The sequence below is a fragment of the Natrinema sp. H-ect1 genome (assembly GCF_041821105.1).
Classification (GTDB): domain Archaea; phylum Halobacteriota; class Halobacteria; order Halobacteriales; family Natrialbaceae; genus Natrinema; species Natrinema thermotolerans.
In genome coordinates, this window is sequence record NZ_JBGUBA010000008.1 from 1 (window position 1) to 57,671 (window position 57,671).

General features: G+C 66.8%; 48 protein-coding genes (1 of these 48 running past the window's edge). 28 read left to right on the plus strand and 20 right to left on the minus strand.

All coding sequences use genetic code 11. The annotated features are described in order from the left end of the window. The 3 genes from ACERIM_RS14945 to ACERIM_RS14955 form a co-directional block, all read left to right on the plus strand. A partial coding sequence (locus ACERIM_RS14945) for an NADP-dependent malic enzyme (RefSeq protein ID WP_373633305.1) occupies positions 1–2,083 on the plus strand: 2,083 nt, incomplete at its 5' end. 4 nt (positions 2,084–2,087) lie between these two features. Continuing rightward, positions 2,088–3,518: a PQQ-binding-like beta-propeller repeat protein gene (locus ACERIM_RS14950; protein WP_373633306.1), complete on the plus strand. Its 1,431-nt coding sequence runs from the start codon at positions 2,088–2,090 to the stop codon at positions 3,516–3,518. An 80-nt stretch (positions 3,519–3,598) separates the two neighbouring features. Further along, positions 3,599–3,970: a 30S ribosomal protein S8e gene (locus ACERIM_RS14955; protein WP_006649386.1), complete on the plus strand. Its 372-nt coding sequence runs from the start codon at positions 3,599–3,601 to the stop codon at positions 3,968–3,970. 98 nt (positions 3,971–4,068) lie between these two features. On the opposite strand, the gene ACERIM_RS14960 is transcribed toward ACERIM_RS14955, so the two are convergent. From ACERIM_RS14960 to ACERIM_RS14975, 4 genes are all read right to left on the minus strand, one after another. Continuing rightward, a complete protein-coding gene (locus ACERIM_RS14960) occupies positions 4,069–5,064 on the minus strand; it encodes a phosphate uptake regulator PhoU (protein ID WP_006649387.1) in 996 nt (331 codons plus the stop codon). A 249-nt stretch (positions 5,065–5,313) separates the two neighbouring features. Further along, positions 5,314–5,541 carry a hypothetical protein gene (locus ACERIM_RS14965; RefSeq protein WP_006649389.1) on the minus strand — a complete coding sequence of 76 codons (228 nt, stop codon included), beginning with the start codon at positions 5,539–5,541 and terminating at the stop codon, positions 5,314–5,316. Positions 5,542–5,767: 226 nt separating this feature from the next. Then, entirely contained in the window at positions 5,768–8,248 is a 2,481-nt protein-coding gene (gene ppk1 / locus ACERIM_RS14970; protein WP_373633307.1) for a polyphosphate kinase 1, read from the minus strand. A 10-nt stretch (positions 8,249–8,258) separates the two neighbouring features. Beyond that, positions 8,259–8,954 carry a metallophosphoesterase family protein gene (locus ACERIM_RS14975; protein ID WP_373633308.1) on the minus strand — a complete coding sequence of 232 codons (696 nt, stop codon included), beginning with the start codon at positions 8,952–8,954 and terminating at the stop codon, positions 8,259–8,261. A 179-nt stretch (positions 8,955–9,133) separates the two neighbouring features. Here ACERIM_RS14975 and ACERIM_RS14980 point away from each other — a divergent pair, with 179 nt between their 5' ends. After that, a complete protein-coding gene (locus ACERIM_RS14980) occupies positions 9,134–9,799 on the plus strand; it encodes a 2,5-diamino-6-(ribosylamino)-4(3H)-pyrimidinone 5'-phosphate reductase (protein ID WP_373633309.1) in 666 nt (221 codons plus the stop codon). Here the strand turns inward: ACERIM_RS14980 and ACERIM_RS14985 are convergent, their stop codons facing one another. After that, on the minus strand, positions 9,800–10,570 hold the full coding sequence (locus ACERIM_RS14985; protein ID WP_373633310.1) for an enoyl-CoA hydratase/isomerase family protein: 771 nt from the start codon (positions 10,568–10,570) through the stop codon (positions 9,800–9,802). A gap of 133 nt (positions 10,571–10,703) precedes the next feature. Between ACERIM_RS14985 and msrA the strand changes: the two genes are divergently transcribed. Then, positions 10,704–11,234 (plus strand): peptide-methionine (S)-S-oxide reductase MsrA, encoded by a 531-nt coding sequence (msrA, locus tag ACERIM_RS14990; protein WP_373633311.1) that lies wholly within the window; start codon positions 10,704–10,706, stop codon positions 11,232–11,234. A gap of 55 nt (positions 11,235–11,289) precedes the next feature. Here msrA and ACERIM_RS14995 read toward each other — a convergent pair whose 3' ends face one another. Both ACERIM_RS14995 and ACERIM_RS15000 read right to left on the minus strand, forming a co-directional pair. Further along, a complete protein-coding gene (locus tag ACERIM_RS14995) occupies positions 11,290–11,421 on the minus strand; it encodes a hypothetical protein (RefSeq protein ID WP_006649395.1) in 132 nt (43 codons plus the stop codon). A 471-nt stretch (positions 11,422–11,892) separates the two neighbouring features. Beyond that, complete coding sequence (locus tag ACERIM_RS15000) at positions 11,893–13,836, minus strand: DNA cytosine methyltransferase (RefSeq protein WP_373633312.1); 1,944 nt, start codon at positions 13,834–13,836, stop codon at positions 11,893–11,895. Positions 13,837–14,206: 370 nt separating this feature from the next. Here ACERIM_RS15000 and ACERIM_RS15005 point away from each other — a divergent pair, with 370 nt between their 5' ends. Together ACERIM_RS15005 and ACERIM_RS15010 are read left to right on the plus strand one after the other, a co-directional pair. After that, positions 14,207–15,538, plus strand: a complete 1,332-nt coding sequence (locus tag ACERIM_RS15005) for a DNA methyltransferase (protein WP_373633313.1) — start codon at positions 14,207–14,209, stop codon at positions 15,536–15,538. Between the two features lie 101 nt (positions 15,539–15,639). After that, positions 15,640–16,857: an FAD-dependent oxidoreductase gene (locus ACERIM_RS15010; RefSeq protein ID WP_373633314.1), complete on the plus strand. Its 1,218-nt coding sequence runs from the start codon at positions 15,640–15,642 to the stop codon at positions 16,855–16,857. Between the two features lie 20 nt (positions 16,858–16,877). On the opposite strand, the gene ACERIM_RS15015 is transcribed toward ACERIM_RS15010, so the two are convergent. Continuing rightward, entirely contained in the window at positions 16,878–17,237 is a 360-nt protein-coding gene (locus ACERIM_RS15015; protein WP_006649400.1) for a helix-turn-helix domain-containing protein, read from the minus strand. A gap of 111 nt (positions 17,238–17,348) precedes the next feature. Between ACERIM_RS15015 and ACERIM_RS15020 the strand changes: the two genes are divergently transcribed. From ACERIM_RS15020 to ACERIM_RS15030, 3 genes are all read left to right on the plus strand, one after another. Next, the gene (locus tag ACERIM_RS15020) at positions 17,349–18,038 is read left to right on the plus strand and encodes a cob(I)yrinic acid a,c-diamide adenosyltransferase (RefSeq protein WP_373633315.1); all 690 of its coding nucleotides are present in this window, start codon (positions 17,349–17,351) and stop codon (positions 18,036–18,038) included. 434 nt (positions 18,039–18,472) lie between these two features. Beyond that, positions 18,473–19,228, plus strand: a complete 756-nt coding sequence (locus ACERIM_RS15025) for an ABC transporter ATP-binding protein (RefSeq protein WP_373633316.1) — start codon at positions 18,473–18,475, stop codon at positions 19,226–19,228. Continuing rightward, positions 19,225–20,706 carry a hypothetical protein gene (locus ACERIM_RS15030; RefSeq protein WP_006649404.1) on the plus strand — a complete coding sequence of 494 codons (1,482 nt, stop codon included), beginning with the start codon at positions 19,225–19,227 and terminating at the stop codon, positions 20,704–20,706. The genes ACERIM_RS15025 and ACERIM_RS15030 overlap by 4 nt, the downstream gene beginning before the upstream one ends. A 20-nt stretch (positions 20,707–20,726) precedes the next feature. On the opposite strand, the gene ACERIM_RS15035 is transcribed toward ACERIM_RS15030, so the two are convergent. Then, entirely contained in the window at positions 20,727–21,137 is a 411-nt protein-coding gene (locus ACERIM_RS15035; protein ID WP_006649405.1) for a helix-turn-helix domain-containing protein, read from the minus strand. Positions 21,138–21,256: 119 nt separating this feature from the next. Between ACERIM_RS15035 and ACERIM_RS15040 the strand changes: the two genes are divergently transcribed. Together ACERIM_RS15040 and ACERIM_RS15045 are read left to right on the plus strand one after the other, a co-directional pair. Continuing rightward, positions 21,257–21,835 (plus strand): hypothetical protein, encoded by a 579-nt coding sequence (locus ACERIM_RS15040; RefSeq protein ID WP_049966307.1) that lies wholly within the window; start codon positions 21,257–21,259, stop codon positions 21,833–21,835. Positions 21,836–21,946: 111 nt separating this feature from the next. Next, positions 21,947–23,584: a cobyric acid synthase gene (locus tag ACERIM_RS15045; protein WP_373633317.1), complete on the plus strand. Its 1,638-nt coding sequence runs from the start codon at positions 21,947–21,949 to the stop codon at positions 23,582–23,584. Positions 23,585–23,617: 33 nt separating this feature from the next. Here the strand turns inward: ACERIM_RS15045 and ACERIM_RS15050 are convergent, their stop codons facing one another. Continuing rightward, positions 23,618–24,007, minus strand: a complete 390-nt coding sequence (locus tag ACERIM_RS15050) for a hypothetical protein (protein WP_006179649.1) — start codon at positions 24,005–24,007, stop codon at positions 23,618–23,620. Between the two features lie 375 nt (positions 24,008–24,382). Between ACERIM_RS15050 and ACERIM_RS15055 the strand changes: the two genes are divergently transcribed. The 4 genes from ACERIM_RS15055 to ACERIM_RS15070 all read left to right on the plus strand — a co-directional run bounded on the left by ACERIM_RS15055 (position 24,383) and on the right by ACERIM_RS15070 (position 28,486). Beyond that, the gene (locus ACERIM_RS15055; RefSeq protein WP_373633318.1) at positions 24,383–24,634 is read left to right on the plus strand and encodes an MTH865 family protein; all 252 of its coding nucleotides are present in this window, start codon (positions 24,383–24,385) and stop codon (positions 24,632–24,634) included. Positions 24,635–24,857: 223 nt separating this feature from the next. Further along, on the plus strand, positions 24,858–26,954 hold the full coding sequence (locus ACERIM_RS15060; protein ID WP_373633319.1) for a bacterio-opsin activator domain-containing protein: 2,097 nt from the start codon (positions 24,858–24,860) through the stop codon (positions 26,952–26,954). Positions 26,955–27,394: 440 nt separating this feature from the next. Further along, entirely contained in the window at positions 27,395–27,682 is a 288-nt protein-coding gene (locus ACERIM_RS15065; protein ID WP_373633320.1) for a hypothetical protein, read from the plus strand. A gap of 54 nt (positions 27,683–27,736) precedes the next feature. After that, positions 27,737–28,486 carry a peptidase M10A and M12B matrixin and adamalysin gene (locus tag ACERIM_RS15070; RefSeq protein ID WP_373633321.1) on the plus strand — a complete coding sequence of 250 codons (750 nt, stop codon included), beginning with the start codon at positions 27,737–27,739 and terminating at the stop codon, positions 28,484–28,486. 129 nt (positions 28,487–28,615) lie between these two features. On the opposite strand, the gene ACERIM_RS15075 is transcribed toward ACERIM_RS15070, so the two are convergent. The 3 genes from ACERIM_RS15075 to ACERIM_RS15085 all read right to left on the minus strand — a co-directional run bounded on the left by ACERIM_RS15075 (position 28,616) and on the right by ACERIM_RS15085 (position 31,641). Beyond that, on the minus strand, positions 28,616–28,963 hold the full coding sequence (locus tag ACERIM_RS15075; RefSeq protein ID WP_006179644.1) for a winged helix-turn-helix domain-containing protein: 348 nt from the start codon (positions 28,961–28,963) through the stop codon (positions 28,616–28,618). Positions 28,964–29,139: 176 nt separating this feature from the next. Continuing rightward, the gene (otsB, locus tag ACERIM_RS15080) at positions 29,140–29,979 is read right to left on the minus strand and encodes a trehalose-phosphatase (protein WP_373633322.1); all 840 of its coding nucleotides are present in this window, start codon (positions 29,977–29,979) and stop codon (positions 29,140–29,142) included. Positions 29,980–29,982: 3 nt separating this feature from the next. Then, positions 29,983–31,641, minus strand: a complete 1,659-nt coding sequence (locus tag ACERIM_RS15085) for a trehalose-6-phosphate synthase (protein WP_373633367.1) — start codon at positions 31,639–31,641, stop codon at positions 29,983–29,985. A gap of 527 nt (positions 31,642–32,168) precedes the next feature. Between ACERIM_RS15085 and ACERIM_RS15090 the strand changes: the two genes are divergently transcribed. Beyond that, on the plus strand, positions 32,169–33,338 hold the full coding sequence (locus tag ACERIM_RS15090; protein WP_373633323.1) for a M24 family metallopeptidase: 1,170 nt from the start codon (positions 32,169–32,171) through the stop codon (positions 33,336–33,338). A gap of 163 nt (positions 33,339–33,501) precedes the next feature. Here ACERIM_RS15090 and ACERIM_RS15095 read toward each other — a convergent pair whose 3' ends face one another. Together ACERIM_RS15095 and ACERIM_RS15100 are read right to left on the minus strand one after the other, a co-directional pair. Beyond that, on the minus strand, positions 33,502–34,707 hold the full coding sequence (locus tag ACERIM_RS15095) for a Cdc6/Cdc18 family protein (RefSeq protein WP_006650323.1): 1,206 nt from the start codon (positions 34,705–34,707) through the stop codon (positions 33,502–33,504). A 1,843-nt stretch (positions 34,708–36,550) separates the two neighbouring features. Then, positions 36,551–37,681: a hypothetical protein gene (locus ACERIM_RS15100; RefSeq protein WP_373633324.1), complete on the minus strand. Its 1,131-nt coding sequence runs from the start codon at positions 37,679–37,681 to the stop codon at positions 36,551–36,553. 196 nt (positions 37,682–37,877) lie between these two features. Between ACERIM_RS15100 and ACERIM_RS15105 the strand changes: the two genes are divergently transcribed. From ACERIM_RS15105 to ACERIM_RS15130, 6 genes are all read left to right on the plus strand, one after another. Continuing rightward, on the plus strand, positions 37,878–38,594 hold the full coding sequence (locus ACERIM_RS15105; protein ID WP_373633325.1) for an SCO family protein: 717 nt from the start codon (positions 37,878–37,880) through the stop codon (positions 38,592–38,594). After that, on the plus strand, positions 38,595–39,137 hold the full coding sequence (locus tag ACERIM_RS15110) for a TlpA family protein disulfide reductase (RefSeq protein ID WP_373633326.1): 543 nt from the start codon (positions 38,595–38,597) through the stop codon (positions 39,135–39,137). A 1-nt stretch (position 39,138) separates the two neighbouring features. Continuing rightward, positions 39,139–39,834 carry a cytochrome c biogenesis CcdA family protein gene (locus ACERIM_RS15115; protein ID WP_373633327.1) on the plus strand — a complete coding sequence of 232 codons (696 nt, stop codon included), beginning with the start codon at positions 39,139–39,141 and terminating at the stop codon, positions 39,832–39,834. A 135-nt stretch (positions 39,835–39,969) separates the two neighbouring features. After that, positions 39,970–40,392, plus strand: a complete 423-nt coding sequence (locus tag ACERIM_RS15120; RefSeq protein ID WP_373633328.1) for a universal stress protein — start codon at positions 39,970–39,972, stop codon at positions 40,390–40,392. 285 nt (positions 40,393–40,677) lie between these two features. Further along, positions 40,678–43,914 (plus strand): bacterio-opsin activator domain-containing protein, encoded by a 3,237-nt coding sequence (locus ACERIM_RS15125; protein WP_373633329.1) that lies wholly within the window; start codon positions 40,678–40,680, stop codon positions 43,912–43,914. Positions 43,915–44,248: 334 nt separating this feature from the next. Next, positions 44,249–44,983, plus strand: a complete 735-nt coding sequence (locus ACERIM_RS15130) for a helix-turn-helix domain-containing protein (protein ID WP_373633330.1) — start codon at positions 44,249–44,251, stop codon at positions 44,981–44,983. Positions 44,984–45,161: 178 nt separating this feature from the next. On the opposite strand, the gene ACERIM_RS15135 is transcribed toward ACERIM_RS15130, so the two are convergent. After that, positions 45,162–45,347, minus strand: coding sequence for a DUF5786 family protein (locus ACERIM_RS15135; RefSeq protein WP_373633331.1), 186 nt, complete (start codon positions 45,345–45,347; stop codon positions 45,162–45,164). Between the two features lie 532 nt (positions 45,348–45,879). Here ACERIM_RS15135 and glmS point away from each other — a divergent pair. Further along, a complete protein-coding gene (gene glmS / locus ACERIM_RS15140) occupies positions 45,880–47,691 on the plus strand; it encodes a glutamine--fructose-6-phosphate transaminase (isomerizing) (RefSeq protein WP_373633332.1) in 1,812 nt (603 codons plus the stop codon). Positions 47,692–48,355: 664 nt separating this feature from the next. Then, positions 48,356–48,562, plus strand: a complete 207-nt coding sequence (locus ACERIM_RS15145) for a hypothetical protein (protein ID WP_006179629.1) — start codon at positions 48,356–48,358, stop codon at positions 48,560–48,562. 90 nt (positions 48,563–48,652) lie between these two features. On the opposite strand, the gene glmM is transcribed toward ACERIM_RS15145, so the two are convergent. After that, positions 48,653–49,978 carry a phosphoglucosamine mutase gene (gene glmM, locus ACERIM_RS15150; RefSeq protein ID WP_006650332.1) on the minus strand — a complete coding sequence of 442 codons (1,326 nt, stop codon included), beginning with the start codon at positions 49,976–49,978 and terminating at the stop codon, positions 48,653–48,655. A gap of 265 nt (positions 49,979–50,243) precedes the next feature. On the opposite strand from glmM, the gene ACERIM_RS15155 reads away from it, so the two are divergent. Beyond that, positions 50,244–50,504 carry a helix-turn-helix domain-containing protein gene (locus tag ACERIM_RS15155; protein ID WP_049966320.1) on the plus strand — a complete coding sequence of 87 codons (261 nt, stop codon included), beginning with the start codon at positions 50,244–50,246 and terminating at the stop codon, positions 50,502–50,504. A 185-nt stretch (positions 50,505–50,689) separates the two neighbouring features. Further along, a complete protein-coding gene (locus tag ACERIM_RS15160) occupies positions 50,690–52,117 on the plus strand; it encodes a sodium-dependent transporter (protein ID WP_373633333.1) in 1,428 nt (475 codons plus the stop codon). Positions 52,118–52,185: 68 nt separating this feature from the next. Here ACERIM_RS15160 and ACERIM_RS15165 read toward each other — a convergent pair whose 3' ends face one another. Together ACERIM_RS15165 and ACERIM_RS15170 are read right to left on the minus strand one after the other, a co-directional pair. Next, the gene (locus ACERIM_RS15165; RefSeq protein WP_049966322.1) at positions 52,186–53,199 is read right to left on the minus strand and encodes a GNAT family N-acetyltransferase; all 1,014 of its coding nucleotides are present in this window, start codon (positions 53,197–53,199) and stop codon (positions 52,186–52,188) included. Then, complete coding sequence (locus ACERIM_RS15170) at positions 53,196–54,824, minus strand: alkaline phosphatase family protein (RefSeq protein WP_373633334.1); 1,629 nt, start codon at positions 54,822–54,824, stop codon at positions 53,196–53,198. Before ACERIM_RS15170 ends, ACERIM_RS15165 begins: the two co-directional genes overlap by 4 nt. A gap of 229 nt (positions 54,825–55,053) precedes the next feature. Here ACERIM_RS15170 and ACERIM_RS15175 point away from each other — a divergent pair, with 229 nt between their 5' ends. Continuing rightward, on the plus strand, positions 55,054–56,169 hold the full coding sequence (locus ACERIM_RS15175) for a DegT/DnrJ/EryC1/StrS family aminotransferase (protein WP_373633335.1): 1,116 nt from the start codon (positions 55,054–55,056) through the stop codon (positions 56,167–56,169). Positions 56,170–56,206: 37 nt separating this feature from the next. On the opposite strand, the gene ACERIM_RS15180 is transcribed toward ACERIM_RS15175, so the two are convergent. Continuing rightward, positions 56,207–57,671 carry the 3' portion of a helicase HerA domain-containing protein gene (locus ACERIM_RS15180; RefSeq protein ID WP_373633336.1) on the minus strand. Its footprint extends 296 nt past the window's final position, so only the last 1,465 of its 1,761 coding nucleotides appear in the window; its start codon lies off the right edge, out of view; the stop codon is at positions 56,207–56,209.

Here is a 57,671-nt window from a genome sequence, read left to right on the forward strand (position 1 = left end):
TACGGCCAAGGGCAACCTCGTCGGCGTCGTCTCGAACGGTTCGGCGGTTCTCGGATTGGGTGACATCGGCGCACAGGCTTCCAAACCCGTCATGGAGGGCAAGGGCGTGCTGTTCAAGCGCTTTGCCGACATCGACGTCTTCGACATCGAACTCGACGATTCGGACCCCGACAAGCTCGTCGAGGCCATCAAGATGATGGAGCCGACCTTCGGCGGGATCAACTTAGAGGACATCAAAGCACCCGGCTGTTTCACCGTCGAGGAACGGCTGCGCGAGGAGATCGACATTCCGGTGTTCCACGACGACCAGCACGGCACCGCGATCATCTCCGGGGCCGCGCTGCTCAACGCCGCCGACATCGCCGGCAAGAGCCTCGAGGAACTCGAGGTCGTCTTCTCCGGAGCCGGGGCGAGTGCCATCGCGACGGCGCGCTTTTACGTCTCGCTGGGCGTCCGGAAGGAGAACATCACGATGTGTGACTCCTCGGGGATCATCACCGAGGACCGCGCCGCGGACGGCGACGTCAACGAGTACAAACAGCAGTTCGCCCGCGACGTGCCCGAGGGCGGGCTGGCCGACGCGATGGCAGGGGCCGACGTCTTCGTCGGGCTCTCGATCGGCGGCATCGTCTCCCAGGAGATGATCCAGTCGATGGCGTCGGACCCGATCGTCTTCGCGATGGCGAATCCGGATCCGGAGATCGGCTACGAGGAGGCCAAAGCGGCCCGCGACGACACCGTCATCATGGCCACCGGCCGCTCGGATTATCCGAACCAGGTCAACAACGTCCTCGGGTTCCCCTTCATCTTCCGTGGGGCCCTCGACGTGCGCGCGACCGAGATCAACGAGGAGATGAAAGTCGCCTGTGCCGAGGCGCTGGCCGAACTCGCCCGCCAGGACGTTCCCGACGCGGTCGTCAAGGCCTACGGCGACGACCCGATCCAGTACGGCCCCGACTACATCATTCCCAAGCCCGTCGACCCGCGCGTCCTCTTCCGCGTCGCGCCGGCGATCGCCGAGGCCGCGATGGAGTCCGGTGCGGCTCGTACCGAGATCGACCTCGAGGCCTACGAGGAAGAACTCGAGGCCCGACTGGGCAAGTCCCGCGAGATGATGCGGGTCGTCCTCAACAAGGCCAAGAGCGACCCCAAGACGGTCGCCTTGGCGGAGGGCGAAAACGAGAAGATGATCCGCGCGGCCTACCAGATTCAGGAGCAGGGGATCGCCCTGCCGGTCCTGATCGGCGACGAGGACGAGATCAAACAGACCTCGGCGAACCTCGGGCTGGACTTCGATCCGACCGTCGCCGATCCCTCCGTCGGCGACTACGAGGAGTACGCCGACCGACTCCACGAACTGCGGGCCCGCAAGGGGATCACGCGCAGCGAGGCCGGCGAACTCATCGAGCGCGACTCGAACTACTTCGGGAGCGTGATGGTCGAACAGGGCGACGCCGACGCCCTGCTGACGGGTCTCTCCCATCATTATCCCTCGGCACTGCGGCCGCCGCTGCAGGTCGTCGGCACCGACGACGACGTCGACTACGCCGCCGGCGTCTACATGCTGACGTTCAAGAACCGCGTGATCTTCGTCGCCGACGCGACGGTCAATCAGGACCCCAACGAGGAGGTCCTCGCGGAGGTCACCAAACAGACCGGCAAACTGGCACGGCGGTTCAACATCGAACCCCGTGCGGCACTGCTCTCGTACTCGAACTTCGGGAGCGTCGACAACGCGGGGACCCGCAAACCGCGCAAGGCGGCGCGGATGTTGCAGGACGACCCCGAAGTCGACTTCACGGTCGACGGCGAGATGCAGGCCGACACCGCCGTCGTCGAGGACATCCTCGAGGGCACGTACGGCTTCTCCGAACTCGAGGAACCCGCGAACGTGCTTGTCTTCCCGAACCTCGAGTCGGGCAACATCGGCTACAAACTCCTCCAGCGACTGGGCGGTGCCGACGCCATCGGGCCGATGCTGGTCGGGATGGACAAGCCGGTCCACGTCCTCCAGCGGGGCGACGAGGTCAAAGACATCGTGAACCTCGCGGGCGTGGCGGTCGTCGACGCCCAACAGGAGTAGACGCGTGAACGAGCGCGCCGCGGACCCTCGAGCCGACGCCGACCACGACGGCGGGACAGCCGCGGCTGCACGTGTCACCAGGCGGCAACTGCTCGGCACCGCCGGCACGGCCGGGATCGTCGGACTGGCTGGTTGTGCCGACCGGCGGTACCGCTCGCGGACGGACTGTTCGGCGATCACCGCCGCCGCGAGCGACGCGGACGGCTACGTTCCGTTGCCGGCCGACGACGGCACCTCGATGTTCCGACGGGGCCTGCGTCGGTACGGCTACTACCCCGAGGAGACCGTCCCGGACGCGGTGCGGGTCGACTGGTCGTTCTCGACCAACCGGATCGGCCACACCGCGGCCAAGTCGACGCCGCGACCGACGCCGGACGGCGAGACGGTCCTCGTGGCCAGCGACACCGGCCGGATCGACGCCGTCACGCCGACCGGCGAGAAGCGCTGGCACCTCGAGACCGGCGCCGGCCGGAGCCTGGGCTTTCACGGGACGCCGGCGATCGTCGACGGGACCGCCTACGTCGGCGGCTACGATGGGGCCCTCTATGCCGTCGATATCGCATCCGGCGACCTGCAGTGGCGAACCACCGCCCGCGAGTTCGGCGGCGCGATCGCCATCGGCTCGAGTCCCGCGTACGTCGACGGAACGCTCTACCTGCTCGCCGAGTACAGCGACCCGGCAAGCGGCACGCTCTGGGCGGTCGACGCCGCCACCGGCACGCCGGTCTGGAGCGACGACCGCCTCTGGGGGATGCCCCACCCCTCGCCCGCGATCGATTGCGAGGCCGGCCGGCTCGTCACGGGGTCGAACGACGGCGTCGTCTACTGCTGGGAGTTCCCCTCCCTCGAGTTCGCGTGGTCGTTTCAGGCGGGCGGCGAGGGCGGCCCCGACGGGAAGTCGATGGCGGGCGGGCGGTTCAACCTCGGCGCACAGATCAAGGGGACGATCCCGGTCTACGACGGCGCGGCGTTCGTCGGCTCGTGGGACGGCCGGTTCTACCGGCTCGACCTCGCGGACGGCAGCGAGGAGTGGTCGTTCGACACCGGCGACGTCGTCATGTCGAACCCGGCGATCGACCCCGAGGCAGGGATCGTCTACGTCGGGGGCGACGACCACCACGTCTACGCGCTCGAGACCGATACCGGCGAGGAGTTGTGGTCGGCCGACGTGGACGGGCACGTCATCGGTTCGATCACGGCCACCGCCGAGACGATTCTCGTCGGCTCCTACGATACGCATCTGTACGCGCTCGATCGCGAGACCGGCGACCAGCGCTGGCGAGTCCGGAATCGCGGGCACGTCACCAGCGGTGCGATCCCCCGCGACGGGCGGATCTACTACGCCGAGCGCGGCGTCTTCTCGAACTACTACGCCGACGAGGAGACGATCCTCGAGGAGCCCGGCCGCGCGTACTGTCTTGTCGCCGACGAGTGACCGGCCGGCGACTGCGCCGGTGGCCTGCAGCCGGGGTGTATCTCGTTGCATATAAATACGCGCCGGGGCTGGGTACGTGTATGCAGGATCAGGGACGCTCTACGCGCAAGCGAACCGGCGGTCGACTGAAGAACGTTCGAAAGCGCCGGAAGAACGAACTCGGTCGGCTGCCCACCGAGACGCAGGTCGGCGAACCGCGGTTCCGCACCGTCGACGCCCGCGGGAACGAGACGAAGACCCGTGCGCTGGCGACCAACGTCGCAAGCGTCAACAAGGGCGACGAGACGGTTTCGGCCGACATCGAGGACGTCGTCGAGAACGACGCCAACCCGAACTACGTCCGCCGAAACATCATCACGAAGGGTGCCGTCATCGAGACGAGCGAAGGGCAGGCCCGCGTTACGTCCCGACCCGGCCAGACCGGTCAGGTCAACGCCGTTCTCCTCGAGTAACGCCCGCTGATTCTTCCGTTGTGCCAGCGCGGCCAGCTGCGGCTCTGCCGTTTACACCACGAGCGTACCGTCCCCCGATAATCGATCGACCGCGGTCGTCAGGGCCGTGGGGCGGCCTTCTGCAGCGCAGTTTCGGCGATGTTCCCGCCGTAGTCGGCGCTCCGCGAGAGCGAGTCGACGATCAGCCCCAGCGATTGGGCCTGTGCGGGCTCGAGATCCCGTAGCATGTCGTCGATCTTGCGGGTGTGTTCGTCGATCTCGACGACGGCCTCGAGCGCCGCGTGGCCGAGGCGGGTGGCCTCGTCGGACTCTTCGGCGAACAGGGCGTCGGTCGACTGTTCGAGGACCGACGCGGCCTCGGCGTGGAGCCCGTGGACGGCATCGGCGACGTCGGCCGACAGGTCGTCGAGTTTGAGCGCGATGTCGCTGATCTTGACGGCGTGGTCGGCGATCCGCTCGAGTTGCCGGGCGGTCGAGTGAAAGTCGAAGCAGTCCTCCCGAGAGACGCCGAGTTCCTCGACGGCGCGTGGTGAGCGCAACGTCGCGCGGAAGATCCGCGAGACGACCAGCCAGAGCCGATCGACGTCGTCGTCGCGCTCGATCACGTCCTCGGCGATCGCGTCGTCGTTCTCGATCAGGGCCGTCACCGCGTCCTCGAGCATCGACTGGGCGATCAGGCGCATCCGGGTGACGGCGTTGACGATCGACAGCTCCGATGAGTCGAGCAAGTCCTGAATGACGACGCTATCGCTGGTTTCCTCCAAAACCTCGACGCCGACGAGTCGCTGGGTCGCACTCCTGATCGCGCTTCGTTGCTCGGTCGTGATCCGGCCGGCCTCGAGCGAAATCACGTCGAAGCCGCTGACGTACATCGTCATCACGGCCCGCGTGAGCTGTTCGCCCTCGAGGCCGGAGACGTCGAGGGTGCCTTCCTGCCGGCGCGTCTCGCGTTCCGGGGTGAGAAGCAGTTCGTCGTCTTCGGGATAGAATTCGACGGTCGTACCGCTGCTGACACCGTTGTCGGTCGCCCACGTCTTCGGCAGCGAAACGGTATACGTCGACCCACCGGTCACCTGGACCTTTCGCGTCTCCATACAGGCCGATTTTGATTACAACAATATAAATCCACTAGTCTATAGAGAGAATTAGCCAGGGAGATAGTGCCACTATCGGACGGTTTAGGCCATCTCGGATAACTATTCATCAGTACGAATCTATCGACAATAGTTACCAAACATAGTGCTATATAGAAATTGTAGAGATACATATCGAGTGGGATCACTCCGACGAAGAGGGGGGTACAGTCGGCGCGAATCGTGATCGATTCGCCGGGCCGGTCGTCGTCAGCGAACGTCCTCGAGATCGACGAACGCCTCGATATCGGCCGACAGCCACGTCGTCAGCTGATCGTCGGCCGGACACTCACGCGGCGTAATCGTACATCGGTCCGCCCGGTCCTCGTATCGGACGACGATCGACTCGAGGGTGGCCGTCTCGGTCGCGTACTGCGTCGCCGTCGAGAGCCGTTGCCGCGTCGAACGATCGCCGTAGCCGCCGGTTGATCCGTTCATGGTCGGGGGAGAGCGCGTATCGAAGTCGACCGACGGAACGTACAAAGCCGCTGCTAGTTGTGCTATTGAGGTATCCGTACGGCCTCGAACGACTCGGTATCGGCAGGGACGGGCCGCGTCGCTGGTGGCACTCGTTTCGGAAATGGAAAAGGGAACCGTCGGTGATCGGTAGTCGGCGATTGGTAGTCTGAAACTGGCAATCAGCAGTCGGCGATCGCCCCACCGTTCAGTCGCCGAGATCGATCCGCCCCCGACCCGCGGGGCGTAACGCCGACCGCATGAACGTCTCGTGAACGTCAGACGACGAACCGTCCGTCGATCGGCAGCGATCGTAGCTCCCGTCCGACCGCATTATCCACCTGTTCCGATCGTCCTCGAGCAGCGTCTCGAGGATCGTCTCGAGTCGCTCCCGGAGCCGCGGATCCTCGATCGGCGTCACCGCCTCGACCCGGTTGTCGAGATTACGGGTCATCCAGTCGGCCGACCCGATGTAGTACCGGTCCTTGCCGCCGGCCCGGAAGTAGAAGATCCGCGAGTGTTCGAGAAAGCGGCCGACGACGCTGTAGACGTCGATCGTCTCGCTGATGCCCTCGAGCCCGGGTCGAAGCCGACAGATATCGCGGACGATCAGATCGATGTCGACGCCGGCCATCGAAGCCTCGTAGAGTTCCCGGACGAGTTCGGGGTCTTCCAACCGGTTCATCTTGGCGACGATCCGGGCGTCCTCGCCGTTGCGGGCCCGCTCGGCCTCGGCCCGGATCAGTTCGACGAACCGATCGCGCATGTTCCCCGGCGCGATCAACAGCTCCCGGTAGTCCCGATACATCGAGTGGCCGGTGAAGTAGTTGAACAGCCTGACGAGGTCCTGTCCGATGTCCCGATCGGCGGTCAGCAACCCCAGATCCTCGTAGCTCTTGGCCGTCTCGGAGTGGTAGTTGCCGGTCCCGACGTGGGAGTAGAGCCGGACGCCCTCTGCCTCCTCGCGGACGACCAGCGAGGTCTTGGTGTGGGTCTTGTAGCCGATCGTCCCGTAGGCGACGTGGATCCCCTCCTCCTCGAGTTTCTTCGCCCACTCGAGGTTGTTCTCCTCGTCGAAGCGGGCCTTCAACTCGACCATGACCGCGACCTGCTTGCCGTTGTGGGCGGCCTCGATCAGGCTCTCGATGACCCGTGAGTCGCTGGCGGTCCGGTAGATCGCCGCCTTGATCGCCAGTACGTCGGGGTCGTTGGCCGCGGCTTCGAGGAACCGCTGGACGGTCCCCTCGAAGGAGTGGTAGGGATGCTGAACGAGGACGTCGCGGTCGCTGATGACGTCGAAGACGGTCGTACCGTCGTCACACCGGCCCAGCCGCGGATGGGGCTGTGGCGACCACTCGGGAAGCTTCAGGTCGGGGCGGTCGAGTTCGGTCAGGTCGGCGAAGTCGCGGTAATCGAGCGGGCCGGCGAGTTCGAACACCTCCCGGTCGTCGAGTTCGAGTTCCCGCGTGAGGATCTCGCGCACTTCCTGCGGGGCGTCGGGTTCGATCTCGAGGCGGACGGCGGCCGCGAACCGCCGCTCCTCGATGACCTCCTCGATGGTCTCGATCAGGTCCTCGGCGACCTCCTCGTTGCGCCGGACCTCGGCGTTGCGGGTCACGCGGAACAGGGCAGTGTCGACCACCTCGACGTCCGGAAAGAGCAGATCGAGGTTCGCCCGGACGACGTCCTCGAGGAGGACGTACCGCCGGTCGTCGCCGAGCTGGACGAACCGGAGCTGGTTGCGCGGGATCTTCACCCGCGAGAAGGTCAGTTCCGCGTCGGGTCGTTCCCGCGTCAGCACTGCCAGCGAGAGGCTCTGATTCGAGATGAACGGGAAGGGATGGGCCGGATCGAACGTCAGCGGGGTCAGCGTCGGCAACACCGAACTCTCGAAGTACTCGCGAAGCGTCGTCCGCTCGGCCGCGCTCAGGTCGTCGTAATCGACGATGGCGATGCCTTCGTCGGCCAGCGCCGGACGGATCTCCTCGCAGTAACACTCGGCCTGCCGCTCGAGCAGCGGCCGGGCCGCCTCGAGGACGGCGTCCCACTGCTCGCGGGGCGTGCGTCCGTCCGGCGTCTCCTCGGTGACGCCGGCCGCGATCCCCTGTTTCAGGCCGCCGACGCGCTTGCGGAAGAACTCGTCTAGGTTCCGCGTGACGATCGAGCAGAACTTCACGCGCTCCAACAGCGGGTTGTCCGAATCGAGGACCTCGTGGAGGACCCGCCGCTGGAAGGCCAGTTCGCTGAGTTCGCGATTCAGGTAGTACTCCGGGCTCGAGAGGTCGACGTCGGCGATGCCGGACGACGGGTCGTTCCCTTCGACTGGATCGGTCCCGTCGCCGTCGGCCGAAGTATCGCCGATCGGCTCGGGGAGAGGCAGCGTCTCGGCGTTGCCGTCGTCGGTCTCCGCGGCACCGTCGGTCCGCGAGCCGGGCGCGCCCGCTCCCGCGTCCGACTCGGCCTCGATCACGGTGTCCGCTGTGGACTCCTGGTCTCCGGCGCGATCAGTGGTCTCCGATTCGGCGCCGCCGTCGGTCCGCTCGGCCGGACTCGAGGCGGTCACACCTTCGTCGTCGAGCAGCGATCGGAACGCGAACTCGGTGCCGTCGGCGGTCGACTGGTCGTTTGCCTGTTCCTCCGGGGTCGTTCCACCCCGCTCGTCGTCGGCTGTCGCATCTCGTTCGTTCATCCCGACCCCCCTAGCAACTGCCGTCCGGCGTGACGATCTTCGACGACGATCGCTCGACGTGGTCGGGGCCGTCGACGCTGACGAACCGCTCGTTCCCGACGTCGTACGCGGTGAGACTGCCGCCGTAGACACACCCCGTATCGAGCCCCACCGCCCACTCCCGTTCGATCGGCGTCTCGAGGACGGTGTGACCGAAGAAGACCCGCGGCGGCCCCTCGTAGGCGTCGAACCAGAAGGGGCCGTCGTAGCCGTCACCCTCGGGCGACCGCATCGTCAGTACGTCCTCGCGGGACTGCGCCGACAGCGAGCGGGCCGGGTCGACCCCGCCATGGACGACGAGGCCGCCGTCCCACGAGATCGCGGTCGGCAGCGACTCCACGTACTGGTAGTCGGCCGGCCCCAGCGCCGACAGCGAGGCCGCCCCCTCGATGAGCTTTCGCTCGTTGTTGCCCCGAACGGAGAGCAGTCGCGGCGACCGGCGCACCCGGTCGAGGACGGCCTTGCTGTCGGGTCCTTTTCGGACCAGATCGCCGACGAACACGGCGAGGTCGTTGCCGCCGAGGTCCAGTCGCTCGAGCAGCGCATCGAGTGCGTCCGGACAGCCGTGAACGTCGCCGACGACGTAGACGTCGCCGTGGTTCTCGAGGGCGATGTGACGGTGGTCGAACGATACCGCGTCGTCTGCTGGGGTGGTGGCGGTCGTCACGCGTCGTGTCCGACCCGTCCAGCGAAACCGGATAAGTCGTTTATATGTTGGATACGCGATGCTATATAGTGGCGTATAGCCGACACGAGAAACGGTCCGACCCCCGTCGGCGGACACCCGACGCGACGCCGGCGGCCCGCGAGCGGGGATTTCTTTAGCCGTCCCCCCGCAGCAGCGGTATGCACGTCGTGGTCAACGCCGCAATGAGCGCGGACGGGAAACTCTCCTCGCGACGCCGAGAGCAACTCGCGATCAGCGGCGACGAGGACTTCGCCCGCGTCGATCGAGTCCGGGCCGAAAGCGACGCCGTCGTCGTCGGCGTCGGGACCGTCCTCGCGGACGATCCGCACCTGACGGTCAAGGACGAGCGGCTGCGGGAACGACGGCGCGAGCGGGGCGAGCCGGAAACCCCCGCACGGGTCGTGGTCGACTCGAGCGGGCGGACCCCGACCGACGCCGCGGTCCTCGACGACGCGGCGACGACCTACTGCTGTCTGAGCGAGGCCGCGTCCGTCGACCGGCGCGCGGCACTCGCCGACGCCGCCGAACTGATCACCGCGGGCGAGAAGCGGGTCGATCTCCTGCGGGCGTTCGCGGCCTTGCAGGAGGCGGGCCTCGAGCGGGTCATGGTCGAGGGCGGCGGCGAACTCATCTTCTCGCTGTTCGAGGCCGGGCTGGTCGACGAGCTACGGGTGTTCGTCGGCCCGACGATTATCGGTGGCCGGGACGCCCCGACGCTGGCCGACGGCGAGGGGTTCGTCGCCGACTTCCCCGAACTCGTACTCGAGGCCGTCGACCGGCTCGACGAGGGCGTTCTGCTCACGTGGCGCGTCGAAGACCGCTGATCACTCGAAGTCGGGCTCGCGGTCCTCGACGAACGCGGCCATCCCCTCGCGCTGATCCGGCGTCCCGAAGAGGCTCGCGAAGGCCCGTTTTTCGTAGGTGAGGCCGCTTTCCTGTGAGCCCTCGTAGCCCTGATTAATCGCTGCTTTTGCAGTTCGCATCGCGAAGGCCGGTTTCGCGGCGAGCCGATCGGCCAGTTCCGCGGCGACCCCCTCGAGTTCGTCGTCCGCCACGACCTCGCCGAACAGCCCCACCTCCGCGGCCGACGCGGCGTCGAGGCGCTCACCGAGGAAGATCATCCGGCGGGCGGTCTCGTCGCCGACCAGCCGCGGCAGCCGCTGGGTGGCCCCCCAGCCGGGGATGATCCCCAGATCGATCTCGGTGTTGCCGATCAGCGCCGACTCGCTCGCCACGCGGAGGTCACAGGCCAGCGCCATCTCACAGCCCCCGCCGAACGCGTAGCCGTTGACCGCGGCGATCGTTGGCGCGGGGAACGCCTCGAGCGCGTCGGCGACGTCGTGGCCGAGTTCGCCCCACTCCTGGGCGTTCTCGGGATCGAGATCCTGCATGTACTTGATGTCCGCGCCGGCGATGAACGCGTCGCCGGCCCCCGTCAGGACGAGCGCGCGTGCGCCCTCGTCGGCGGCCGTTTCGATCGCCTCCCCCATCGCCTCGAGCGTCTCGACGTTCAGGGCGTTCAGGGCGTCCGGTCGGTCGACGGTCAGCGTTGCGACATCGTCGTCGTACTCGAGGGAGACTGTGTCCCAGGACATACCCCGGCGTTCGTCGGCCACCGGCAAATCCCTTGGCACGCGATTCGGATCGCGAGGTCAGCAGCGGTCGGGTCGCGGGGCCCGAACGAACCCACCCGTCACATCTTTCCTCGGTCGTGCCCTACTATGGGGTATGGAACGAGCCACGTTCGGCGGCGGCTGTTTCTGGTGTACCGAAGCGGCGATGAAGGAACTCGAAGGCGTCGACGCCGTCACCTCGGGCTACGCCGGCGGCCACGTCGAGGACCCGTCCTATCGGGAGGTCTGTTCCGGCAACACCGGCCACGCCGAAGTCGTCCAAGTCGAGTACGACCCCGACGCCATCGCGTACGACGAACTGCTCGAGGTCTTTTTCGCCACGCACGATCCGACACAGCTCAACCGACAGGGCCCCGACGTGGGAACCCAGTACCGCTCGATCGTCCTCGCTCACGACGACGAGCAACACCGGCAGGCCGAGGCCTACATCGAGGCCCTCGATTCCGAGTACGACGACGACGTCGTGACCGAACTCGAGCCCCTCGAGACGTTCTACCGCGCCGAGGAGAAACACCAGGACTACTTCGAGAAGAACCCCACCGACGCCTACTGCCAGATGCACGCGGCCCCGAAAGTCGAGAAGGTCCGCGAGAAGTTCGAGGAGAAAATCGCGCTGAACCAATAGCGAGACCGCTCGGTCACGGGGCGGTTCGGGGGTAATCGATCGTGAACGGGCGCGCTCAGTCCTCGCGCTCCTCGGCGAGGTGTTCCCAGATCTCGGTACACCCCGCACCGACGTCGACGTCCTCGAGGTGGCCGTCGTCTCGATCGGACTCCTCGTCCGAACCGCCGGACTCGGCAGTGTCGCTCATTCCGCGGGCACCTCCGACCGCGGGCTCGACGTGATTGCGGCCGGTCCGGTTTGCAAAGCGGGTGTGGCCGCGGTTCGGGAGCCCTGTTTTTTCGTCGCGTCTGCTGTCATGGGTTCGGGTTACGCGGTCGGACGGATAAAGACGGGTTCCCGAGCAAGCGATACCTCGACTCGGGCGTTTCGGAAACTACTGCCGCTATCTCTGTCGAAAGAAGATGGCAGTCTTCGGGGGAGTAACCGGTTACAGCGACGGTGACTCCATCGTCCGGGTCGATCGCCGTGTCATCACGATCGCTCGCTGCGACGATATTGAGCGCGGGAGTTGCGCCACGCCCCCTGTCGGACGAACCGCGATCCGGACCCAGTTTAGCGGGGGTCAGACGTGGCGTTCGTCGTTGTAATATTAGCCGGTAGTTGGATGGACCCGCGAACAGCCAGTGGCAGGGACTCGAGTCGTCCTCGCAGTCGGGGGTTAGTTCGTTCGCGTTTCGAGTGCGTCGAGTTCGATCTCGGAATCGAAATGGGACCGTTCGTTCATGTCAGGGAACGGGTACGTACAGAGGACCTTCCCCTCGGGCATCGTTTCGTGAGTCGCCGGCGTCCGGAGTTCGTAGCGCCACCCGCGAAGTTGTCGGAGCGCGTCCACGAGTTCCTCGTGGGTCGCGTTCAACTGACGGCCGAGTTCGTCCAGGGTAAACTCCGTGTTGCAGTTGCTCGCTCGGCTGAAAAACTGAAGCGTCCGCGGGACCAGCCCCGCGTCGACGCCCGTCAACTCGAGCGACGACGAGTAGTCCAGCCGGGTGGTCGAGTAGTGCCCGACGACGTCGATGAACTTCTCGTATCGCGTTCGCTCGATTACGTCCGTTGCGGCGATATCCCAGACGTAGAAGACATCGTCGAGATCGACTCCAGTCGCGGTCACCTCGAGGGAGCCGATCCCGTTCCAGATGCCGTCGTCCGGTTCGAGGACGATCTCGATCGTCCCCTCGCCGCCGTGTTGTCGCTCGATGTCCACGCGGAGGGTCGCGCCGTCCACGTCGCTTTCCGTATCGAAGGTCCGGCCCGCACCGTCCGGTTCGACGGCGGTGCCATAGCTCAACCGCTCGCGCTCGAAGTGGTCGCGGTAGTGCAGCGTGGCCCGTCGGCGGGTCGCTTCCGGCTCCGTCTCGTCGTCGCTCGAGTCGCCGTACTCCTCTAACCCGCGTTGCTGGCCGCTTCGTTCGTTGCGGGGGTCCCAGAGCCCGAGTTCCTCGAGCCGTTCGCGCGCCTTCCGGCGGTACTCCTCCGTACTGGTCCGCTTTCTCGAGCGGAAGTTCAGGTCGTACCCGTCGGGCATCGGCACCACGTCGTCGTACCCATCGGCCCCGAACAGTTCCTCGGCGATCGCTTTCGCCAGCACCTCGGCGATCCGCGGGGGGACCGAGTTGCCGATCTGTTTGACGACCTGCCCGTACGAACCCTCGAGGACGTAGTCATCGGGGAACGCCTGCAGGCGTTTGAGTTCCGCTTCGGTGAACTTCCGGTTCTCCCAGTGGAAGGGGCCCGACGCCGCGCCCGGCTGTGCCTTCAGGGTCCGAACGGGCCGGTCGGGATCGGCCTTGTAGAGGTAGTCCGAGAAGCGAGAGCGCCAGCCGAAGACCGGCTCCGGGTGGCCGAGCTTCTCCGTGTAGAAACTGTAGTTGAGCCCCGGCGGGATATCGGCCAGCAGATGGGCGTGTTTCGACGTGATCTCGTAGGTCGGATCTTCGGCCGCGCCCGCCGTCTCCAGATCCGCGAGGGCCTCGCCAGCCGTCACGAGGTCGCGGTCGGCGGGCGAGTCGGGACCGTGGGTCGGTCGCGGGAAGCGAAACTCCTCGTCTACGTCCTTCCGGACGCCGATGATAAACGTCCGGGCGCGGTGCTGTGGGACGCCGTAGTCCGCGGCGTCGAGCGTCCGGGCCGTCAGGCGATACCCGGGATCGCCAGCCTCGTTCTCGAAGGCGTCGACGATCATCTGCCAGTCCTCCTCGTCTGAGGTGATGCCGTAGACGTTCTCGAAGAGGAAGGCCGTCGGCTGCCACCGCTCGAGCAGTTTCACGTACGCGCGAAACAGCTGTCCGTCCTCGCTGTCGGCACCGGCGAAGCCGCCGGAACGGCGGGCCGCCGCGGAGAACGGCTGACACGGCGGGCCGCCGATAACGAGATCGACCTCGTCGGGCTCGAGGTCGCCGCCATCGTACTCCGTGATGTCCGTTCGTTCGATGATCGCGTCGTCGTCGATGTAGGAGCCCCGCTCGGCGTTCGTCCGAAGCGTGTCGATAGCGATATCGTCGATGTCGGTATGAAAGCGGACGTCGAACTCCGAAAGCGTGCTAAAGCCGATATCGAGACCGCCGGCACCGGTAAACAGACTGGCAACGCGAATCCGATCACTCATCTCCACCACCCGGTAGCAGCGTCATCGTTGATAGGTTTCCGGCGTTGAAAGAGTGTAGTGCTTGTGGTTTCGCACCTCGAGGACCGGTCGAATCCGACGGGCCTAGCGTCGCCTCGCCATGCTCCGCCGAGCCGTCGGTCTCGCCCTCGAAGCCGTCTCTCACGGCTCTGCGCCACGAAGTCTCGCGCCACGTGGAGGCTGTCGCGACGACCGCAGGTCGGTCGATAGCAACCGGGTCCGTTCGCCGACGACACTGCGCTGTAATCAGTAGGCGCGGTTATTGTACTACTATATACTTATATATTAATCCGGGAGTTTACAGTGGACATTTCTTTTAAGTCATATTGGGGAACATAGCAGACACATAGAGATGGTTGACAGTACATCGAACGCGAACGACGGGGTCGAGCCCCACGTACGATACTACGCCGACCGCGTCGTGTTCGTCGACGAGGACGGGACCACCACCGAGTATCGGGAAGGAAAGCAGTCGGAGGCCGCGAGAGAACGGTACAACCGCATCAAAGCCGACCTCGAGGACGGCTGGTTCGAGGACGTCCTCGACCGGGTCACCGACCCCGGAACCGAGAACGAGATCGCGCTGGACGGGGAGATCCGGCCCCTCATCGACGAGATCGTCGAGTCGATCACCAGCGAGCGAGGGCGTGCGATCGCCGGGCTGACCGTTACTCAGTTGGTGATCAAGTCCCTCGAGCCCGCACAGAGCGTCCGACTCCACAAGGGGAGCCGGAACAGCGCGCACTTCTCGTGGCGGGAGGGGCTGTCGATGCGGACGATCGACAGCGACTACGTCGCCCCGGCGCTCCGGGACAGAGACCTGTTGCGGGTCAACGCCGACGGCGTGATGATGACCCGCTCGCTCGCGGAGAACTACCCCTACTCGAAACAGTACAAGGCGAACATTCGGGGAGCCCAACGACAGTGGGGCGACCTGGTCGAGGCCCTCGAGGACGACGACCCGGTCGATGCGCTGGAGGCGCTCGAGTACATGATCGTCAGCCTCTCGAATCGCGGCGAGCGCGCCGAGGAGGTCTACGAGGACGCCCTGGAGTTGGTCGATCGGTTCGTCGCCGGTGAGCCGTCCCCCGAAACGGTCAAGCAGGTCATCGACATTCACCTGGCGCAGTCTCAGCACGGGGCTCGCATCTACGAGGTCGCCATGCACGCGCTGGCACAGGTCCTCGAGGACGAGGGGCTGCTCGACGGCCGCCTGAAGCCGCTCACGCAGATGCGCTCGGCCGACAAGAAACACGGTAACATCGCCGACATCGAGGTCGTCGACCCCGACGACGAGTTCAGGGTTCGGGAGGCCTACGACGCGAAGTACGGCAAGGCGTACCTGCTGAACGAACTCCAGGAGATCCGGGGGAAGCTCGAGGCCCACCCGGAAACCGAGTCGGTCGCGTTCGTGACCAGTTCGGAGCCGGTCCGGGACGACGCCATCGAGGACCGGCTCGCGGCCCTCGAGGCGGAGTTCGGCGTGACCGTGAGCGTGACGACCTTCGACGAGTTCTGGCGGCGCTGGTGGTCGGCGCTGGACGCCCGCGGCGTCGCCGCGACGGACTGGCTCGAGGCCTACGCCGAGACGCTCTGTCAGCGACGACGGGGCCGCGCTCCGGTCAACGAGCCCACGCGCGAGTGGGTCGAAGAACTGGTGTCGATCCTCGAGGACCGGGCGTAGGGTGTCCTCGAGTCGAGAGACTACAGCGGATCACGACCCGTTCGCCCTTCGTCTCGCTCGATCGGTGAAAGCTACGTCAGTGTGGACGCCCTCGATCGGGTATGGAGCGAACCGAAGTCCTCGTGATCGGCGGCGGCGCGACCGGGGCGGGAATCGCAAGAGACCTCGCACGCAGGGGCGTCGACGTCACGCTCGTCGAGCGCGACGGGCTCGCGTCGGGTACCTCGGGCCGGTCGCACGGCCTGTTGCACAGCGGCGCACGCTACGCCGAGGCCGACGGTCCGGAGGCCCGGGCGTGTCTCGAGGAGAACCGGATCGTCCGCCGGATCGCGGGCGAGTGCGTTCGGGACACCGGCGGACTCTTCGTGGAACTCGCGGCCGACGATCCGGCGTACTTCGAGGCGAAGCGAGCGGCCTGTGAGAACGTCGGTATCCCGACCGACGTCGTCGACGGCGCGGCCGCCCGCGAAGCGGTCCCGGAGCTGGCGACCGACGTCGAACGCGCAATGGAAGTCCCGGACGGGGTCGTCGTCCCGTCCAGACTGGTCGCGGCGAACGCGGCCGACGCCCGCGACCACGGCGCGCGAATCCGTCCGCACACACCGGTCACATCGATGACGACCGAGGGCGGCCGAATCAGGTCCGTCACGCTCGGCGGCGACGCCGAGGCGACGCTCAGTCCGGAGTACGTCGTGAACGCGACCGGGCCCCACGCCGGTCGGGTCGCGGCGATGGCCGGCGCTGCCGTCGAGATGCGACCGACTCGCGGCGTCATGGTCTCGGTCGAATACCCGGGCCTCGAGCCGGTTCTCAACCGGTGTCGCGAGCCGGCCGACGGGGATATCGTCGTCCCCCACGACGGCGAGGTCGTCCTCGGGACGACGAGCGTGGCGGTCGACGATCCCGACGACTACGAGCGGGCCGACTGGGAGATCGCCGAGACGGTCCGGGAGTGTGCGGCGATGCTCCCGCCGGTGGCCGACGCCGACCGCGTCCGGACGTGGTGGGGCGTCCGCCCGCTGTACGAACCCGACGAAGCCGCGCGGGGCGGCCGGGGCATCTCGCGGGGGTTTCACCTGCTCGATCACGCGGACGACGGCGTCGAGAACTGCTGTAGCGTCGTCGGCGGGAAGCTGACGACCTATCGGCGGATGGCCGAGGCGACCGCGGACCTCGTCTGCGAGCGACTCGAGGTCGACGCGGACTGTTCCACCGCGGACGAGCGGCTGCCGGCGGCGTCCGATCCCGACCGGCTCGACGAGTTCGTCCGGGAGTTCGACGGACAGGGACCGACGGACGCGGATCTCGTCGGGAGCTAACGCGAGGTGAGAACCATCGGTCAGTGGCCGCCCTGCAGTTCGGACCAGATGCTGGCCCCCGAAGCGTAATCGACGTCGACGCGCAACTCGTTGTCCTCGTCGAGCCCGATCGAGATCCGCTCGAGGTTGGCCACGTACCGGGCTTTCCGGTGGCGGCCCTCCCGGACGCCGACGGCCTCCTCGGCGAGACCGGCCTCGGTCAGGCAATCGAGTTTCCGGTAGGTCGTCGAGAGCGGGCGCTCCGTCGCCTCGGCGATCGCCTCGACGGTCATCGGTTCCTCGAGAATCGCGATGATTTCCCGACAGGCGCAGTCGTCGAGCGCGGCGATCACGCACTCGAAGCCGGGCGTCTCGTCGGATGAGGAGAACTCGAGGGACATCGGTGACCGCGAGTTAGGAGCGAACACGGAAGACACGTTTGGTTACGTATGTCACAGAATGCCGCCTGCGATGGAGCAACGTACATGTGGGCGCGGCCCGACCGCCCGCGTATGAGCGACGAGGAGCCAGTCGAGTCCGCGATCGAGAACACGCCCGGGAAGGGTCGAACGCCCGAAGCCGAGCGGATCGAACCCGCCGCGCCCGAGGAGTTCGGCCGCGTACAGGTCTGGTGGGGCGACGGGAAAGGGAAGACGACCGCGACGCTGGGGATGGGGATGCGCGCCGCGGGCCACGGCTACCGCGTCCACATGCTCCAGTTCATGAAAGGCGGGGCCTCGAGCGTCGACGCAGTCCGGGGCGAGTACAACGCCATCGCCGCCCTGCCGGGGATCAGCTACGAAAACCTCGGCCACTACGGCTGGCACGGGATGGCCGACGGCAGCGACGAGGCCGACCACGAGGCCGAAGCGCAGGCCGGACTTGAGCGCGCCCACGAACTGCTCGAGGCCGCCGAAGACGCCGACCTCGACGCGCCGATCGATCTCGCGGCCGAACCCGAGGCCGGGATGCACATGCTCATCCTCGACGAGATCCTCTACGCCGCGGACCGGGAACTACTGTCCCAGGACGACGTACTGGGACTGCTCGAGGCCAAGCCCGACGACCTCGAACTCGTCCTCTCGGGGAGCCACACCGAGCCCGCGTACCTCGCCGACAGCGCGGACCTGATCACGAACGTCCGCAAGGAGAAACACCCGATCGACGACGGCCAGCGGGCGCGACAGGGCACCGAGTTCTGAGTGCCGACGGAGACACCGGTGGCAGCGGTTCCAGCCATCCAGTGAATCGATTTCTTTTACCCGTTCAACACGAAAGGAAAGTATTGAATGGCAGAATTAAGCGGAGGAACGAAACGGGTTCTCGCGATCGTCTTATTGCTGCTGTCGACCTTGGTCGTACTCACGAACGAGGTACTGTATCACCTCAGCCGCCTTGCCGATGCCGACCCGGGCGTAATCCACGGGGTGGCGTCCGTCGTCGGTTGGGTCGTACTCGTTTCGTCCGTGGTGTATTTACTCGCGAGTCTCCGGACGCAACTTCCCATCATCGACTTCCGAGAGTAACATCAGTTGCATCCCCGACTGCGTCGTCCAGCACTCATCCGTTCGAGCCGCTGTTACTATACCCCTACCAACACAGTTATTATCAAATCCTCCAAACGGTTTCGCGTTCAATGGGTGCGATTCACGTAGCCGGACTCGAGAAGTCCTACGGCGCCGTCGACGCCGTGGACGGCATGGAGTTCACCGTCGAGCGAGGGGAGCTGTACGGGTTTCTCGGACCGAACGGGGCGGGCAAGACTACGACGATCCGGGTGTTGACCGGCCAGATCGAGCCCGATTCGGGCGAGGTCAGCGTTCTCGAGACCGATCCGACGACGGACCCGATCGAGACGCGCCGGCAGGTCGGCATCCTCCCGGAACAGGAGTCGCCGCCGAGCTTTCTCACGCCGCGCGAGTACCTCGAGTTCGTCGGTGAGGTGCGAAACCTCGAGGCGGAGCGGGTCGCCGAGCGAACCGACCGGTGGGCCGAACGGCTCGGCTTCGAGAGCAAACTCGATACCCTACACACCGATCTCTCCCGGGGCCAACAACAGAAGGTGATGATCGCGCAGGCGTTCCTCCACGAGCCCGACGTTGTCTTCATCGACGAGCCGCTGGCGAACCTCGACCCGCTCGTCCAAGAGCAGGTCAAGCAGTTCCTCGTCTCCTACGCGGCCGGCGACAACGCCGTCTTCGTCTCGACGCACAACATCGACGTCGCCGAGGAGATCTGTACCCGCGTCGGCATCGTGGCCGACGGTCAACTCGTCACGGAGCGGTCCGTCGCCGACGACGGGACCGACGAGTCGCTGCTCGAGGTCTTCCTGGACCGCGTCGAGGGCGAGGACGCGCGAGACACGCCGACGCTCGAGCAATTGGACGTATGACCGGCGAGACGACGGACCCGGCCGGCCCGACGGGGACGGGCCGTTCCGGTTCGGGCCTGTCGACGCGTCGACTGCTCGCGATCCTCTTTCGCGAGGAGTGGCGCATGCACACCGAGCTGTTCGGCGGCTGGCGGTTCGCCCTCTTCCCGCTCGTGATCGCCGCTCTCGCGGTCGGCGGCTCGGTCGCGCTCGTCGAGACCGGCACCGCGTCCGGGACGGTCGTCGTCGGTCTCCACGTCCTCGCGGCCGGTTTCGGACTCTACAGCGGCACCGCTGGATTCGCCGGCTCGGACATGCTCGAGAACGTCTTCGGCCGACTCTCGCTGTTGCTGTCCTCGTCGACGACGCTGCCGCTCTCGCGCCGGCGGCTGCTCGGCGTCTTCCTCCTGAAGGACGCGCTGTTCTACGGGATCGCGTTCGTGTTGCCGATGGCGCTCGGCGGCGCGGTCGCCGAGGGCCTCTCCGCGACGACGCCGCTCTCGCTCGTCGCGTTCTGGGGATCGCTGTTTCTGGTCTTTACCGTCGGCATGGCGACGACCGTCGCGTTGATCGCGGTTCGGACGCGGGGCGTGCCGCCGTGGACCATCGGGCTGGGAATCGGGCTCGCCGCCGTCGGCGGCTGGGCGCTCGGCTCGGGCGGGGTTCTTCGTCGCCTCCTCGTCCCGATCGAGGGCACCGTCCCGGCCGCGGGCGGACTGGCCGCCGCGACCCTCGTCGTCGCGGCGGGCTCGCTCCTGCTGTACGACCCGACCTACGGCCGGCCCTCGCGGACCGCGACCGACCGGTTCGCCCGGCTCAGTGCAGCCCTGCCCGTCGCCGATTCGCCCCTCGTGACGAAGTCGCTGCTCGATCTCGCCCGCTCCTCGGGCGGGGTCTGGAAGCCGTTCGTCTCGTCGACGATCCTGCTGGCACTCGTGGCCGCACTCGTCGGCGTCGTCGACTCGATCACCGGGGTCGCGCCCGCGCCGGGGATCTTCTTCGGCGGCGTCCTCGGGCTCTCGGCGTTTACCACCTACAACTGGCTCACCCAGTTCGACTCGCTCGAGGCCTACCTCGCTTACCCCGTCTCGATCGCGGACGTCTTCCGGGCCAAGCGGACGGCCTTTATCCTCGTCGGCGCGCCGACGGCCGTGATCCCGTATCTCGCCGCCGTCGTCTGGTTCGACGCGACGCCACTCGACGCCGTCGTCGGGGCCGTGCTGCTCGCCGGCTATGCGCTGTACTACTACGGACTCACCGTCTTCATCGCCGGCTTCGATCCCAACGAGTTCCTCTTCGACGCCGTCCGCTTCGCGACGTTCACGATCGGCGTCGCCGTCGCGCTCGTGCCGACGCTCGTGGCCGGCTTCGTCGTCGTCCCACCGTCGCTCGAGCTGGCCGCGGTCCTCGTCCTCGGCGGGCTCGTCATGGGGGCAGTGGGGATCGTCCTCTCGAGCCGAGCCGGACCGCGCTGGGACGCGAGATACAGAACGGAGTAGCTGCTACGGAGACGCCGACCCTATCGCTCCGGTCGTGGTGCGGCTTCGTACCGCTCGATTTCGTCGGTCTTCTCGACTCGATCGTAGACGGACCGTAACGTCTCTTCGGCCCGCAGGAGGTCGTGTGCCTCGAGGAACGCCCGCCCCTCGTCGCTGATCCCGTAGAACTTGTAGGGGAGATCGTTCCGCCGACGATCGTTCGGGAGCGTTACCTCCTCGACGATGTCCGCCTCGATGAGCTGCTGGAGGTGTTGTCGGATCGTCGTCCGACTCTTACTGGGGTTCACGTAATCCAGTTCCTTCAGCGTCGGTAGCCCTTCGGGATGACCCAGGAGGTCCTGTACGAGCGCGAACCGCGTCTCCTGTGTCACGACGTTCAGTCGCTCGCGGACGCGCTGGAGGTCCGCCGGCGGCCGGTCCGGGGTACTCATACCTATGGATTCGTTCGGTGCGTGCAAAAGCGTTTCGCTCAAATACGAATCGGTCGTATACGATTCGGTCCCTCGTTCGGTCGGCAAATTGAAGTTTCGAAGGGGCGTGCAACCGAGCGATGAGCGAGGAGCCGGTGACGGTCGACGACCTCGCGGCGAAGGCCGAGTCGTATCTCCACGAGTCGTCGCTGACGCCGGCGGAGTACGAAGCGCTCAAACACAGCGTCACGGAACTGGCGCCGCTTCTCACGACCGGGCGGTCGTATTTCGTTCTCGGCAGCTACGGTCGGCCGGAGATCCATCGCCTGCAACTCGTCAAAGACAGGCTCAACCGACGGACGGATAGCTACGCGTTCCTGATGGTCGACATCCGTAACGAGTGGACGAATACCTACCTCAAGTTCCGTCTCCTCGCCGACTACGCCGATTACATCGTCGGCGTGTCCGAACACGACAGCGGCGGGTTTCTCGTCGAACAGGGCTATTTCACTGCGCTGGAGCAGTACTTCGAAAAGACGTACGTTTTCAAGCGGACGTACGACGGCCTGGAACCGGACGAGATCGAAACGGAAGCCGACCCGGAAAGCCCCTACAGCGGGATGCAGACGTCTATCTTCGAGATGCTCGCGGACGCGGATCGACTCCGCACCTGGCAAACGGAGGACGATTTGCTCGAGTGTGCGTCCGAGCTTCCGTGACGACGGTTCCTGCGGGAATGGCCGCAAACGACCGCGAGTCGCGACAGCATCGGACGCTGAACGCGAACCGATAGGACGATACCCTCGGCTTCCCGACTACCGCCAACGCGGATGACACGAACGCTTCTCGTTGCCGGGACCGCGAGCCACGTCGGCAAGTCGACGGTCGCGGCCGGCCTCTGTCGCCTGCTCGCTGACCGCGGGGTCGACGTCGCTCCCTTCAAGGGCCAGAACATGAGCAACAACGCCCGCGTCGTCGTGCGGCCGGACGCCGAGGGCGAGGGCGGAACCGACGCCGACCCGGGCGGCGACGGTGATCCGAACGCGAACGCCGACGGCGACCGCTGGGGCGAGATCGGCGTCTCCCAGTTCGTGCAGGCTCGAGCCGCCCGGACTACCCCGACCACCGACTGCAACCCGGTCCTGCTCAAGCCACGCGGGGACGGCGAGAGCCAACTGGTCCTGCAGGGGGAGGCCCACGACCACGTGCCGGCCGGCACCTACTACGAAGAGTACTGGACTCGCGCGCGCGAAGCTGCCGCGGAGTCGTACCGCAGACTGGCGGCCGACAACGACGTGATTATCGCCGAGGGTGCGGGCAGCATCGGCGAGATCAACCTCCACGATCGGGACCTCGCGAACGTCGAGACCGCCGACTTTGCCGACGCCGATATCCTCCTCCTCGTCGATATCGAACGCGGCGGGGCCTTCGCCAGCCTCTACGGCACGATCGAACTCGTCCCCGACGACCTCCGGGACCGCATCGTCGGCGCGGTCATCACCAAGTTCCGCGGGGACCCGTCCTTGCTCGAGCCCGGCATCGAGGAGATCGAATCCCGTACCGGGGTGCCGATTCTGGGCGTACTCCCGTACGACGACCCCGGACTCCCCGAGGAGGACAGCGTCGGCCTCCCCGGCAGCGAGGAACGCGGCGTCGTCGGGGACGACGACGGCGTGCCGGCCGACCGACGGCTCCGGATCGCCGTCCCGCGGCTCCCCCGCATCTCGAACGCGACCGACCTCGAGGCGCTGGCGGCGGCGCCGGGCGTCTCGGTGGTGTATCTCCCGGTCGACGAGGGCGGCCGCGACGGGGACCCAGCCGCGACCGATCCGCTCGCGGGCGTCGACGCCGACGCAGTCGTCCTTCCGGGGACGAAGAACACGGTCGACGACCTGCTGGCGCTGCGGGCCGCCGGCTACGCCGACGCGCTCGCGGCCTTCGACGGCCCGATCGTCGGCCTCTGTGGGGGCTACCAGCTGCTGGGCGAGCGCATCACCAACGCCGCGCTCGAGGGAACCGGCGAGGACGACGTCGTCGAGGGACTTGGCCTGCTGCCGGTCGAGACCCGATTCGAGGGTAAGAAGCGCCTCGAGCAGACCGCGGTGCCCGTCGACGGGTCGGCGTCGCCGCTGCTGTCCGGTGCGGACGGCCCCGCGACGGGATACGAGATCCACGCGGGACGGACGGAGGCGGTCGGCGACGTGACGCGGCCGCTTGGCGACTCGAGCGCGGCCCGTGGGCACGTGCTGGGGACCTACCTGCACGGCCTGTTCGACAACGAGTCGGTCCGGGCGGCCTTTCTCGATCGCGTCGCCGAGTCGGCCGGCGTCGACCGGCCGGCGGACGGAGTGGGTGGCCGACCGCCGTCGGACGCCGATGGGGCCGACACGACGCCGTCCGATCGAGCGGCGCGGCTCGTCGCCGAGAACGTCGATCTGGCGGCACTTGGCGAGCCGTTCGTCGAGTGAGTGAAAACCGGGAGAACAGCTTCGAACGGACAGCTACGCCGATTCGTCGCGGTAGGTGCCGAGCAGTTCCTCGAGGATGATACACTCCTGGTCGGTCTCGTCGTAGTGGGTGTCGATGAAGCGTTCCGCGGCCTCGTAGTTGCCCCGGAGCCCGTGTTTGCGGACGTTGATCACGGCATCGAGGAAGAATGTCCCGCCGTCGGCCCCGAGCGCTTCGGCGTGGTCGCGGTCGCTGATATCGAGTTCGCCCTTGATCTCGTCGAAGTTGAACGTCTTGACGTCGTGGTCGTCGTTGATCAGGGTTAGGACGTATTCCGCGGAGAAGCGATAGAACTCGGATTTGCTCTCGAACATACCGTCGTCGACGAGTGCGTCGATTTCCTCGACCACGTCGTCGGGGTACCTGACGGTATCCTTTGCCATGGGGGAACACTCGTCCCCGCTGATTAATCACTGTTTCGACTATATGTTTGGGGGTCTACTATTTCGGTCGCAAGTGAGGGCGATCCTCGAGCCATGGGATCGGTTCCTGTCGGCGGATCGACGCTCGAAAATCCCGGCGTTCTCCTCAGTACCCTCCCATGGTAGCTCGCGGCCCCGCTGATCCAGCTCGCGGTGCTGGTGTTCGGGATGGCGCTCGACGAGACCGACGTCAACCGAACGACCGCCCTGACGGGTTCGATCGCGGTTCAGGCCGGCGAGTCGACCGAGCGGGGACTCCGCTCCGAGTGCATGCGCCGGCTCTGACCGCGATCGCACCCGGAACTTAATGCGCCCGCGGGATAATCACGACCTAACATGACAGTCGAAGTAGACCTCCGAGAACAGCTGGTCGACGCGTTCGAGGGCGCTGACTATCCCGTTTCGGACCCCATGACGCTGATCCCGGCGCTCCCTGACGGCCCGAGTACGCGGTTCGAGACCGGGGAGTTCTCGATGACCGCGATGGAGTTGTACACCAAGACCGACGGCGGTGACTTCCCCTACGAGGGCGTCGACCCCCTCGTGGACGATCTGATCGATGCGCTGCGGGAACGAGGCGAACTCTAATCGGTCGCGGGACGCCGGGATAGGGGGGTTGGGTTTCGTCGTAGCTCCCTCGGCGGGCCTCCGCTCGAGGGAGTCGCCCGGCGTCGACTGTGGCGCATCCACGCCCGGTCGAGTTCGCGCCGATCGACCCCGTCTGACCAGCAAGCTTTTATTTCACAGTCACGATGTGACAGAAAGGAGCGAGGCGGTAGCGGTGTCGGCGGACGCGACGGGAGAGATACGGATGACCACTGGAGACTGTCAACGACCGATCGTCGTCGTGATCGACGCTCGAAGCGAACGGAGTCGCCTTCGACCCCGACTCGAACAGGCGACCGACCGCGCCGTTCGAGCGGTGTCGACGGCCGACGACATCGGGTCGATCCTCGAGTCGTCGGTCGATGAGCCCGAAACGGACGGGGGGAACGACTCGGGTCCCGCGACTGACGACGAGTCGACGGCGACGGAGCAAGCGGCTCTGACGTCCGCAGACGAAGCGGGGGTATCGCCACCGGGCGCGGTGGTCCTCGAACTGGACTGTCCCGGCGAAATCCAGACGCTGTTACAACGGGTCCACGCCGAGACGCCGGACGTGCCGACGATCGTCGCCCCACAGGACGGTAGCGAGCGACTCGCTACGGTGGCACTCCGTGCCGGGGCGACCGACTACGTCCCGAGCGAGCGCGACGAAGACCCGATCGATCGGATCGTCTCGACGATCGGGTCGCGGGACCGTGTGACGACGGACGAGCGGCCGCACCGTATCCTCGCGAACGAACTGCCCGACGAGGCCTTCGTCATCGGCGAGGACGGCACCTATCTGGAAGCGAAAGTACGCTCGGAGTCGGCAGAACTGTACCGGACCAGTGTCGACGAACTGCGCGGCAGCCGACTCGACGACGCCTTTCCGGACGAGGTCGCCGCGGAGTTGCAGGACTGTCTCGATCGGGCCCTCCGAACGGACGAGGTCCAGTCGGTCGAGTACGACGCCGAGACGACCGACGGCCGCCGACGGTTCGAAGCCCGCGTCGTCCCGATCGACGAGCGGATCCGGGGGCGACGCGCCGTCGTCTGGTTGGCCCGGGACATCACCGAGCGGGTCGAACGCGAACGGCGGCTCCGATCCCGACAGGACCAACTCGAGACGTTAAACCGGATCAACGCGGTGGTTCGGCAGGTGATCGAGACGCTGGTGGAGGCACCCGCTCGCGACGCCATCGAGCGCGAGGTCTGTACACAGCTCGTCGACTCGGAACTGTACTGTGGCTCGTGGATCGCCGAGCGCACCGGCGAGGGCCGACTCGCCTATCGAACGGGGACGGGCGAGGCCGACACCTACCTCGATCGGGTCAGCGACGGTATCGAGTACGCCACCGGTCGGGAGCGACCGGTCGCCAGAGCCGCCCGAACGGGCGAGATTCAGACGACGAACCACATCCTCGACGACGAAACGACGCCCGAGCCGCTTCGGGAGGCGGCCCGCAAGGACGACGTCCGGTCGGCGATCGCCGTCCCGATCACCCACGAGGACGCGACCTACGGGGTGTTGACGGTACTCGCCAGTCGGGACGACGCCTTCAGCGAACGCGAACGGGCTGGGTTCCGCCTGCTCGGCGAGACGATCGGCTTTACGATCATGGCCGTCAAGAACCGCCAACTGCTCTTTGCCGACACCGTCGTCGAACTCGAGTTCCGCATCGACGGCGGCGACACGTTTTCCTTCGATCTCTCCGAGGAGTACGGTTGTACCTGTTCGCTCGAGTGGGCGGGGACGACCGCTGGCGGGCGAACGTTCCAGTACGTCACGATCGAGGGTCTCGACGGCGAGACGGTCCGCGACGAGGCCGACGCCCACGATTCGGTCGAGGAGTGTCGGCTCATCCACGACGGCGAGGACCAGTGTACGGTCGAGATCCGACTCGCGAAATCGGGTGTTCGGACGCTCGTGAACCACGGCGCGACGATCTGTGACGTCGTCGTCGAGAACGGCGTGGGACGCTGTCTGGTCGAAGTCTCACAGGACGCCGACATCCGGGAGATCGCGGACGCGTTGACCGTCGTCTACGCGAACACCGAACTCGTCGCAAGGCGGGAGGTCGACCGACCGGTGCGGACGGCAGCGGAGCGCCGCGATCGGATCCTCGACGAACTCACGGACCGACAGCTCACGACTTTGCGACTCGCCTACTACGGCGGCTTCTTCGACTGGCCCCGGGAGAGTACCGGCGAGGACATCGCCGAAGCGATGGACATCTCGCCGCCGACGATGCACCAGCACCTGCGAAAGGGGCTCAAATCGATCCTCAGCGAGTTCTTCGAGGGCGGCAGCAGCACCGAGTGAGCGTCGAGCCGCCGCTCGAGTGGCGGATCACACTCGGGCGGAACACGGAACCGCGGCGTCGGGAGACGGGGCCGGGCACTGACGGGCCGGTCTTCGACCCGCTCGGTCCCGGGACGCCAGCGGAACCGCGCGACGCCGCCTCCCGACGCGGTAGGTGGTGGTGTTTCGAATGGTGTCACAATCGCGCGGCGACTCCGACTGACGCCGGTCGAACCCAGTCACTCGATCCTGATAATGGTATCCACAGACATGATCGGGAGCCGCTACTATACTCCGTGATCTCGGTGTCCCGTGTTCTCGTTTGCACGACACTCATGATCGCTTAACAGTCGCGTATATGAAGCCAAGCGGCGACGGGGCTGGCTCCGGTCGGCTCGGACGAGAATGCCGAGATCCGTTTCCGGGCGGCTGCTCGCGGGCCGAGTGAGGGTGGGCGTTCCGTGGTGACGTCGCCGTATGAAACCGTCCTCAGGGGATCGAACGGTCGGTACTACACCGACTGGCAGGTCCGAACCCGGCTCCGATCCGGCGAGTGGGCGCTCTGTCTGCGCCAACGAGAGCCGGACAGACGGCTGGTCGAAACCGCCGAGGACGCCTTGCTCATGCTCCGTCCGGTCGAGCCGACCGCACTGCCGGCCGGACTCGAGATCAGAGTCACCGGTCGCCGCGCCCGCGTGGTCGATACCCGACGGCCGCCGGGCGGACGCGGTGTCACTGATCGACCCTAATGCGTGTCTCTGTTCACCCGCAGAATCTGAACGGCGGCGGCGAAAGTCGTCGCCGTGAAGCGCCGCGTGTTTCTGGGGGCCGTCGGCTCGATGGCGTCGCTCGGCACGCTGGCGTATACGACGCGGGCCGACGACGACGCCCTCGCGGTCCGGATCTGGCTCTCCGAGCGGGCCGGTCGCTACGACGGGGTAGCCGACCACGTCCGCGCGTTCCTCGCACGGACGCTCGCGCTCGAGCGGCGGCGCGTCGAGCCGACCGTGGGGGGCACGGTTGCGGTGTCGACCGAGGACGCCGCACGCCTCACCAGTCGCGGTGAATGGCCGCTGGCGCTCGCGTCGGGGCGGCTCGGCCGCCGTGACATCGACCCCGTCTCGGGCGTCAACCTGTTGGTGACCGACGGCGGAATGCAGGACGCGCCGACCGGCTACGGGGTCCCCCACGTCGCGTCGGTCGGCGGCGCGCGACACATCGGGCGGCTCGAGTCGGTCGACGACCTGCTCGGCGACGACTGGATCGTCCCGGTCACGACGGCGGCGCGGACGATGCACGTACTGCTTCACGAAGTCGGGCACGCGCTCGGACTGGCCCACCGCCACGGCGTCGCCGTTCGATCGGGCGATGCGATCGTCACGACGCCGATGCTGAGTTCCTACGCCTGGGACCCGGAGTTCGATCCCTCCCCGACGCGGTGTGGAGGCGCGATTCCGCCGACGGACGGTCGTGAGCGACGACTCGATTTCGCCTTTTCCGCGTGTGCCAGGCCGGAACTCGCCGCCGACGGACGAGATGGGGCCGACCGGTGACCCGTCACCGGGCCAGCGACTGACCGACGCTCGAGTCGGCGACGACTCGGTTCGCAGGCTTTCCGGTCCGCAGGCTACGGAACCCTGGGTTGGCCGATCGGTACGGAGCGGGTGCGCGGAGAACGAACGTTACTCCCCGTCGTCGGCGTCGTCGCCCCCCCGGACGAAACTCGCCCGCTCTCCCTCCCCATCAGTGCCGGCGTTCGGCCCCTCGATCAGCGCCTCGAAGTCGTCGACCTCGTCGTACTGATCGCGATACACCAGTGCCGCCTTCCCCGCCGACGTGATCTCGTAGAGTCCCGAGCGTTCCGCGGGGCCGATCTTCCGGACCAGCCCGTAGTCCTCGAGGACCGGGAGTCTGGTGTTGATGTTCTTTCGACTCTTTCCCGTATGCGCCGCGAGGTTCGTCGCGACGTTTCGCCCCTCGTCCTCGAGCGCCTCGAGGATCAGGAAATCAGTTGGCTGTCGGAGTTTCACACACGTTCACACTCGTCCCCATTGTATTTCCAGTGGTAACTAATACTTTCGGCCCCGGACAACAAATTTCTGATTTGTGTTGTTTCGGAGATTTCGAGTGGTCTATTCGGGTGGTGAAACCGGTCCCCTTGCCGACGACGGGACGTCCGCACGGCCCCCGGCGATTCGGGCCCGGCTCAGGGTCGCCGCTCGGGACCGGACGACATGCCGTCCGCGAGTCGGGTGAGCAACGACGCGACGCCCGCCGGCGACTCGACCCGACGGGAGGCAGCCGACGGGCCGTCGCCGCCGACCCGCACCCCGATCCCGTCCGGCTCGACGGCACGAAAGGCCGACTCGTCGGTGACGTCGTCCCCGACGTAGACGGCGGCCGTCCCCGGCGGTTCGTCGGCCGCGATCAACTCGACGGCGTTCCCCTTCCCCCACGGGATCGACGGCCCGATCTCGAGGATGCGCTTCCCGCGGGAGAGTTCGAGCGCGCCGTCGCTGAACGCTCCGAAGACGGCGGTCGTGAGCCGACGGGCGACCGGTCGGGCGGCCGTCGGCACGGACCGGAAATGAACCGTCCCGGACAGACGCTTGTTCTCGATCCGTACGTTCGGGATCGACGCGAGCGTCGTCTCGAGAACCGTACAGAGGCGGTCGATCCGAGCGGCCCGTTTCCGCGCGACGGGATGGACGGCGATCGATCCCCGCCGCTCGAGTTCGAGGCCGTGGTTGCCGGCGTAGATCGCCGGCCCGTCGATGCGACCGCGGACGTCCCGCAGCGCCCGGCCGCTGACGACCGCCGTCGTCACGGCCGGGTGGGCGGCCAGCCTCGCGACGGCCTGGCGGTTGTCCTCGGTCGGTCGGGCCGCATCGGGATCGTCGACGATCGGCGCGAGCGTCCCGTCGAAATCGAGACAGACGAGCAGTTGCTCAGCGTCCGCGAGTGTCTCCCGAACGGCCGGGAATCCGTCTTCGAGCGGCCGGGGCGACGACTCGGCAGCGGCGGTTCCGGATTCGGAGCTGGTCATCCGTTAGACCGGCGGCGTGGGTTCCCGCGAGTCGGAATCGCTGTCCGAGCCCGCGTCGGTCCGACCCCGCTCGTCGCGGAGCCGCCGGAACCAGTCGAACTGCGTAGCCATCCACGACTCGAGGTCGCCGGCGAACACGCGCTGGCGCAGCGTGTTCATCCGCCGCCGGCGCTCGTGGGCCGGCATCGAGAGCGCCGCCTCGAGCTGGGCCGCGAACCCGTCGGTGTCGATCGGATCGATCGTCAGCGCGTGGGAGCCGAGCCGTTCGTGCGCGCCGGTCCGGTCGCTCAACACCAGCGTGTCGTCGCCATCGACGCTGGCCGCGACGTACTCCTGGGCGACCAGGTTCATCCCGTCGACCAGCGGGCTGACGACCATGGCGTCCGCGCGCCGATAGAGCGTACAGATGTCGTCCGTCGAGAGGTAGTCCTCGGTGTAGGCGATCGGCCGCCAGTCGTCGGTCTCGAAGCGGCGGTTGATCCGCGTGACCTCGCTGCGGACGAGGTCGCCGTGGCGCTGGTAGGTCTCGATGTCGGTCCGCGAGGGGGTCGCCTTCTGGAGGAAGGTGAACTCGCCGCGCCAGCCGGGGTTTCGCTCGAAGAACCGCTCGATGGCCGCCAGCCGTTCGGGAATCCCCTTGGTGTAGTCGAGTCGGTCGAGGCCCAGCCCGAGCGTCGTGTCGGGGGCGATGTCGTACTCCTCGAGCAGGTCGGCGAGGCGGTCGGGGTCGACCGACCGAGCGTCCCGGTCGTAGGCCGCGGCGTCGACTCCCATCGGCGTCGCGACGACGCGAGTTCGCCCCCCGTCGTACCGGACCGTTCGGCGCTCGTGGTCGACGGTCGCCGTCGGCAGGAACCGGTCGACGCACTCGAGGAACCGATCCGCGTACTGCTCGACGTGAAAGCCAAGCAGGTCGTTACCGAGCAGTCCCTCGAGGACGTGGCCGCCGGCGGGACACTGCCGGAACGTCGGCGGCGACGGCCACGGGATGTGCCAGAAGTGGGCGACGGTCGCGCCGGCCGGCACGGACTCCCGGATCATCCGCGGCGCGAGCGCGAGATGGTAGTCCTGCAGCCAGATCACGGCGTCGGCCGTCGCGTGGTCGGCGACCGCGTCGGCGAACCGCTCGTTGACCGTCCGGTACCACTCGAAGTCGTTCGATCGGTCTTCGATCAGGTCGGGAAAGCCGTGACAGAGCGGCCAGAGGACGCGATTGCTGAACCCGTAGTAGTAGGAGTCGACCGCTTCCTCGGAGAGATCGAGCCGGCGGAGGGTGTAGTCCTCCTCCCCGGGCGGGACGGCGACGCAGTTTCGCTCGTCGGTCACGTCGAAGTCCGCCTCGCCGTCGCCCCAGGCGATCCACGTCCCGTCGGTCCGCTTGACGACTGGATCGAGCCCGGCTGTCAGCCCGCCGGTCGGCTCGTCGACCGTGATCGACCGGGTCTGGGCAGTAGCGCTCGAGTGGGCACCGCCGTCAGTCTCAGTCGGCGGCCCCGCGTCGTCGTACTCGTGACGATACGGTTGCCGGTTCGAGACGACGATCAGCGAACCGGGACAGCTCGGCCCGCCGGTCGCGGACTCGTCGTCCGTTCGGCCTCGACCGTCGGCCCGGCACTGTCGATTCCGTACAGCCGTCGACGACAACCGCTCGGGAACTCGCATTCGCTGTAATGACACAGCGTCCCGACGGGTTGCTTCGCGGCCTGCGGTCGCTGGGGGGTTAATACGTTTCCGACGGCGTTCGCCCTCGAGTGACCGTCCACCCGCGGCAACGGTCACGTCGGGAAACTGGTGCGGTCGGCGATGGGTCGAGTCGTAGGAATCGGAAAACGACTGGCGGTGGCGTGCGCTGTCGGCCGGACGAGTGCCACCGAGGACGGCCGACGACACCGCGCGAGGTCTTCGCGAGTTTCACGAGCGAAGGCTTGTCAGAGCTTGCTCTGACAGTGGATGAGCGAGCGGTGCGAGGCCGACCGGAGGGAGGTCTCGAGAGCGAACGGTGACCAACGGGAGCCGTGAGCAGCGAGCGAATCGGCTGGGGAGGGCGTGGCCATTCCGTGTTGCCACGATAGCAGGACGGTTGATATCGTTGAGTCGATGTTCACGACAGGAGTCGATATTCACGACCGGAGCCGCCTTCACACCCGACTAACCAAACGTTGATTCGCCGCTCGAGCGAACACCCGTTCATGGAACCACCGTTCGAGCGCCGCATCGAAGCCTGCAAGCGCCGGCTCACGGCGGAAGGGGCCGACCTCGTCGTCTGTTTCCCGAGTCCGAACCTGACCTATCTGACCGGCTTCGAGGAGTCGCCCTCGGAGCGACACCTGCTGCTGTTCGTCCCTCGAGACGGCGACCCCGCGATCGTCGCGCCGGCGATGTACGAGGCGCAACTGTCCGAGCTTCCGATTCCGGACCTCGAGCGGCGGTTCTGGACCGATGCGGACGACCCGCTCGAAGCCATCGAGGCCGTTATCGATGGGTATTCGCTCGCGGGAGAGATCGAAGGGCCGCCGACCGTCCTCGTCGACGACCGCATGTGGGCGACGTTTACTCAGGACCTGCGTGAGTTGCTCCCCGAGGCCGCGTTCGGACTGGCGGGGACCGTCCTCGAACCGCTCCGGATCCGGAAGGACGCGGTCGAACTCGAGACGCTGCGGCGAGCCGGCGCGGTCGCGGATCGGGTCGCGCTCGAAATCCGTGAGCGGGGGACGGACCTGATCGGGACCACCGAAGCGGAACTGGCGACCGAGATCGATCGCTTGCTCGCGGCGGACGGCGGTGAGGAACCGGCGTTCGAAACCATCGTCGCCGCCGGCCCGAACGGCGCGCAACCGCACCACCACAGTGGCTCGCGGGAGATCCAGAACGGTGACCCCGTCGTTCTGGACTTCGGGGCCTTCGTCGCGGCCGACCTCGAGGAAAGTAGGGCGACTGCTATAGGGCAGTATCCGGGCGATCAAACCCGGACGATCGTGGTCGGCGACGAGCCGCCCGCGGCGTACGAACGCGTCCACGAGACCGTCAGAGAAGCCCAGAACGCCGCCGTCGAGGCGGTCGAGCCGGGCGTGACGGCAGGGGCGGTCGACCGCGCGGCGCGGTCGGTTATCGAGGACGCCGGCTACGGCGACGCCTTCGTCCACCGGACGGGCCACGGCGTCGGCCTCGAGGTCCACGAGCCGCCCTACATCGCCGCGGGCAACGACCGCGAACTCGAGCCCGGCATGGTCTTCAGCATCGAACCGGGGATCTACCTCGAGGGGGAGTTCGGCGTCCGAATCGAGGACCTCGTCGCGGTGACCGAGGACGGAGCCGAACGGCTGAACGACACCCCGCGGGGCTGGGCGACGGGGCAGTGATGCCGCGGGAGAGTTCGGTGCCGGACGATCGGCTCCTGCAGCCGGGACACCGGGTTTCCGGTGAAATGTCGGCCGAATGCGGTCTCCAGGGTTCGATCCGTTGCACGGAACTCGATTCGATATGGGGTCGGTTCCACGGCGGCCCCGCCGATCTGTCGCTCGGCTACGGCTCGTCGGTTTCGACGAGGACGGTCCGGACGACCTCGGGGTCCTCGAGCAACTGATGCTCGGTATAGCTGCCCTCTGCGCTCCCACCGCTGCGACGGGTCTGCTCGAGGATGTCGAGGAAGGCGTGTTCCTTCAGGAGATCGCGGACGCGGCGCAGGGAGAGGGGGTCGGAGCCCTCCTGCCGGCAGATTTCCTCGTAGACGTCGTAGATCCGTGTCGTTCGGAACCCGTCCTCGTCGGGCGTATTGAGCGAGAGGACCGCGAGGGCCTGTAACACGTAGCGCGAGTGGGGCGTCGAGCCGCGGATGAGTTCCCGGAACCGGTCGGTTTCGGCCCGCTCGCGTGCCTGAACGACGTACTCCTCGCGAACCGTCTCGTGGCCCTCCGATTGGGCGATCTCCCCGGCGTAGCGCAGGATGTCGATCGCCTTCCGCGCGTCGCCGTGTTCCCGGGCCGCGAGTGCGGCAGCCCGCGGGATGACCGACGGCTCGAGGACGCCGTCCTTGAACGCGTCGCTGCGGGCCTCCATGATGTCCCGGAGCTGGGTCGCGTCGTAGGGCGGGAAAACGAACTCCCGTTCACAGAGGCTCGACTTGACCCGCTCGTCGAGCCGGTCCTTGTACTTGATCTTGTTGCTGATCCCGATAACGCCGATCTTGCACGACTCGAGCTTGCCGGCCTCACCCGCGCGCGAGAGTTGCATGAGGATGTCGTCGTCGTCGAGCTTGTCCACTTCGTCGAGGATGACCAGGGCGACGTCGTACTGGGCGTCCAGCACCGTCCAGAGGCGCTTGTAGTAGGTCGATGTACTTAGTCCCTTATCGGGGATTCTGACATCAGTGATCGCCGGCTCGTTTAACGTGTGGGCGATCGTCTGGACCGCCTGTGTCTCCGTGTTGTCCTGGGCGCAGTCGACGTAGGCGAAGGCCGACGTGATCCCCTCGTCTTCGGCGACCCGGACGAGCCGTTCGGAGATGTACTTCGCACAGAGGGACTTGCCCGTCCCGGTCTTCCCGTAAATGAGGAGGTTGCTCGGGCTCTGGCCGAAGATCGCCGGATTGACCGCGTTCGCGAGTTCGGCGATCTCGTCGTCCCGGCCGACGATCCGCCCCTCCTCGGGCAGGTGGTTGATCTCGAGTAGCTCCTTGTTCTCGAAGATCGGGTCGTCGCGGGTGAACAGGTCGTCGCCGGAACTCGACATAGTCGGACACCGTGTTTCCGGTGAAATAGCACTTCCGTTCCGCCCCGGCGGGTTGGGGATCGGTCGCACAGTGTGTGTTCGGCACCGAGCGGGCGGTTACGGACCGAACTGACGATCAGATCGGGACGTCCTTGTCCGGAGACTCGAGACCGGATCCTCGGTTCCGATCGGTGATCGGTCGCGGACACACACACCGTGTTTCCGGTGAAACGGGGCGACTGGGGGGTTGGGGTGGAGTCGAAGTCGGGGTGCGTTTCACCGGAAACCCGGTGTGGGGCGGCTCGAAATACGGTCGCTCTGGACGTACGAACCCGCTCGAGCCGGGTGGAACGAGCGGTTTAACCCTCGGAAACGCCGCTGGCGTGATCCACCGATTCGACTGGATCCGTTCTCGATTACTCTTGAGAGTATTTTTCGATTCACTTAGTGGGCTATACTCATATCTATTACTTATATGTAGCCATAATTGAGACAGGATGTCAATTACCACCCACGAAGGCAGTCAAGGGCTGTCAATTGCCCTCGAGATATTCTCCGGTCTCTACCCGGTCTCTACTCAATCTCTAACTCCGTCTCTACTCAGAACGGTCTCTTAGGCCCTGAGGCGGTCGATTAACCCCTCTATGGCGGCTACAGTGGCTTTGCGGATTCACCGGATTGTTGTGAGTCGATGAGTCTCGGACTGCTTCACCGGAAACACGGTGTGTCTCACCACTCCGCTCTCGAGCGGCGGCCGCCGCCCCGTTTCACCGGAAACACGGTGTGACCGCGCGACCGGTCGAACTGCCGGGTTCATCGAGCGGCCCTCATCGAGCGATGGGTGATCTAACTCGAGCGGGGACCAGCCAAACCCGTCGAGTCGGTAGTTCTCACGTCACCGAATCGGTGACAGAACAGTCCCGGTACAAAAAGAACAGCACCGCCGCGGAACGAGGATTCGGGAACGCTCCGCTGATTCACCGGAAACCCGGTGTTCGAACCCGTGGTTACTGCCGATTCGACCCCACGGCTGTTATGGATCCGACTCCACTATGAATCAGAACGGGTCGCGGCCGTATCGGTGCCGAACCGAGTCGTCCCTTGCACTGATTTTGTCCTCCATCTCAGTCCTGTCCACCGGAAACTTGGACCTGCTCACCGGAAATTCGGTCCTGTTCACCGGAAATTCGGTGTGTTTCCACATGGCCATGTCGAGCCAGTACCAGCGTCCCTCTCGAATTTCACCGGAAACCCGGTGTGAGACACGTCCGCTCGAGCCAGTAGCGGCCCCCTCGAGTCCGCCAGTGGCACACGACTGCAGCCCTCTCGCTCGTCGTCACGATCCCGGATGTTCAGGTTCCGATCCGACGGCGACCAGTTCGGTCGACCGATTCCGTACGGCCCGCTCAATAGTAGTAGAGTTCGAGTTCGTGACCGCAGTTCCGACACCGGGTTTCCTTCCCCAGGAGCCGATTCGAATCGCTCTCCGCGTGGATTCCCGGCCCCGGCGGCACGGACGCGACGACCGTCGCGTCGCACGCCGGGCAGCCGATATCCATATCCGAATTGGTTGACAGAGACATGCCTTGGTCGTATTCGATACTCCCCGATAGTTATCGGAGCCGTACCGAACTATTGCGGTTCGTTTCGGAACGATTTCGCCCGCTACGATCGGATTTACCTGGAAAACGATTCCCCGCGACACTCGGTAGTCGTTCGACCGGACGTGGACCGCGTCGGTTTGCCGTGAAAATAGCAGCGGCTCGAGCTGGAATCCCGCCAGAAGCTGTTTCCGGCAGCACGGCCGGAGACGCCGGCGGCTGACCCGCAGTGTCGATTCAGCGGACGCGAACCCCGTCCCGACTCAGACCGTATACGTTACGTCTTCGAATTCGAAAAACGCCGTTTCGTAGCCGTCGTGACGGGACACTTGCGGCGGGGAATCGACGGTGACTCTCAGCCGGTCTCCGGCGGCGAGATCGTCGACCGCGAGCCCGTAGTGGTGACCGAACTCGCCGTCTAACGTCTCGGTCAATCGCTCTTCCAGGCGGACCGAGCCGTCGCGCTCGAGGGCCGCCGACAGTGACGTCAGCGGGAGGCTGATACCGTGATACGGGGTCCTGAGAGCGACCGCCAGGTATTCGCCACCGTCGCTGCCGACGAACCGCTCGGCGTCGGTCCTGATCGCGGTGATCGCCGCGTCGCCGCTGCGTTCGGTCCCCAGCGACTCGCCGGGGAGGTCGTCGATCGGCGGTCCTTGCCCCATCGGTGGCATCCCGCCGCTTCCGTCTCCGGCCCCGTCGCTGTCCCCGCCATCACCGTGGGACATGAGGGGCAACGCTCCGCGGTTCCCTCGCCGCTCCTCGTCGATCGTCTGGAACGAGAGACCGTTGATCGACGAGCGGCTGTACTCGAAGTCGACCTCGAGCGTCGCGGCCGACTCGAGTCGGCCGTCGAACGCACCGGTTCGGTCGGCCGAGACGGGCCCGGCACGGACTCGAGCCGTGTACTCGCCTTCGCCGGGGAGGCGGATGTTGTCGCCGTAGTGAAACCCCATCCGCTGGGAGATCATCGGCCACGGCGACGAGATGCCGGCGTCGACGGGCGATCCGTCCCGCAGCACTTCGATGACTGGATCCACCGGAAGGACGGTGTCCGTCTCCCGGTCCCAGACGGTCAACATGAGATGGAGGCTGTCGTCGGCGTCGACCTCGACGAGCTGTTTGCCCTCGCTGGTCGCCTCGACGGTCCAGAATCGATGCGGAAACGTGTACGAGAGCCCGAGGGCGTAATCTCCGTCGCTGTCCATCCCGTACATGCCCATCTCCTCCCGAGAGGCGGGCAGGTAGACGGCGTCCGGGCGGTCCTCGACCAGCGGCGGGTTCGCCCACGCCGATTCCTCTTCGAAGCCCAGCCGCTCGAGACAGCCGGCGAGGCCGGCGGCTCCGACCGCTCCGACCCCGGCAACGCCGCGGAGATAACGCCGACGGTTCATTGACTCACGGTTGGAAACCGGTGATGAAACGCCTGTTGGTTCGCGGGTCGAAGGGACCTCTCGTCTACCGGTCGTAGGGTGACTCTCGTTCACCGGTCGTATCAGTGGTCGGATCCGTGTCCCGTGGACGGAGGATCGCCCGCTCTTCGGGAACCGAACCAATGAACCTTTGATCGGCCCACCCTTCGAGTCGATTATGGACCGGCGAACATACCTCGGTACGGCCGGGATAACGGGACTTACCAGTATTGCCGGCTGTCTCGGTGAGGCGCTGGGGGGAAACGAGAACGACAATGGGGACGCGGGCCATCCCGATGCCGTTCTCGGGCCGCCGGAAACTGACCTCAGCGCGGCGACACACCCGAGCTACGGGGACGAATACCCGTCGGTCACGCTGCCTGACCCGCTTTCCGACGAGACGATTTCCGTCGAGCAGTTCGAGGGGGACCGGACTGTCTTGATGACGTTCATTTATACGAACTGTCCGGACGGGATGTGTCCCGCACTGACGTTACGACTGCAACGCGCACAGCAGGCTGCGGTCGAAAACGGCTACGAGGACGAGGCGGCGTTCCTCGCGATGACGTTCGATCCCGAACGGGATACCGCGGAGCAACTACGGACGTTCGCCGACCGACGCAGCGTCGATTACGAGGCGGACAACTGGCATTTCCTGCGGCCCGAGCGCTACGAGAAAGCCCAATCGATCATCGGAGAGACCTACGGGCTCCCCGAGGAGTCACTGAAAAAGAACTACGATCACGATTACGAAAACGTCGAGTATACCTTCCCGCATCTCCCCTATATCTTCCTCGTCAACGAAGCGGGAATCGTCGAACGCGTGTACGTCAAAGGGCATTCGGTCGAGGTGTCCCGCCTGATCGACGACTTCGAAACGGTGGTGAACGGCTAGATGCGACGGCGGGAGCTACTCGCCGGAATCGGTAGCCTCGGTATAGTCGGTGGCGCGAGTGCGGTCGCTATCGGCGGCGTCCCCTCGTTCGGGAGTACCGAAGACGCCGACCCCGTCGAGCCACAGACGGTGGAAACGATCGCCGCGCCGGGCAGCGAGGCCGGCGAGGTACGCGTGCCCGCATCCGATCAGCCGACGTTCATCGACTTCTTCGCGACGTGGTGTCCGCCCTGTTCCAAGCAGATGCCCGATCTCATCGAGGCCCACGAGCGAGTCGGCGACGACGTACTGTTCATGTCGGTTACGAACGAGAACGTCGGTGGCTCGGTCACGAAAGAAGAGGTCGTCGACTGGTGGGAAGAACACGACGGCAACTGGACGCTCGGAATCGACCCGATCCGGGACCTGAGCGCCCAGTACTCTATCGAGGGGCTCCCCTACGCCGTCGCGATCGACGCCGACGGACGCGTTCAGTGGACGGACAAGGGGCGGAAATCCGCCGACGAGTTCGTCGACGGTATCGAACGAGCGATCGAAAACTAACATGGTCGACACCACACTCGCGACGTCGATCGCGTTCGGACTGACCTCGGGGATCGCGACGTTCTTCTCGCCGTGTTCCTATCCGCTCCTGCCCGGCTACGTCGGCTTCTACGTCAGCCAGACCGACGGCGACCGCGCGTCGCTCGGCGGCGCGCTCAGTCGGGGACTGATCGCCGGCCTCGGCGTGTTGGTCACCTTCGGCGTCTTGCTCGGCGCGACGTTCTGGGTCGGCTACTCGACGCTGTCGGCCGTCACGTGGTTCGAGGTCGTCGCCGGCGTCGTCCTGATCGCGTTCGGCCTCCTGATCGTCTTCGATCGCGCCCCGTCGCCCTCGATCGCGCTTCCCAAGCGGCGCTCGAGCGTCCTCGGGTTCGGGATCTTCGGGGTCGGTTACGCACTGGCGGCGGCCGGCTGTGTCGCACCGGTGTTCTTCGGCGTGGTCACCCGCGCGCTGTCGCTGCCGACGACCTCGGCGGCGATCCTGCTGGGAACCTACGTCGGGAGCTTCGTCGTGTTGATGGTGTCGCTGACCGTCGCGACCGGAATGGGGCTGGTCGCGGGCGCGGGCCGGCTCGCGGCCTACACCGGCCTGCTCAAGCGCATCGCGGGCGTCGTCATGATCGTCGCCGGGATCGGCCAACTCTACCTCGCGATCGTCGTCCTCGACGCGATCGACCTCGCCGCGCTGGTGCCCTGACCGTCGGCGCCTCGCCCCGGCTGCGTTCCGACCGGCCGTTTCGAACCGCTTTTTCGAGGCCTCGCTCGAGCCACACCCCTCCGGCAGGCAACGGCAGGTCCGGAACCTATCCCGCCGTCACTCGAATCGGGGGACATGTATCAGGATCTGCTGGTCGCGACCGACGGGAGCGACGCCGCACAGCGGGCGACCGACCACGGGATCGAACTCGCGGACCGACTCGACGCGACGCTGCACGTCCTCTCGGTCTCGGAGGACGGCCCACAGGCGACGGAGAAAGAGGACCGACTCCGACACGATCCGGAAGACGAGGCCGCAGGGGCCGCCGAACGCGCTCGAGAGGCGGCCGAACGCGACGGGGTCGAGGCGACGACGGACGTTCGCCACGGCGTTCCCCAGGAACAGATCGTCGACTACGCGGAGGTGAACCCGGTCGACATGGTCATCGTCGGGACGGCCAGTCGGTCCGGACTCGATCACTTGATTTCGGGTAGCGTCGCCGAGGAGATCGTCCGGAACGCGCCGGTACCGGTACTGACGGTCCGCGAGCAGCCCTAACCGCGCCAGCGCGGTGTCTCCGACTCGCCAGCTGACACCGGCCGCCACGATGGCCCCTGGCCGCTCGACAGCGGTCGCCGAACCTAATCCGGTGCTACCCGCCGGTACGAGATCGATACTTAACCCGTCCGGTGGTGTTGTGACCGCTATCGTGACCGCTCGAGTCGGGCACGTTCGGTGGCAGTCGGCGACCGAACCGGCACTACAGCGCCCGATAGCTGCCGACCCGTTCCGATGCCGATCCGCTCCTTACACGGCCGCGATCCTGGTGGGGGTGGTCACCGGGTGAGCGACGCTGCTGCCACGGTCGTCGGCGACTCCCCGTGCATCCTGATCGTCGGTGAGTCCAGCTCGGCCGACGACGCGATGGACGCCCTCGCTGGGGCGTTCGCGGAGCAGTCGCTGCTGCGGGCGCGAACGGTCGCGACCGCCCGCGAACGACTGGCCGAGCGCGACGTCCACTGTCTGGTCTGCCCCTTCGACCCCGACGAGCGCTCGGACTCCCCCTCCCTCCTCGAGCAGTTGGCGGACCGAACCGACGGCGTCCCGATCGTCGCACTCGCCGACGGGGACGACGCCGATCGCGCACTCGAGGCGGGAGCCAGCGACGTCGCGAGCGACGCGTCGGCGACCGTCCTGCGGACCCGCGTTCGGAACGCCGCCGATCGCGAGCGGTATCGACGCGCCGCGTCCGCGGCCGCCCAGCGGCACCGCGCGATTCTCGAGTCCGCCGACGCGGTCGTCTGGGTCGTCGACGCCGAGGGTACCGTCGAGTACGCGACGCCGGCCGTCGAGTCGCGGCTGGGGTATACGCCCGCCGAACTCGAGCGAACGGCGCTGACGCGGCTCGTCCACCCCGACGATCGTGAGGAGGTTCGCGACGCCGTCGCCACCGCCGTCGCGGGACCGACTGGAACGACCGAACGGGTCCGGGTCCGCCTCGGCCACGCCGACGGCACCTGGCGGGTCGCGACGCTTACCTGTACCAACCGGCTCGCGGATCCGGCCCTCGAGGGGGTCATCGTGACGCGGACGGACGCGAACTCGACCGCCGACGCCGGCGGTCCCGACGCCGTCCGAACGGGGCTCGATCGGCTGGCGGACCCGCTTTTCGTCCTCGGTTCGGACGACGACGTACAGTACGCGAACGCGGCAGCCAGCCGATTCGTCCGGCGGTTCGATTCGACGATGGCCGACGACCCGCTCCCGCCGGGCGTCGTCCTCTGGGATCGGCTGCCGGACGCCCTCGGTCGATCCCTCTCCGAACGGGTCCGGGAGGCCGAGCGGACCGGCTCGGTCACCGCGTTCGAGACGCCGGTCCCCTCGCTCGAGGACCCGATCGCTGTCGCCGTTCATCCCGGCGACGACGGCGCGACGATCCACGTCCGGAACCGGCCCGCCGAGGCCGTGGAGACGGATCGGGATCGGCTCGCGCTCCTCGAGTCGGTCGTCGACGCTGTCGACGTCGGGATCGCCGTCCTCGAGGGGGCGACGATCCGGCTTGCGAACCCGGCGCTGCTGGAGTTGGCCGACGCGGCGTCGCTGGTCGGCCGGGACCTCGAATCGGTGTTCGACGACGACCTCGCGGCGGCGGTGCTGGAGCGGGCCGACTCGCCGGTCGTCAGGTGGCTCGACTCCGTTTCGGGGACGCTCGCGACCGAGCCGCCGCGGCCGGTCGACGTTTCCATCGCACCGTTGTCTCCCGACTTCGACGCCGACCGCGCCCCATCGACGGCGGATCGAACGCTCTGTGTCGTGCGCGATGGGGCCGAGTCCAGCGACGGCGCGGCGTCGATGCTTCGTCGAACGACCGCTGCACTCGCCAGTGCGGAAACCCCCTCGGCCGTTCGGCGTGCGGTCGTCGACGCCGTCGGCGAGTGGATGGGGGCCGATGTCGCCGTCTGGTACCGCGGGACCGACGACCTTCGGCCGGCGGCCACCGTGACGGCCGACCATACTGGCAGCGACGACGCGTCGATCGAACCGCCGGCGATCGACCCCTGTGGGACGCGGCTCGAACCGATCCTCGAGTCGGGCGAGCCGACGGTCGACGACCGCGAGGCGTTCACGGACGTCCTCGCACGTACCGGGCTCCGAGCCGAGCGGGTACTCGCAGTGCCGGTCGGGAGCGACGGGATCGTCCTCGCGACCAGCACGAAGCCGACGGCGTTCGATGGCATCGACATCGACGGGCTCGAGGCGCTGTCGACGGCCACGGCGCTCGCACTCGAGGACCGCGATCGCGCCGCTGCCCTCCGGACCTGCCGCCACGAGCGCGCTCGGCTCGAGACGGTCGTCGACCGGGACGAGCGACTGTGGGACCTCGGACGGTCGCTACTGGGGGCGGAGACCCGCGAGGGGGTCGAGGAACGGCTCTGTGAAGGACTGGTCTCGCTCCCGCTGCCGGCCGCGGCCGACGGCGTCGGGCTCGCCTGGGTCGGTCACGCGGACGACGGCCGCGAACGGCTCGTCCCGACGGCGTGGGCCGGCCGTGACGCCGCGTTCCTCGAGTCGGCGACGGTGGCGCTGAACGGGGGCGAGGAGACGCCGGCTCACACCGCGGCGACGACCCGCGAGGCGGTCGTGGTCGACGATCTCGCGACCGACGACAGTAGTTCCGAGACGACCGACCGTGCCGGCGGGGACTCGTGGCGGCGACGCCTGCGCGACCGCGGGTTCCGGTCGGTGCTGAGCGTCCCCCTCACTGCCGACGAGTTCCGCTTCGGGACGCTGACCGCGTACGCGACGGCGCCAGGCGCCTTCGACGAGCGGACCCGCCGAGCCTGTGCCCATCTCGGAACGATCGCGGGCGCCGCGATCGGCGCGCTCGAGACGAAAGCGGCGCTGCTCGCCGACCGGGTAACCGAACTCGAGGTCGTCTGCCGGGACGAGACCGAGCCGTTGTCGTCGCTCGCCGCCCGGCTCGGGCGGGCGATCGACGTCCGGGCCGTGATCCCGCGGTCGACGGACGGTTCGACGGTGTACTGTTCGATCTCGGACGGCGATTCGGACGCGATCCGGGACCGAGTCGCGGCCGTGACGGCCGTCGAATCGGTCACGGTCGTCGGCGACGGCGACGACCGGACAGCCCTCGAGATCGTCTTTGCCGCGCCCACCGTCGCCGGGACGATCGCGGCCCACGGCGGCGTCCTCCGCTCGCTCGAGCCGGTCGACGACCGGACCCGGCTCACGATCGAACTCGGCGATCCCATCGACGTCCGCGCGTTCGTCCGTGCCCTCGAGCGGCGACATTCGGGGACGGAGCTGATCGCTCGCCGAACGCGGGAGCGACCGCCCCGGGCAGCGGGTGCGATCGACGAACTCGCCGCGCGCCTCTCGGAGCGACAGCGGCGGACGCTCGAGGCGGCCTACCACGGGGGATTCTTCGAATGGCCCCGCGATCACACCGGCGAGGAGATCGCGGACTCGCTTGGCATCTCCCAGCCGACGTTCAGCCGGCACCTCCGGTTGGCCCAGCGGAAGCTGTTCGCATTACTGTTCGACGACGCCGACGGAGGGTGATCGCGTGCCGCCGATCGAACCGTCCCAGCCAGCGGCGACGGGGCCCAACTCAGCCGGCATCGGTCGTGATGGCCGGCCAACTCCGGCCAGCATCGATGCCGGGCCGTGCGTATTTCGGTCTTACTGAGCCGATCCATCGGGTAACACATGCTTTCCCGCTCGGCCCAAACTGGATAGCGAGTTGACGGATGAATACGTATTGATGTCGGCCCCCTGTTCGGTTCCGTGTATAGCGTCTACGACCATGTACTCGGCTCCTAATGAGCCATTCAATGAGTGCGTTCGAGGTAAGAACTGATTACAGCGGCCGCCCGGGCGGGCGGGGGATGGTCCTGTGAGCATCGAGATTGCCGACGGCGAGGACCGACCGGAGCCGGGAGCCGACGCCGACGGAACCGCTGCCGACGCGAGCGGCGTTCGATCGACGGCCGACGGCGGTATCGTCGCCCAGCTCCGGCTCGATCACTCGCGGCTGTTTCTGGCCCCCTCGCTCCGGCGGGCCCCGGACGTCACCCTCGAGCCCGACTACTGGACCGAGCCCGAACCCGGCCGGACCGTCGTGTTCGTCACGGCCCACGGAACCGATCTCGAGGCGTTCGAGGCCGGGCTCGAGACCGATCCTACCGTCGCCGATCCCGTCCTCGTCGACCGCTATCCGGACAGGCGAGTCTACCGGGTGGCCCTTACCGACCGCGCAGTCACGTTCACCGCCGCGACTGCCGCCGTCGGCGGTCGTCTCCTCGATTGCTCGAGCTGCCGGGCCGGCTGGCAGCTCCAGTTGCGGTTTCCCGACCGGGACCGACTCGTCGCGTTCAACGACTACTGCCGCGAGCGCGACGTGTCGATCACCGTCGATCACCTCCGGGTGTCCGACGAGGACGACGACGGCGTCGTCGCCCTGACCGACAAACAACAGGAGTTGCTCGCCGTCGCCTACGAGGAAGGCTATTTCGAGGTCCCTCGCGGCATCTCCCAGGACGAACTCGCACAACGGCTCGACGTCTCGAAGTCGGCCGTCTCCCAGCGACTGCGACGGGCGATCGGCGAACTCTGCGCACAGACGCTCTGACCGAGCCCCAGGGCCGCCCATTCCTCCAGCGGTGTCTGGCCGTTGCAGTTCGTCCCGACGCTCTCCGATCGAGCGACGACAGTCGTACGTCCGCGCGAGAAAACCGAGATGTAAGCAGTTCGACGACCCTGCGGACCGTCGCAAGCGATTCCGGGCGCTCCGGTCGCCTACCGACGCGTTACTCGTCGTCTTCGTCGTCTTTCATCGCGCCGAGCTGGTCGACCAGCTCGTCCGTCGATATGTCGGATTCGAACGACATCTCGCCATGATGGTCGTTTTCGTGGACGTTGACGGCTTCGACGTCCTCGTCGTCGTCGGCAGTCTGCTCTTTTTGTTCGGATTCGTCGTAGCTACCAAAACCCATACGTACACGTTCGCCGCCACTGCAAAAGGTGTGCCGGTTTTTGCCCTTTTCTGTCAACGTGGCTGCACCCCTTCGAAACCGGGTCGACCGGTCCCGTGTCCGCCCCCTACCGATCGTTTTGCCGTCCGTACTAGAGCGGCAATCCCCTGTTCGTTTGCCGTACTTTTCACCGCCGGCCGACGCCTTCGGCAAAACCGCTCGAGAGCGCGGCCGGGACCGACGGTTCGGTCGTGATAGCGACTCGATACGGCGACCCGTCCCCCGCATTCGAAACGGCCGAACCGCGACTCAGGCCTCGAGTACCCGGAGACTACGGCGTTCAGTAGTCCGTCTATAGTAATGGGTTCGGGAGGGTTGCCTTGGCTCATGGTCGCGTACCGGTTGTCATCTCGAACACTCGATTCGGATCACTGTGCTGTCAGATCGCGTCGGCCCTCGTCGTCGGGGGCGAGCCGGGCCGTCGCTGCACACGCAACTACCGTGAGCGGGCCACACGACCGTCACCACCGGCCCGACGGGGGGTGAGCCACCGATGTGTGGCATCATCGGCCGCGTCGGCGACGGCAACGCTCTCGAACCGCTGCTGACGGGCCTGGAAAACCTCGAGTATCGCGGCTACGATTCCGCGGGCGTCGCCGTCCAGAACGGCTCCGGCATCAACGTCGAGAAACGCTCCGGGAAGGTCGAGGAACTGAAATCGTCGATCGGCGAGCCGCTCCAGGGGGAGGTCGGGATCGGTCACACCCGCTGGAGTACGCACGGGCCCCCGACCGACGCCAACGCCCACCCGCATACCGACGAGAGCGAGGACGTCGCCGTCGTCCACAACGGTATCATCGAGAACTACACCGAACTCAGAGAGCGGCTCGCGGCCAACGGCTACGAGTTCACCAGCGACACCGACACCGAAGTCATCCCACATCTCGTCCAGTACTACCTCGACGCCGGCTACGACAGCGAGCCGGCTTTCCGACAGGCTATCGACGAACTCGAGGGCAGCTACGCCGTCACCGCGATGGTCTCGGGCGAACACGTCCTCTACGCGGCCCGCCGCGGGTCGCCGCTGGTCGTCGGCATGGAGGACGGCGAGTACTTCCTCGCCAGCGACGTCCCCGCCTTCCTCGAGTACACGGACAGCGTCATCTACCTCGAGGACGGCGACGTCGTCGTCGTCGACGAGGACGGCGTCGAGTTCACCGACCTCGATGGGGACCCGGTCGTGCGCGAACCCGAAACAGTCGAGTGGGACCCGGAACAGGCCGGCAAGGGCACGTACGACCACTTCATGCTCAAGGAGATCCACGAACAGCCCACGTCGCTGTCACAGGCGCTCGAGGGCCGGATCGATCCGGCCGGTGGCCGGATCGCGCTGGCCGACTTCGAACCCGGGACCTTCGCCGATGTCGACAGCGTCCAGTTCGTCGCCTGTGGGACATCGTATCACGCCGCGCTCTACGGCTCGCTGGCGCTGAATCAGGCGGGCGTCCAGTCGACCGCCCTGCTGGCCAACGAGTACAGCGTCTCGGCCCCGCCGATCGACGACGACACGCTGGTGATCGCGGTCACCCAGAGCGGGGAGACGGCCGATACGCTCACTGCGCTTCGGCGGGCCGCCCGCGAGGGTGCCGCTACACTCACCCTGACGAACGTCGTCGGATCGACGGCCGCTCGCGAGGCCGACGACGCGCTGTTTATCCGGGCCGGCCCGGAGATCGGCGTCGCCGCGACGAAGACTTTCTCCTCGCAGGCGGTCATGCTCACGTTGCTGGCCCAGCGGATCGCCGCCGACCTGCGGGGCGAGCCGCCGGCCGACCTCGAGGCGCTCCTACCGGAACTGGCATCGATGCCGGCGGCCATCGACGACGTACTCGCCGGGTCGGCCGCAAAGACCGTCGCCAGACGCTACAGCGACAGCGAGGCGTACTTCTTCATCGGTCGCGGGCTCGGCTACCCCGTCGCGCTCGAGGGGGCGCTGAAGTTCAAGGAGATCACCTACGAACACGCCGAGGGCTTCGCCTCGGGCGAACTCAAACACGGGCCGCTGGCGCTGGTGACGCCGGAGACGCCGGTGTTCGCGATCTTCACCGGACAGGAAGACGAGAAGACGTTGAAAAACGCCGAGGAGGCACAGACCCGCGGCGCGCCGGTGATCGCGGTCTGTCCCGACGACCACCCGGCCGTTGAGGTCGCCGACGACCACCTCCCGATCCCCGACACCGAGCCCGATCTGGCGGGCCTGCTCGCGAACGTTCAGCTCCAGCTCGTGTCGTATCACGCCGCCGATCTCCTCGGCCGTCCCATCGACAAACCGCGGAACCTGGCGAAAAGCGTCACCGTCGAGTAAGCGGTCCCCGGCGACCCGATTCCTGTCGGGTCTGCGTTCCCACTGCTGTCGTACTCTCGTTTTCGACCCGCCCGCTGCCGCTCTGGACGCTTTTCTGTCACCCCGCGAAAAGCCCGATCGGTCGGTTTCGAGCAGGGGTCACCGAGGCCGCAGGACCCGAGGCCACCCCCGTAGCCCGGTCCGCACGGCGTCGTCGATCGCGACCCGTACTCGAACGACATCGGAATCGAACGTGGAGGGTCACGCTGGCGATCGAGGTCGCCGGTGGCGCCCACCGGAACCTGGGTATCGATCGATACCCTCCGGTTAGCCTAGGTGTTTGCCGCTCGTATAAATGGCACACCTGATAGCTACGGCCGTCGCTTCGTCGGTCGCGATCCGCCGGGTCGCGACGAGTTGGGTGTCGGTCTCGTGACGACGGTTCACGCCTTCCTATCGAGACCCGTCTCTCGGTTTGGTTCGTGCGAGTTCGAACGGACTTGGACGGCGATAAAGACGTTGTTACTCGCGTTTAATATCGTATTTCCCGCGGCTCCGTGGCTCACACTCCCGATCCTCGAACAGTCTTCCGACTCGAGCCGTTCCGGGATCGCGTTGCAATCCCCTGCTGCGACCGGCATTATGCGGTCTATAGTAAATACCGTTCTGTCGCTACGGACTGTTGATGTCGACGGACCCATCCGCCAACTGGACGCCCATGACGGCCGGCCAGCAAACGACAGCCCCCCGATGTGTCAACTGTGGGAATCAGGTGACCCGCCAGTTCGCTCGCGTGTTCGGCGACAACCGCGACGTCGTCCACGCCTGTCCGGACTGTGCGACCTACCGCGAGATGAAGACTTCCGATTTCATCCCGAAAGAAGCCAGATAACCGACGTTTTCGACCGGATCGTAGTCGTCGTCGCACCGTTGTTCCGCTCACACCTCGAGTCGCACCGTTCTCCCGTCGTACTGTCGCCGCCTACGCTGACGAAGGGATGGCCTCGGCGAGCAGCGACTGGGCGGTGTCGAACAGATCGTCGGCGTCGGCCGGCGATCGTGCCTCCGCGGTGACCCGGATCAGCGGCTGGGTCCCGCTCGCACGAAGCAGGAACCAGCCCGCCTCGGTCTCGACTCTGACGCCGTCGAGCGTATCGACCTCGTCGTATCGCTCGTCGACCCGCCGTCGAACGGCGGCCATCGCGGCCCGCTTGTCTTCGACTTCGACCGACGTTCGCCGGATCGGATACCGCTCGATTTCTCCGACGAGGTCCGACAGCGATCCCCGATCCGCGACCAGTTCAACTAACGTACAGGCCGCGAGCGGCCCATCCGGACACCGGGTTTCTGTCGGCCAGATCCACGCGCCGCTCGGTTCGCCGCCGAAGACTACGTCCGGCTCGGTCGTCCGCTCGGCGACGTAGACGTCCCCGACCCGCGTCCGGGTCACCGATGCACCGACCGCCGCGAGCGCGTCGTCGACCGCGAGGCTGGTATCGACCGGTGCGGCGACGCGGTCGCCCTCGCCGGCCGCGTCCCGGGCGAACAGTGCAAGGAGGACGTCTTTCGGAACGAACGCCCCGGTTTCGTCGACCGCCAGCATCCGATCCGCGTCGCCGTCGTGGGCCAGTCCGATCTCCGCGTCCGTTTCCGCGACCAGCGTCGACAGCGTCTCGAGGGTCTCGGCGGTCGGCTCGCTCGGTCGGCCGGGAAACGAGCCGTCCCGCTGCCCGTTGAGCGTCTGCACCTGACAGCCCAGTTCGTCGAGGACCGATGCCGTCACCCCGCCGGTACCGTTGCCGATATCGACGACAACGCTTGGCGTCCGCTCGAGGTCGACCGCTGCTTTGAGTTCGTCGGCGTGGTGGTCACGAACGCCCGCGCGATGGGTCCGGTCGCCGATTCCCTCCCAGTCGGCCAGCTCGTAGTCGTCCTCGCGGACCCGCCGCTCGATCGCCTCGCGCTGGTCGGGACCGAAGGCCTTCCCCGACGGCGTCCAGAGCTTGATCCCGTTGTCCGTCGCCGGGTTGTGCGACGCCGTGATCACGACGCCAGCGTCGGCCTCGAGATGATCGATCGCGCGGGCGACCGTCGGCGTCGCCTCGACGCCCACCGTCACGACATTGGCGCCACACTCACACAGCCCCGCCGCGACGGCGTCGACGAGCATTGCCCCGCTCTCGCGAACGTCCCGTCCGACGACGACGCGGTCGTACCCCTCGGACGCGACCGCGCGACCGACCTCGAGGGCGGTCGCCGCCGTCACCTCGTCACCGACCCGGCCACGAATACCGCTCGTTCCAAACATACGATTCTCTGCGTGGGGCGAGTGCCTTACTATGTGTGGATTAACCAGCCGACGAGTGGGGTAGCACCGGCTAGGATCGCCGTTTTCGACGGGGGTCGTGGGGTGGCCGTCGGCCGTCCGTGTCCGGTCGTCTGTCACGTCGATACGACCGGTTAGCATCCGCCTGTCTGGCTGAACTGTCTGGGCCGTATATATGACCGACGCGGGTAGGATCGAACAGCATGGGACCGACACAGCCAGCGGCCGTCCGATCGAGTCGAACCGTATGAGCGCGACCGAGTCCGACACCCACGGTGACGATCCCGGGACCGACGTCTCGCTCGACGACCTCCCGCCCAGTGCGAAACTCGTCTACAAGGTCCTCGAGTACGAGGAACCGCTCACACAGGAGGGCATCGCAGCCGAGTCGCGGCTCTGTCCCCGGACCGTTCGCTACGCCCTCGGGAAACTCGAGGATCGGGAACTGGTCGCCAGTCGCGTCTGTCTCGAGGACGCGCGCCAGTCGACCTACCGGATCCGAGAGTAGTCTCGGTGCCCCCGTTTCGCCGGCGTTGCCGCGTTCCCATCGTAGCCACTGCAAGTCGGTACTGACGGGCGAGAACTGACCCGGGTACGCGTCGTATCGGAGTCCCCGCTCCCATGTCACTGCGAATGGGGGTATGGCACTGATAAACAATTCTTATGCTCGCCGAGTCGATTTCCTGAGACAGAATGGTACGTGAGAGTTGGACGAGCCGGGCCGGATTCATTTTGGCCGCGGTCGGAAGCGCGATCGGACTGGGGAACATCTGGCGATTTCCCTGGATGACCGCGGAGAACGGCGGGAGTGCCTTTCTGCTGTTGTATCTGCTCATCGTTCTCCTCGTCGGGGTACCGGGATTACTGGCCGCGTTCGTGATCGGCCGCCGGTCGAACCGGAACCCCGTGGGGGCGTTCAAATCGCTCTCCGGATCTCGCTTCTGGACGGTGTTGGGCGTCCTCTGTGTCGTCACCTCGATCATGCTGATGTCGTTCTACAGCGTCGTCGGCGGGTGGATCCTCCGGTACTTCCTCGAGAGCGCGACGGGTGCCTATTTCGCGGCCCCCGAAACCCACTTCGCGGCGATCAGCTACGGTGCCGAAGCGTTCGGCTACCAACTCGCCGTCCTCGCGGCCACGTCGCTGATCGTCGCCGCGGGGATCAGACGCGGCATCGAGGCGTCGACGAGGGTGATGATCCCCGGCGTCGTCGTGTTGCTCGTCGGACTCGCGATCTGGGCGGCCCGCCAACCCGGCGCTGCGCAGGGATACGAGTTCTACCTCGCGTTCGACGGGGCGTACCTCGCGGCGAACTTCCTCTCGGTACTGGGCGCAGCCGCCGGCCAGGCGCTGTTTACCCTCTCGATCGGCAGCGGGACGATGATCACCTACGCCTCCTACATCGACGACGACCGCTCGCTTCCACTCGACGCCTCGGCTATCGCCGTGTTCAATCTCGGTATCGGCATCCTGGCCGGACTCGTGGTGTTCCCGTTGTTGTTCTCGTTCGCGCCGGGACCGACTGCTGGCGGCCCCGGTGCCCTGTTCATCGGGATCGCCGGCGCGTTCGCGAGCCTGCCCGGCGGGCGGCTCCTCGGCGCGGTCTTCTTCCTCGTCGTTCTCCTCGCAGCCCTGACGAGTCTGATCAGCATGCTCGAGATTCCGGTCTCGTTTCTGGTCGACGAGTTCGACCTCGAGCGGTCGACGGCCACCCGGGGACTGTTCGCGCTGGTCGTCGTCACCGGCGGCGTCAACGCGTTCAGCCCCGCGGTGTTTACGCTGTTTGCGGACCAGCTCGTCAACCTCCTCCTGATACTCGGCCTGACCGGGTTCATGACCTACACCGCCTGGGTTCTCGGCCCGGCCGCGATCGAGGAGTATCTCGAAGGTGCGGGACGGTTCTCACGCCCGCTGGTGGTCCCGTGGCGATACGCGATCGGGACCATCTTTCCGGCGTTTCTCCTCTTTACGTTCTACGCCGACGTCACGGCGCTCGTCGGACTCTCGGCGGGAACGGGACCGTTGGCGGTCGCGGCGGTGCTGACGCTGCTGGCGCTCGTCTTCGTGGCCCGCCGGTCCGTCTCCGAAAACCGACCGCAACCGAGCGAGCGCGCGGACTGACTGCGACGCGTCGCTCAGTGCGAACCGAACGGTTGCGCTGTGATCGCGGCGGCGTCACGCCCTCGGCGTTACCGGTGTTTCTGATACTGATCGACGAGGAGATCGATCCCGAACGCGCCTCGCGTGATCTCGTAGTGGGTCTCGAGGCGGGGGTTGAACTTGGCCTTGTAGCGGTTGATACTGGGGACGCCGGCCCCGACGAGGTCGTATTCGTCGATCCCCTCGCGGAGCCCGTCGCGCATGACGTGCCAGTCCAGGAGGTCGTTGATCGCGATATCGACGTCGACGTCGGGCTTGACGCCGCCTTGCCACCGGTAGCGGGTGCGGTCGGACTCGACGACGAGGATGCCGCCGAGGAACTCGCCGTCGACCCGACAGGCGTAGGGCCGGATCGCGCCCTCGGGCAGCGTCTCGTACAGCGACCGCGCGAAGCCGGGCCGCAGCCGGAACGGCTGATCCTGGCTCTCGTAGCGCTGCCGGACCTTCTCGACGATGCGTTCGACGTCGTCGCCGTCGCCCTCCTCGATGACGTACGCGTCGTCGTCGGCGTTGCGGACGTTGCTGCGAGCGTCACTGCTGAACCGCTTCAACAGCTCCTCCTCGCTGCCCTCGAGGTCGACGACGTAGGTGTGACCGGGGACGACGTCGTACTCGTTCCAGCGGAACGGCCGGATGTCGTCGAACGCGGCACCGGTGACGAACTTGCTGTACAGCGGCGAGATGGTCTCCTCGATCCACTCGAGACAGCCCTCGAGGAAGCGCTTGATCCGGCGGTCGGCCTTGCGGCGTTTGAGTTTCTCGACGTTCAACAGGGCGGGCCCGAGGTAGGACGTCCACGAGTGCGGGGCCGGCGAGAACGCGCCGGTGATCGGCCCCTTCGCGTACTCGAAGACGGGAAAGACCCCGACGGGTTCCTGTCCCTTGAACCCGGCGAGGAGATGGGGTGTCGTGTCGGTTTCCTCGCCTTGCAACGCCAGTGCTTCCGCCCGGAAGAACGGGTTCGTCCCGTCGGATCGCTCGACGTAGCGGTTCCACTCGTCGGCGTCGGTTCGCGGATCGAACTGCCGTATCTCGATGCTCATAGATATCCGAGGTCCGAGAGTCGGTCTTCGACGGTTCCGTCGTCGGTCGCGGTGATCGGGTCCGGATCGTAGGCCGGATACGCTCGCCGACGACCGCCGTCGACGGCCGACAGCGGCCCGCCGTCCATGTCGTCGTCGACCGGGACGTCGAACAGCGAACAGATCGTCGGCGCGATATCGAAGATCGTCGCCCCCTCGAGGTCGGCGGCCGCGTCGAAGGCCGGGCCGGCGGCCGCGACGACGCCGGTCCGCTTGTGGTTCCACGGCTCCATCGGCTCGCCGAACCGCTCCCTGCCGAGATCGGCGGCGATGGCGTTGTCGAACCCCGCGGGGATCGTCATCACGTCCGGTGCTGCCTCGACGTGTGGTCCCTCGAAGTAAGTCTCCCGGGGCTCGACGGCCTCGAACATCGGCTCGCCATCGGGGGTTCGGACGGCCGACAGCGACGCGATGAGCTCTTCCCGAACGGTCTCGTACGCCTCGGGCGGGACCGTGCCGTCGGGCTCCCGTCCCTCGAGGTTGATCCGGACGCCGAGTTCGCTCTTCGAGCGGACGTACGCCCTCGAGTCGGGGAAATCGACCTGCTCGCTCGCCGCCCGGATGGCGTCGTTGGGAACCCGCTTGCCGATCGGTTCCTTCAGGCCGACCCGATCGAGCGCGCTCGCGATCCGCTGGGTCGTGAGTCCGACCGTCGCGGCGGCGTTGAGCGCCCGTTCGATGGCGCTCGGTTCCCGGTCGCCGGCTTCGGAACCGTAGAGGAGGTCGTTCTCCCAGGTCTTCGACCAATCGGGCATCCCCTCGCCGCCGCTGCGGGCGCTGACGTAGCCCTCGTCACGGAGATACTCGTTGACTCGGAACTCGTCGCCGGTCACTTTCCCCATCCCGTGGTCGCTGACGACCAGCACGTTCGCCGGCTCGGTCCGCTCGATGGTTTCGGCCACCTGTCGATCTACCTCCCGGTAGACGGCCTCGATCGCCCGCTTGTCGCCCGGTCGTTCGTGAAACACCGAGTCCGTCTGCTGGAACTGCAGAAAGCCGAAGTCGGGGTCGAACCGCCGGGCGAGGTAGCGAAACGCCTTCCCCCGGAGTTCGATCGTCCGCTCGTAGCCCTCGATCGATCGGTCCGGCACCGGCCCGCTCTGGGGGTAGATCCAGTACTCGCCCCCGCATGCGAGCTTGACGTCCTCGAGGATCCCCTCGGGGTGACAGGCCGGTTCCTCGGGGGCGGTCAGCCCCGGTATCAGTGCGCCGTCGAACTCCCGTGCCGGATGGGTCACGGGGACGTTGACGACGACGCTCGAGCGGCCGTGATCGCTCAGCAGTTCCCAGATCGGTCGCGCCCGGACGTGGGTCGCGTTGACCACGTCCCAGTCGTAGCCGTCGAAGGTAAGGAAGTCGTAGACGCCGTGTTTGCCCGGGTTCTTGCCGGTGTACAGCGACGGCCAGGCGCTCGCGGTCCACGGCGGGATCTGCGACTCGAGCGGTCCCGCCGTCCCCTCCGCGAACAACCCCCGTAGCGTCGGCAGCTCGCCCGACTCGAACAGCGGCTCGAGTATCGGCAGACAGCCGGCGTCGAGCCCGACGACGAGCAGCCGAAGGTCGTCTCCATCCGTCGAACCTGCCATGGTGGCGTTGTGCCGGCGGCCGGGCTTTGTTATGCAAGTACTGGGACGCTGTAAGCCGATGCTGGCAGCGACCGTCTCGGAACGCGAGCGAACTGCGCGACCGACAGCGCGGCTGTAAGTCCCGGTTTCTCACTGGCGCTAACTCTGTACCCTCCGCATCACTAAGGGCACGGACGAACCGTCTCTCGCTGATGACCCTCTCTCCTACTGACCGCCCGCGACCGCAGGCATGATCAGTGCGACCCCGTCGGTGTTCGACGCCTCGCTCTCCCGGTCGGACGGCGAGGGGATCGACGCCTACGTCGAGCGCCACGCTCCCGGCGTCGGCTACTCCTACTACGGTGCCGGCAAGGTCGCGCTTCGGGACGGCCTCGACGGCCTCGTCGAACCCGGTGGCAACGTCCTCGTTCCCGCCTACCTCTCGCCGGCCGTCGTCGAACCGTTCCGCGAACTCGGGCTCGAGCCCCGGTTCTACGCCCTCGAGCCGTCGCTCGCACCCGATTTCGCCGACCTCGAATCCCGACTGGACGAGGACACCGTCGCCGTCACCTCGGTCAACTACTTCGGGTTCCCCCAGCCCGGCCTCGAGCGGCTCTCGGACCTGACCGACGAGTACGGCTGCTACCACGTCGACGACAACGCCCACGGGCCGCTCAGCGTCGCGGACGGCCGGCTGCTTGGTACCCACGGCGACCTCGGGTTCACGACGCTGCGGAAGCTGCTGCCGGTCCCCGACGGTGCCGTCCTCTACCGGGCCAGCGACGAGGTGGAAGCGGCGTTCGAGCCGTCGTCGCTGGCCGGCAGGGCGGACCGGTTCGGTGCCGATGACTATCGATATCTCGCCACGTCGGTCGCCGAAACCGCACTCGACCCACTCTACCGATCGATCGAGTCGTTCCTCGACGACGACGATGTCTCGAGCGTCGATCCGATCGCCAGATACGAGGCCGCGAAGGCACCGATGTCGAAGCTCTCGGCGGCCGTCACCGATGCCGCCGATCCGGACGCGATCCGGACCGCCCGCCGCGAGAACTTCCGGGCGTGGGACCGCGCGCTGGCCGACCGCGACGACCTCGCCCCGCTGTACGAGGAGCTACCGACCGGAATCAGCCCCTACGAATATCCCGTGCTAGCGGACGACTCGTCGTCGTTTCTCGCCGACCTCGAGGACGCTGGCGTCGCCGGTGCCCACGGCTGGCCGATCCTCCGGGAGTCGGTGCGGGGCGACGACGCCTACGAGACGGCGAACCGCTACGCCGAGTCGGTCGTCGCCCTGCCGGTCCACCAGGGAATCGAGCCGAGCGCGATCGAAACCGTCGGCGATCGACTCCGGGGCCGACGGTGACGTTCCGACGGCGGTGAGATAGCGGGTCGGAGGCCGATCACTCGCTGGGGGTCGCACTCCGCAACTCTGCCCGGACGTTCTCGTGTAGCGTGTAGGTCCGCTCGCCCGCCCGCTCGAGGACGCCCTCGGTTCGCAGCTCCGAGACGAGACTCTGGACCGCGACCCGCGACCGATCGACCCGGGCGGCGACGGTTTCGGTCCGGAGCGGGCCGGTCCGCGCGAACAGTTCGACGATCGCTTCGGCCGTCTCGACCGAACACTGCGACCCCTCACAGGCGCGGGCGAGTCGGTCCTCGAGGTCCGTCTCGAGTATCTCTCCGATGCGACGGTCCTCGTCCGCGATGACGACTCCCTCCTCCGACCCGGACGAATCGGTATCGGTTCCGCCGCTCGAGTCTCTCTCCCTATCGTCGTCGTCGGACATGTACCCGAACTCGACGGCGTCGCCGCCGGCTTGGACGATTTCGGACTCGTCCCCGCCGGCCGACTCCGCCCCGGCGTTTTCGGCTCCGCGCCCGTCGCCACCCGAGTCCTCCTCGCGTCTCGCCGCGCGCTCGCGGACGACCTCCCGCAACTGCTCGTTCTCCCCGCGGAGCCGCTCGAGTTCGTTGGTCCGGTCCTCGAGTTCGCCCTCGAGCGCCTCGATGCGCTCGTCGCGGTCCGCGAGCCGCGCGCGTAACTCGTCGCGTTCGTCCTCGAGATCGGCGATCTCCTCGTGGAGCCGGCGCAGGTCCCCGCCGCCCTCCGGCAGCTGAGATTGGACCGTCTCGGTGTTTTGCAAGGCGTCGGCCATCTGTCTGGCCGCGCTCGAGACGTCCCGCGCCGACGAGAGTTCGTCCTCTAAGGTCTCGATCCGTTTCTCCTTCTTTTCGAGTTCGGTCTCGAGTTCCTGAATCCGGTCCTGTTCGCGGTCCTTGCGCTCGGAGATCTGCTGGAGGTCCCCGACCAGCGCGTCGGAGACGGACTTGAGTTCGGGCCGTTCGACGTCCTCGAGGCCGGGGGTCGCGCCGGCGTCGAAGGTCCGCTTGCGCCGGAACTGGACCTTTCGGACGTCGGTCTCGGTCCAGTCGGTCTGGACGAACGCCTGGCCGTCGTCGAGCTCGGAGACGAGATCCGAGTACTCGGTGTCGATGATCCGGCCGACGACCTTGGTGTCGTTGTCCCAGGTCAGCCGGTGCCAGACCAGCCAGTTGGCCTGCGTGATGAAGTCTTTCTTGACGTCGGCGGGTCGCTGGCTGATGCCCAAGATTCCGAGTCCGTGCTTGCGGCCGCGCTTGCTGATCTTGATCAGCAGGTTGCCCGTCTCGCCGACGCCGCCGCCCTCGGGGATGTACTCGTGGACTTCCTCGACGACGAGCAGGAAGGGCTTTTTGAGCTTCTTCTCCTTGACGAACAGCTGTCGGGCGACCTCTCGAAGCAATTCGTCGGCCACGTCCGAATCGAGATAGCCCGAGACGTCGAGGATGACGGGGACGTTCTCCTCGAGCGCGATCGTCGCCATC

Coding starts and splice junctions, on each gene's coding strand:
- ACERIM_RS14955 (WP_006649386.1), top strand. CDS start 3,599: ATGCAGGATCAGGGACGCTCTACGCGCAAGCGAACCGGCGGTCGACTG.
- ACERIM_RS14960 (WP_006649387.1), bottom strand. CDS start 5,064: ATGGAGACGCGAAAGGTCCAGGTGACCGGTGGGTCGACGTATACCGTT.
- ACERIM_RS14965 (WP_006649389.1), bottom strand. CDS start 5,541: ATGAACGGATCAACCGGCGGCTACGGCGATCGTTCGACGCGGCAACGG.
- ppk1 (WP_373633307.1), bottom strand. CDS start 8,248: ATGAACGAACGAGATGCGACAGCCGACGACGAGCGGGGTGGAACGACC.
- ACERIM_RS14980 (WP_373633309.1), top strand. CDS start 9,134: ATGCACGTCGTGGTCAACGCCGCAATGAGCGCGGACGGGAAACTCTCC.
- ACERIM_RS14985 (WP_373633310.1), bottom strand. CDS start 10,570: ATGTCCTGGGACACAGTCTCCCTCGAGTACGACGACGATGTCGCAACG.
- msrA (WP_373633311.1), top strand. CDS start 10,704: ATGGAACGAGCCACGTTCGGCGGCGGCTGTTTCTGGTGTACCGAAGCG.
- ACERIM_RS14995 (WP_006649395.1), bottom strand. CDS start 11,421: ATGAGCGACACTGCCGAGTCCGGCGGTTCGGACGAGGAGTCCGATCGA.
- ACERIM_RS15000 (WP_373633312.1), bottom strand. CDS start 13,836: ATGAGTGATCGGATTCGCGTTGCCAGTCTGTTTACCGGTGCCGGCGGT.
- ACERIM_RS15005 (WP_373633313.1), top strand. CDS start 14,207: ATGGTTGACAGTACATCGAACGCGAACGACGGGGTCGAGCCCCACGTA.
- ACERIM_RS15010 (WP_373633314.1), top strand. CDS start 15,640: ATGGAGCGAACCGAAGTCCTCGTGATCGGCGGCGGCGCGACCGGGGCG.
- ACERIM_RS15015 (WP_006649400.1), bottom strand. CDS start 17,237: ATGTCCCTCGAGTTCTCCTCATCCGACGAGACGCCCGGCTTCGAGTGC.
- ACERIM_RS15020 (WP_373633315.1), top strand. CDS start 17,349: ATGAGCGACGAGGAGCCAGTCGAGTCCGCGATCGAGAACACGCCCGGG.
- ACERIM_RS15025 (WP_373633316.1), top strand. CDS start 18,473: ATGGGTGCGATTCACGTAGCCGGACTCGAGAAGTCCTACGGCGCCGTC.
- ACERIM_RS15030 (WP_006649404.1), top strand. CDS start 19,225: ATGACCGGCGAGACGACGGACCCGGCCGGCCCGACGGGGACGGGCCGT.
- ACERIM_RS15035 (WP_006649405.1), bottom strand. CDS start 21,137: ATGAGTACCCCGGACCGGCCGCCGGCGGACCTCCAGCGCGTCCGCGAG.
- ACERIM_RS15040 (WP_049966307.1), top strand. CDS start 21,257: ATGAGCGAGGAGCCGGTGACGGTCGACGACCTCGCGGCGAAGGCCGAG.
- ACERIM_RS15045 (WP_373633317.1), top strand. CDS start 21,947: ATGACACGAACGCTTCTCGTTGCCGGGACCGCGAGCCACGTCGGCAAG.
- ACERIM_RS15050 (WP_006179649.1), bottom strand. CDS start 24,007: ATGGCAAAGGATACCGTCAGGTACCCCGACGACGTGGTCGAGGAAATC.
- ACERIM_RS15055 (WP_373633318.1), top strand. CDS start 24,383: ATGACAGTCGAAGTAGACCTCCGAGAACAGCTGGTCGACGCGTTCGAG.
- ACERIM_RS15060 (WP_373633319.1), top strand. CDS start 24,858: ATGACCACTGGAGACTGTCAACGACCGATCGTCGTCGTGATCGACGCT.
- otsB (WP_373633322.1), bottom strand. CDS start 29,979: ATGACCAGCTCCGAATCCGGAACCGCCGCTGCCGAGTCGTCGCCCCGG.
- ACERIM_RS15085 (WP_373633367.1), bottom strand. CDS start 31,641: ATGCGAGTTCCCGAGCGGTTGTCGTCGACGGCTGTACGGAATCGACAG.
- ACERIM_RS15090 (WP_373633323.1), top strand. CDS start 32,169: ATGGAACCACCGTTCGAGCGCCGCATCGAAGCCTGCAAGCGCCGGCTC.
- ACERIM_RS15095 (WP_006650323.1), bottom strand. CDS start 34,707: ATGTCGAGTTCCGGCGACGACCTGTTCACCCGCGACGACCCGATCTTC.
- ACERIM_RS15100 (WP_373633324.1), bottom strand. CDS start 37,681: ATGAACCGTCGGCGTTATCTCCGCGGCGTTGCCGGGGTCGGAGCGGTC.
- ACERIM_RS15105 (WP_373633325.1), top strand. CDS start 37,878: ATGGACCGGCGAACATACCTCGGTACGGCCGGGATAACGGGACTTACC.
- ACERIM_RS15110 (WP_373633326.1), top strand. CDS start 38,595: ATGCGACGGCGGGAGCTACTCGCCGGAATCGGTAGCCTCGGTATAGTC.
- ACERIM_RS15115 (WP_373633327.1), top strand. CDS start 39,139: ATGGTCGACACCACACTCGCGACGTCGATCGCGTTCGGACTGACCTCG.
- ACERIM_RS15120 (WP_373633328.1), top strand. CDS start 39,970: ATGTATCAGGATCTGCTGGTCGCGACCGACGGGAGCGACGCCGCACAG.
- ACERIM_RS15135 (WP_373633331.1), bottom strand. CDS start 45,347: ATGGGTTTTGGTAGCTACGACGAATCCGAACAAAAAGAGCAGACTGCC.
- glmS (WP_373633332.1), top strand. CDS start 45,880: ATGTGTGGCATCATCGGCCGCGTCGGCGACGGCAACGCTCTCGAACCG.
- ACERIM_RS15145 (WP_006179629.1), top strand. CDS start 48,356: ATGTCGACGGACCCATCCGCCAACTGGACGCCCATGACGGCCGGCCAG.
- glmM (WP_006650332.1), bottom strand. CDS start 49,978: ATGTTTGGAACGAGCGGTATTCGTGGCCGGGTCGGTGACGAGGTGACG.
- ACERIM_RS15155 (WP_049966320.1), top strand. CDS start 50,244: ATGAGCGCGACCGAGTCCGACACCCACGGTGACGATCCCGGGACCGAC.
- ACERIM_RS15160 (WP_373633333.1), top strand. CDS start 50,690: ATGGTACGTGAGAGTTGGACGAGCCGGGCCGGATTCATTTTGGCCGCG.
- ACERIM_RS15165 (WP_049966322.1), bottom strand. CDS start 53,199: ATGAGCATCGAGATACGGCAGTTCGATCCGCGAACCGACGCCGACGAG.
- ACERIM_RS15170 (WP_373633334.1), bottom strand. CDS start 54,824: ATGGCAGGTTCGACGGATGGAGACGACCTTCGGCTGCTCGTCGTCGGG.
- ACERIM_RS15175 (WP_373633335.1), top strand. CDS start 55,054: ATGATCAGTGCGACCCCGTCGGTGTTCGACGCCTCGCTCTCCCGGTCG.